Genomic DNA, 49,305 nt, shown 5'->3' with positions numbered 1-49,305 from the left:
GCGTATGAGCGCGGCGGCGCGGCGGTGTGGCTTCGCGCCGACGCCCCGGCGTGCGCGCCGGCCGCGCCGGCCGCGCCGGCCGCAATACGCGCAGCCCATCGCATCCTGCGCGGCGATCTCCCGCCGGTCCAGGTCGCGCTCGCGCACATCCAGCACGTGATCTGGAGCCTGCGCGGAAACAGCGCAGGCTCAGGCCGCGCTCAGTCCTCGGCCACGAACCCCGTGGCTTCCACGATGGGCTTCCACGCGGCGCGCTCGATCTGGATGCGGTGGCGCGCTTCCTGCCCGGACTTGGGCGCCACTTCCAGCCCCAGCGCTTCGAGCTTGGCGGCGGTGGCGGCATTGCCCGAGGCGGCGATGAACATCTTCTCCACCCTGGCCACCACGTCCGGCTGCGTGCCGGCCGGCAGGAAGGCGCCGTACCAGCTGGTGGCGTACTCGTACTGGCTGAAGCCCTGCTCCTTCATGGTGGGCACTTCCGGCAGCGCCTTGGCGCGGCGCGTGCCGCTCACGCCCAGGAACTGCAGCTTGCCGCCCTTGTACAGCGGCATCATGCTGGCCACCGCATCCCAGCCGATCGACACATTGCCGCTGATCACGTCCACCAGCATCGGCGACGCGCCGCGGTAAGCCGCCGGCGTGATGGCAATCCCGGTGGCCTTGCCCAGCGCCACGGTGCCGAGGTGGCCGGCGCTGCCGATGGTGGCCAGGCCAAGGCTGGCGCCGCCCGGGTTGCGGCGCGCCCATTCCACGTACTCCTTCATGTTCTTGTACGGCTGCTGCGCGCCGGCCGCCACCACGGTGGGCACGTCGGTCAGCACGGCGGCGGGGACGAGGTCCTTGTCGGCGTCGTAGCCGAGCTTCTTGTACGTGAGCGGGAAGATGGTGAACAGCGGCGACGGACCGATGAACACCGTCTTGCCGTCGGGCTTGGCGCGCTTGACGTAATCCAGCGCCAGCCGCGCGGAGGCGCCGGGACGGTTCTCCACGATCACGGTGCCGTGCCCGTCCTGGCGCAATTGCTCGGCATAGAGCCGGGCCAGGCTGTCGGCCGCGCCGCCGGGCGCATAGCCGACGATGATGCGCATCGGCTCGCCCGAATCCGCCGCGGACGCCGGGCGGGGCAGGGCCAGCACGGCAACGGCGCAGGCCGACAGCGCCAGGGTGTGGAGCACGAGTTTGCGGCGGGAGGCTTGGATCATGGCGCGGGCGGGTTGTGTCATTCGGGAGGGGGGAAGGGTACGGCTGGCGCCGGCGGCGGGCCGGCGCGCGGTCATGCCTGCGGCCACTGGCCGAGCAGGCCGTGCGCGGATTCGAACAGCGCGGCGGCGCGCAACAGCCCGGCATCGCCGCGGAACTGCCCGACCAGCTGGAAGCCGATCGGCAGGCCGTCGCTGCCAAAGCCGCAGTGCAGGCTGATGGCGGGGTGGCCGGTCATGTTGAACGGCATGGTCCACGGGAACCAGTGCGCGCGCACGTTCTCATAGGCCTGGCCGTCGATGTCGATGGTGCCGAACAGGTCCTGCCCGATGGGCAGCGCGGTGCGCGTGAGCGTGGGCATGGCGAGGAAATCGCCGCGCGCCAGCAGGGCCTGCACGCGCTGGAACAGCTGCGAGCGGTCGAACATGGCCTGCTGGTACTCCACGCCGCTGACCTGCGCGGCCGATGCCACTTGCCTGAGGAAGGTGGCGCTGAGCTGCTCGCCGTGCTCGGCGGCGATGGCGGCGAAGCGCGCGCGCCAGACCGTATGGTTGATGGCCCGCCAGATCGGTTCCACGTCGAAGCCTTCGCCGGAGAACGCCTCCAGTTCCGCGCCCAGGCCGGCCAGCTTCGCCAGGCTGGCCTCGAACGCGCGCGCCACTTCGGCCGCTACCGGCCGTCCCGGCGGCGCCAGGCAGTAGAGGATGCGCTTGCCGCGCAGGTCGCCCTGCGCCTGCGCCGCGCCCGCGTAGTCGGGCTTGGGCACGCCGATGGACCACGGATCGCAGGCATGCTCGCCGGCCATGGCCTGCATCATCAGGCCGGTGTCGGCCACCGTGCGCGTGGTCGGGGTGACATAGGTCTGGTTGCCAAACAGGTCCTGGGCCTGGCTGTGCGGAATCACGCCGTTGCTCTGCTTGATGCCGACCACGCCGTTGCACGCCGCGGGAATGCGCGTGGAGCCGCCGCCGTCGGTGGCCACCGCCAGCGGGGCGATGCCGCTGGCCACCGCCACCGCCGCGCCGCCGCTGGAGCCGCCGCTGGTGCGCGCGGCGCTCCAGGCGTTGCGGGTGCGGCCGAACAGCGGCGAGTCGGTCAGGCATTTCGAGCCGAACTCGGGCGTGGTGGTCTTGCCGATCAGGATGGCGCCTTGCTCGCGCAGGCGCGCCACCGCGACGGCGTCGGTGTCGGGGATGTTGTCGCGGTAGGGCGCCACGCCGAAGGTGGTGCGCACGCCTCGCGTGTTGACCAGGTCCTTGGCCGTGAAGGGGATGCCGTGCAGCAGGCCCAGCGGCTTGCCGGCCATGACCGCCTGCTCGGCCGCGCGGGCCGCGTCCATGGCCTGGTCGGCGCACAGCGTGATAAAGCAGTTCAGTTCGGGCTGCAGGCGCGCCGCCCGTTCCAGCACCGCTTGCACGAGTTCTACCGGGGAGATCTCCTTGCGCGCGATGCGGCCTTGGAGTTCGGTGGCGGACAAGAAGCAAAGCGCATCGCTCATCGGCGGGCGTCTCCAGATAATGTCTCGGAGCGGATCGAAGGCACCGCCATGGCGCGGCCGCGGTGTGACGGTCGCGCCATTAATCGCGGCATCAATCGGGCGTCAATCGGGCGTCAATCGGGCGTCAATCGGGCGTCAATCGGGCGTCAATCGCGCCATTGGTTTTTGGATCCAGAATCCATTCTTTGCAGCTATAGTAGACGTGTGTCATGCGCTTGTAAACCGCGCCGACAAACTCCGGAGTTTCACTGCGCCGCGGCGCTCAGAGAGGCAAATGGCAGAAACGTTCGAATGGCAGGGGCGCACGCGCCTGGTGGAAGAGGTGGCACAGGTGCTGCGCCAGCGGATCTACCGGGGCGTCTATCCGCCCGGCAAGGCGCTGCGCCAGGTGGAGATTTCCGAAGACCTCAAGATCAGCCGCACGCCGCTGCGCGAGGCCCTGCGCATGCTGGAGCGCGAAGGCCTGGTCAGCGCCGAGACCGCGCGCGGCGTCACCGTGGTCAGCGCGGACTTCCGGCAGCTGATGGATGCCTACGCCTTGCGGGAGGTCATCGACGGCCTGGCCGCGCGGCTGGCGGCCGCCCGCGCGGGCAAGCTGGCCGGCGCGCCCTTGCGCGCCATCATCGGCACGCAGCGGGGCAGCCTCGCGCCATGGCAGCCCGAGGTCTATACGGCTGCCAACGTGGAGTTCCACACCGCGATCATCGGCCTGGCATCGAACGAGTACCTGGCGCGGCAGGTGCCCATCGTGCATATGACATCGCAGGTGTTCGCGCCCAGGATCGTGTTCGCGCAGGACCGCGCGCTGGCCGCCATCGGGGAACACGAGCAGATCGTGGCCGCCATCGAGAGCGCGGACGGCGACCAGGCGGAGTATCTGGCCAGGCTGCACATCCGTAACTCGATGGCGCGGCTCAAGGTGCTGGCACGGTCCGCCACGGACGAAAGCGCGGCGACGGGGTCCTGACGGCTGCGTTGCCGGGCCCCTGGCGGGAGAGAGCGCTCAGGGCTGCTGGCCTTCCAGCGTCGGCGGGGTATCCTGGCGCAAGGCCGGGTGATGACGGCTGACGCTTCTCGCCCCGATCAGCACTGCCAGCAGGAACGCCAGGATATATGCAGCAAAGGTGATTGCTTCCATGGTTGACCCTCTCCACTCGCCGTTGTTCTGTTTCTTCTGGTGAGCGACAAGTATGCGTAGGGGCGCACATGCCTGGATACCACTCGGCAGTGGGGGATACGGGTCAGATCGTGCGATTTTCTGACCCGTTCGGGGGAAAAATGCGGCTAAAACCGTAAATCTTCGTGTCGGCGGTGTGAGCCGGCAGGGGCGGCGCTCCGCAAGGACCGGCCGCCGCCCCGAGGCCGGCAACCCGGCTTCAGATTGCGCTCTGCTGCACGGCGCCGGTGGCGAAGAAGCGCTGCAGGTTCTCGAACACCAGGTTGGCCATGGCAATGCGGGTTTCATTCGTGCCGCTCGCGATATGCGGCAGCAGCACGACGTTGTCCAGCGCGAACAGCGCCTGGGGGACCTGCGGCTCGTTCTCGAACACGTCCAGCCCCGCCCCGGCGATGCGCTTGTTCACCAGCGCATCCACCAGCGCCGCTTCGTCGACCACGGTGCCGCGCGCGATATTGATCAGGAAGCCCTGCGGGCCGAGCGCCTCGAGCACGCTGGCCGACACCAGGTGGCGGGTTTCCGGGCCACCGGCGGTGGCGATGACGAGGAAGTCCGCCCACTCGGCCAGCGCCGCCAGCGACGGCTCGTGGCGATAAGGCACGTCGCCCGCCGGGCGGCGGCTGTGGTAGCTCACCTCCATGTCGAAGCCCAGCCCGCGCCGCGCGATCACGCGGCCGATGCGCCCCATGCCGATGATGCCCATGCGCTTGCCGCTCACGCGGGTGGTCAGCGGGAACTGGGCCTTGGGCCATTCGCCGCGCCGCACGAAGCGGTCTGCCGCGCTGAAGCCGCGCGCCACGTCCATCAGCAGGCCGAAGGCGGTGTCGGCCACGCAGTCGTTGAGCACGTCCGGCGTATAGCCGACGGCGATGCCGCGCTTGCGGGCAGCGTCCAGGTCGATCTTGTCGAGCCCCACGCCAAAGCTGGAGATGACCTTGAGCGCCGGCATGGCGGCCATCATGGCGTCGTCGGCGCCGATCGCCGCGCGCGTGGTCATGGCGGTGAACTCGCCGCCGCGGGCGGCCAGGAATGCCGCGGGATCGGTCTCGGCCCAGAACGGGTGGACGTCGTAGTGCTCGGCCAGGCTGGCTTCGAGCGCGGCCGGCAGGCGGCCGTGCTGGAGGAGGCGTTGTTTCATGAAGAGAGATCCCTTGTCGTTGATCGGGTTTGATGGGTTGGCGCCACCGTGGTGTCGATATGTTCAGTCTGCGCTGAGCTTGTTGTCCAGGATGATCCTGGCGTAGCGCTTGCGGTCGGTGGCGATCAGCTCGGCGAACTGCGCCGGCGTGCTGCCCACGGGGATGGCGCCCTGGGCGATCAGTTGCTCGCGCACCGCGGGCATGGCCACCACCTGCTTCACGCCGGCGGCGATCTTGTCGACGACCTCGGCGGGCGTGCCGGCCGGTGCCAGCAGCCCGACCCAAGATCCCGATTCGGCCCCGCTGATGCCGGTCTCGGCCAGCGTGGGCACGTCCGGCATGGCGGGCGAGCGCACCTTGCTGGTCACCGCCAGCGCACGCAGCTTGCCAGATTTCACATGGCCGGCGGTCTCCAGGATGGAGGCGAACAGCATGTCGACATTGCCCGCCATCAGGTCGCTCATGGCCGCGCCGCCGCCCTTGTAAGGCACGTGCAGCATATCAGTGCCGGTGGCGATCTTGAAGATCTCGGCCGACAAATGCGGCGAGCCGCCGCTGCCCGAGCTGGCGTAGGTGAGCTTGCCGGGCTGCGCCTTGGCCAGTGCCACCAGTTCCTTGGGCGTCTTGGCGGGCAGCTTGGGCGTGACCACGATGGCAAACGGCAGCTCGGCCATCAGGCTGACCGGCACCAGCGCGCCGGGATCGTAGCTCAGTTTCTTGTAGAGCGTGGGGTTGATCGACTGCGTGCCGACATTGCCGGCCACCAGCGTGTAGCCATCCGGCCTGGCCCGCGACACCAGCTCCAGCCCGACGTTGCCGGCCGCGCCGGGGCGGTTGTCCACCAGCACCGGCTGGCCCCACAGTTGCGACAGCCGCAGCGCCACCAGGCGCGTGCCCACGTCGGTGCCGCCACCCGGGGCGAAGGGCAGGATGATGGTGACGGGCTTGGTCGGCCAGGCAGCGCCAGGCTGGGCCTGCGCGGCGGGCACGCAGGCGCTCGCGGCCAGGGCGATCAGCAGCGCGCGGCGGCGCAGCGAGGGGGGTGTGAAGGGGCGCATCTTGTCTCTCCGTCTATGCTTGCTGACAACCGGTCTGACAACCGGTCTGACAACCAGTCGCTGGTTGCGTGAAGGCCGGGCTGGTCCTTACTCGGGCTGGATGCCGGCATCCTTGGCCACCTTGGCCCACTTGCCCATTTCCACCTGCACGAAGCTGCCGAACTGCGCGGGCGTGCCGCCGGCCGGCTCGATGCCTGCGTGCTGCAGGCGCTCGCGCAGGTCGGGCGCGGCCAGGGCCTTGTTGATCTCGGCGTTGAGCTTGTCGATCACCGCCTTTGGCGTGCCGGCCGGGGCGAGCACGCCGCCCCAGGTGCTGGTCTCGTAGCCGGGCAGGCCGGCTTCGGCCATGGTCGGCACCTGCGGCGCGATCGACGAGCGCCTGGCGGTGGTCACCGCGAGCGGGCGCACCTTGCCGGCCTTCACCTGCGGGCCGATCGCGGCCACGGTATCGAACATCAGCGACACGCGCCCGCTGGTCAGGTCCGGATGCGCCAGCGTGCTGCCCTTGTAGGGGATGTGGATCATGTCGATGCCAGCCATGCTCTTGAACAGCTCGCCGGAGAAATGCGGCGCGCCGCCCGAGCCGCTCGACGCGAACGACAGCTTGCCCGGATTGGCCTTGCCATAGGCGATCAGTTCCCTGACCGTCTTCGGCGGCAGCGAGGGCGACACCACCAGCATCAGCGGCACCACGTGGGTCAGCGCCACCGGCTCGAAGCTCTTGAGCGTGTCGAACGGCAGCTTCTTCACCATGCTGGGATTGATGGCGTGGCTGCTGGCCACCAGCGCCAGCATGTAGCCATCGGGCGGGGCCTTGGCGACGAGGTCGGTGCCGATGATGCCGGTGGCGCCGGGCCGGTTGTCCACCACCACCGGCTGACCCCAGTCCTCGGTCATCTTCTGGCCCACCAGGCGCGCCACCAGGTCGATGGCGCCGCCGGGCGAGGCGGGCACGACGATGGTGATGGACTTGGTCGGGAAACTGGTCTCGGCGGCGTGCGCGGCGGCCGTCAGCGCCACTGCCGCGACGGCGCCCGCAAGTGTGCGGAGGATGGGGTGGGGGTGATGCTGCATAGTGTCTCCTGCCGTGTTTTTGTGGCTTGTATGGTGGTGTTGCGGTGACTGCGTTGTTTCCTTTGCGGTGGACAGAGGGCTTGGGCTCGTGCAAGCCCAAGCCCAAGCCCTCTCCCCGGCCCCCCTCCCAGGCGCGGGAGCGGGAAGCAAGCCAGCGGTGCCGCTGCGCCGTGCCGCCGTATCAGTCCGCCGTCGCGCCCGATTTCTTCACCAGCTCGGCCCAGCGCGGGATTTCCTTGCTCATGAACGTGGCCAGCTCGGCCGGGCTGCTGCCCACCACTTCCATGCCGAGCTGCTGCGTCATCCGTTGCTGCACGGCCGGCTGCTTCAGGGCACGCACGACTTCGGCATTCAGCCGCTGCACGATGTCCTTGGGGGTGCCGTGCGGAGCGTAGAGCGCCTGCCATGACACCATCTCGAAGCCAGGCACGCCGGCTTCGGCCATGGTCGGCACACCGGGCGCCAGCGCCGAGCGCTTCGGCGAAGTCACGGCCAGTGCGCGCAGGCGGCCGGCCTTGATCATGGCGTCGCCCGCGGTGAGCTGGTCGAACAGGAAGGGCACCAGGCCCGAGGCCACGTCCTGGATCGCCTGCGGGCTGCCCTTGTACGGCACATGGGTCATCGGCACCTTGATCAGCTCGGAGAACAGTTCCCCGGCCAGGTGCGTGGAGGTGCCCGCGCCGGACGAGGCAAAGCTGAGCTTGCCGGGTTGCTTCCTGGCGTAGGCGATCAGCTCCTGCACGTTCTTCACCGGCAGCTTGGCGTCGACCATCAGTACGTTGGGTACGTAGGCGATCAGGCTGATTGGCTCGAAATCCTTGACCGGATCGTAGGAGAGGTTCTTGTAGAGGCTGGGGTTGATGGCGTGCGTGCTGATGGTGCCGCCGAACAGCGTGTAGCCGTCGGGCTTGGCGCGCGCCACATAGCCCGCACCCACCGCGCCGGCCGCGCCGGGGCGGTTTTCCACCACCACCGGCTGGCCCAGCGCCTTGGAGATTTCCTGGCCGATGGTGCGCGCGACGATATCGGTCGAGCCGCCCGCGGCGAACGGCACGACCCAGGTGATCGGGCGCGAGGGCCATTTGTCCTGCGCTTGCGCGGCGCCGCCGAATGCGCCGAGCGTGCCCAGGGTGGCCAGCGCGCAGGCGGCGCCGGCGCGGCGCAATGCGCTTCGCTTGCTGTGATTCATCGTGTCTCCGTCGTTGGCCGCCTTGCCCCGGCGTGTGCGGGGCGGCGGTCTCTTGCGTTTGTCCGCGCTTGTGTGCGCGGCCGTGGAAGTCCTAGCGGCCGTTCGCCTCGCGCCAGGCGGCGAAGTCCAGCCGGCTTTGCTCCTGCGTCGGCGGATAGAGGCCGATGATGGAGCGGCCCTTGTCGACTTCCTCGGTGACGAAGTCTTCGAACGCGGTCATCTCCACGGCCTCGGCCGCGATCTCGTCGGCCAGGTGGCGCGGGATCACGATCACGCCCTCCGCATCGCCCACCATCACGTCGCCGGGGAACACGGCCACGTCGCCGCAGCCGATCGGGCCGTTGATCTCGATGGCCTGGTGCAGCGTGAGGTTGGTCGGCGCGGACGGGCGGTGGTGGTACGCGGGCATGGCCATGCGAGCGATTTCCGGCGAGTCGCGGAAGCCGCCGTCGGTCACCACGCCGGCCGCGCCGCGCCGCATCAGGCGCGTGATCAGGATCGAGCCGGCCGAGGCCGCACGCGCGTCCTTGCGGCTGTCGATCACCAGCACGGCGTCCGGCGGGCATTGCTCGACGGCCTGGCGCTGCGGATGGGCCGGATCCTGGAACACCGTGATCTGGTTGAGGTCTTCGCGCGCCGGGATGTAGCGCAGCGTGAAGGCCTCGCCGACCATGTTGGCGCCTTCCGGGTTGAGCGGATGCACGTCCTGGATGAACTGGTTGCGCAGGCCGCGCTTGAACAGGGCGGTGCACAGGGTCGCGGTGCTGACGGTCTTGAGCAGGTCGCGGGTTTGCTGGCTGAGCGGGTTGGCTTGGGTCATGGCGTCAGGTCAGTAGATGCTGGGCTCGCCGGTGGGCGCGCCGAAGTCGGTTTGCAGGAAGTCGAAGTCGCAGCCGTCGTTGGCCTGGCGGACATGCTTGGAGAACATCCAGCCATAGCCGCGCTCGAAACGCGGTGGCGGCGGCGTCCACTCGGCGCGGCGGCGCGCCAGTTCTTCGTCGGACACCTCCAGGTGAATGCTGCGGCGGTCGATGTCCACGGAGATCATGTCGCCGGTGCGCACCAGCGCGAACGGGCCGCCGACATACGATTCGGGCGAGACGTGCAGGATGCAGGCGCCGTAGCTGGTGCCGCTCATGCGCGCGTCGGACATGCGCAGCATGTCGCGCACGCCTTGCTTGACCAGCTTCTTGGGGATCGGCAGCATGCCCCATTCCGGCATGCCCGGGCCGCCCTGCGGGCCGGCGTTGCGCAGGATCAGGATGTGGTCGGCGGTGACGTCGAGATCGTCGCGCTCCACCGCTTCCTTCATCGACGGGTAGTCGTCGAACACCAGCGCCGGGCCGGTGTGCTTGAAGAAGCGTGGCTCGCAGGCGCTGGGCTTGATGACGCAGCCGTCCGGCGCGATATTGCCCTTGAGCACGGCCAGCGCGCCTTCCTGGTACAGCGCGTTCTCCGGCGTACGGATGACGTCGTCGTTGTAGACCTCGGCGCCGGCGATGTTCTCGCCCAGCGTGCGCCCGGTGACGGTCAGCGCGCTCAGGTCCAGCTTGTCGCTGATGCGGTTCATCAGCGCGGGCAGGCCGCCGGCGTAGAAGAAATCCTCCATCAGGTACTTGTCGCCGCTGGGCCGGATATTGGCGATCACCGGCACGCGCCGGCTGGCCGCGTCGAAGTCTTCCAGGCCGATCTCGCAACCGGCGCGGCGCGCCATGGCGATCACGTGGATGATGGCGTTGGTGGAGCAGCCCATCGCCATGGCCACCGCGATGGCGTTCTCGAACGAGGCGCGCGTCTGGATCTGCTGCGGGGTCAGGTCTTCCCACACCATGTCGACGATGCGGCGGCCGGCCTCGGAACACATGCGGATATGGTTGGCGTCGGCGGCGGGAATCGACGAGGCGCCCGGCAGCGTCATGCCGATGGTCTCGGCGATGGCGGTCATGGTGCTGGCCGTGCCCATCGTCATGCAGGTGCCGTGGCTACGGGCGATGCCGCCCTCGATGCCGATCCATTCGGTCTTGCTGATATTGCCGGCGCGGCGCTCGTCCCAGTATTTCCAGGCGTCCGAGCCGGAGCCCAGCACGTTGCCCTTGTAGTTGCCGCGCAGCATCGGGCCTGCGGGCACGTAGATGGCCGGCACGCCGGCGCTGGACGCGCCCATCAGCAGGCCCGGCGTGGTCTTGTCGCAGCCGCCCATCAGCACGGCGCCGTCGATGGGGTGGGAGCGGATCAGCTCCTCGGTCTCCATCGCCAGCATGTTGCGGTAGAGCATGGTGGTCGGCTTGACCGAGCTTTCGGACAAGGAAATGGCGGGCAGCTCGATGGGGAAGCCGCCGGCCTGCAGGATGCCGCGCTTGACGTCGTCAACGCGCTGCTTGAAGTGCGAGTGGCAGGGGTTGATGTCGGACCACGTGTTGATGATCGCGATGATCGGGCGGTCCAGCCACTCGTCGGGCGAGTAGCCCATCTGCATGATGCGGGAGCGGTGGCCGGAGGAACGCAGGTCGTCAGGAGCGAACCAGCGCGCGCTGCGCAAAGTCTCGGGCGTCTTCTTTCGTGACGTCATTGTCTCTTCCACGGATGTTGTTATGGGGCCTCCACCCGGAGTGGAGGTATGACATCTGATATCGATGGAGCCAATTAAAGCACTAATATATTAGTGTGTCAAACCAGGAAAGTTTCCACTAGAATGCGGGGCAGGGCGCCTCGCCGCCGGTGTACGTGGCCGCATGAACCATAAGTGCACCACAGTGCGCCGCGCTGCGGCCCCGCTTTTCGCCAAACCTGATATTCCGGAGACGCATACCGCCGCCGGAGAAAGATCGCCGCTACCCCGATGGAAGCCACCGCCCCGCAAATCCAGTTCCAGTTCGACCGCACGCGCCATGCCGCGCCGCAGGTGTTCGAGCACATGCGGGACCTGATCATCTCGATGACGCTGACGCCCGGCACCGTGCTGTCGCGCACCGATCTCGCCGCGCAGTACGGCATCAGCCAGACGCCGGTGCGCGACGCCCTCATGCGCCTGAGCGAAGAGGGCCTGGTCGATATCTTCCCGCAGCACGCCACCGTGGTCAGCCCCATCAGCATCGCGCTGGCCCAGCAGGCGCATTTCCTGCGCCGCTCGGTGGAGGTGGAGATCGTGCGCACGCTGGCCGAGGCGCCGGACCCGGCGCTGGTCGAGCGCCTGCGCCTGATGGTGGCGCGCCAGCAGGCGCTGCTGGCCGCCGAAGACTATGCCGAATTCTCCCAGTTCGACCAGGCTTTCCACCGCCTGATGTACGACGCCGCGCAGGTACCCGACCTGTGGCTGCTGGTGCGCCGGCAGAGCGGCCACCTGGACCGCCTGCGCCGCCTGCATCTGCCGATTCCCGGCAAGGCCAAGGCCGTGGTGGCGGACCATACCGCCATCGTCGATGCCATCGCGCGGGGCGATGCCGGCCAGGCGCAGGACTGCCTGCGCCGCCATCTCTCCGGCACGCTGGCCAATCTCGACGAGATCCGCGCGCGCTTCGAGGACTACCTGCAGTAGGTCCGCTTGCGGGCCGCTTCGCATCTCCGTACGCCCGCACCCCGCGCTTGCACGCGTGGATGGCGGCGCGCGTGGAGACGGGCGTCTATCCCTGCGTCCGCTGCCTGCTCGCATATGGCCCTGAGCGGCGCGTCTCAGGCGGGCGTGCGGAACGGCTCCGGGAGCCGCACCAGGCGGGTCTGCCGGCGGCCCAATGCACGGCGCGCCGGTCATCATCAACATTGATGAGAGCCGTGCCGGGAATCCGCGGCAGCGGGCTGCTAAGCGCTCAGGTTGCCGAAGCCCGCCGTGCGCGCCAGCACGATGGCCTGCCCGCGGTTTTCCACTTCGAGCTTGGAGAAGACGCTGGTGATGTGATTGCGCACGGTTTTCTCGCTCAGGCCCAGGCGGGCGGCGATCTGGGCGTTGTCACGGCCTTGCGCGATCAGCTCGACGATGTCGCGCTCGCGCCGCGTGAGCACCGGGAAGACGCCGTCGGCGCCGGCGTGCGTGGGGGGCAGGAAGGCATGGACTTCGTCCAGCCAGCGCAGCCACGCCGGCTCGGTCTCCAGCAGCAGGTGGTTGTCGCTCTCCAGCGGCACGAAGTGCGCGCCGGGAATCATGCTGGCGATCAGGCGGCCTTCGTCGAAGGGCACGCGCGCATCGCGCACGGCATGCAGCACCAGCGTCGGGCAGGTGACCTGCGGCAGCAGCGAGACCACATCGATGTCGTTGAAGATGCGCATGAAGCGCGCCGCGTTGGCGGGAGAGGTGGAGACGCGCTCCAGTTCGTTGAACCACCGGTGCTGCTCGGCAGTGCCGCCGGGAATGAACTGCGTGGTGAAGAACTGGCGGAAGGCCGGGTTCTCCTGGCCCCAGCCGATCTCGGCCAGGCGGTTCATCAGCTCGGCCTCTTCGCGCAGGCGCGGGTCGGGGCTGCGCTTGAGCCTGCCGCGCGCGTAGCCGCCGTGCAGGATCAGGTGGCTGACACGCTCGCTGTGCGCCACCGCGTAGGCCACGGCGATCGATGCGCCTTGCGAAATACCCAGCAGCGGAAAGCGGTCCACGCCGGTCGCGTCGACGATGGTCTCCAGGTCGCGCAGCCAGGCCTCGAAGGAGAGTTCGACATCGCGGTCCGACAGGCCGCAGCCGCGCTCGTCGTAGCGCACCAGGGTGTGCGAAAGCGACAGCTCATTGAGCAGGTGGCTCCACACCGGGCTCTCCACGTCGAACTCCAGGTGGCTCATCCAGTTTGCGGCCTTCACCAGCGGCGGGCCCTGGCCGCTGATGGCGTAAGCCAGCCGCACGCCATCCTGGCTCGTGCATAGGTGGATCTGTTGCTTGCGCGTGGGCATGGCATTCACGCGGGCATGGGTTGACGGCGCGGCCGGCCATGGCTGGGCCGTCGCGCGGGTGACGCCGCGTGCTGCATGTAGATTAGCAAAGGAACACCGCCGCGAAAGGCGCGCGGCGAGGGTCAGGTGACGGTGGCGTGCCACGCGCGCAAAAAGCGCGCGGCACGCCCGCCAGCGCGCAGGGACGGCTGGCATTTATGGCGAAGCGCGCTGGTGGCGCGCTCCGTCTTGTCGCGCGGTGCTATGCCGCGCGTTCATCGTGGCTTGCGCCGCCCCCGTGCTGCAGGGCCGAGACGCACTCGGCGCCACTCGAGTACGGATCGGCCTGGGAGCCGCGGGCGCCGTCCGTGAAGGCATCCCGCTGCCCCATGCGGCCACCGTCCGCATAGGGGTCGCGCGGTGTTGAGCGCAGGCCGTCCTGGTAGGAATCGAACTTGCGCGATATGCATGCCGACAGGCCCTGGCGACCCAGCGCGGCCAGAGGTATGGCCTCGGGGTGCCCCGTACGCGCGCCGTCGACGAAGGCGTCGCGTTGGCCGGTGTGGGCGGGCGCGGCAATGGCGGTGGGTGCGGGTACACGCGCCTCGGCGCGTGCAAGGGCCGTGCAGAGCACGGTAGATGCCAGCGCGGAAGCGGTGAGCAGGGTCTTGGAAAAAATCTGGTGCATCTCGTTCTCCAACTGGGGTTGCCGCCCGGCGATGCGGGTCAGGCAGAGCCTCTGCGGGCAATCTGGTCAAAGCCGGCGCCGCACGGGATGCCCTTGCCGTGCGGTGGCTACCAGCGCCAGCCTGACCAGCCGCCATCCCATCCCTGGCGGGGCTTGCAGCGCTTAGCTGAATGCCTTGTGGTTCTTGATGCCTTGATGTCTCGAGTCCTGGTGTCCGCGGCCTGCCCGGCGGTGCGGTGGCCTTGATGGCGAGGACGTATTGTCGGGCGCCGCCCGCGCCGCAGCCATGAGGCCAGTGTCCCGGTTGGCGGGCATCGGCCGTCCCGGGGCCGGGACATCAGTCCCGCCGCGGGGCGGGAGTCGTCCGCGGCCAGCCTGGAATGTCTCGGATATGCCATGAAACCTTCAACTTGCTGAAACATTAGGCAGTCCGAGCGCTTTGGCGGCGGCAAGCGGGTTTGCAGGTTCCGGAGGTGCTGTTATCCACAGTAATTGTGGATAACGCGGCCCAAAAAAATGGGCTGGAGGCACAGGCCAGGCAGGCTTGTCAAGGTATCGCGCCCGCGCCCGCGACGATGTCCGCCGCTGCCGGCGCGCGCCGGTGAGGGTGCATTCTTGCCCTTGTGTCGCGGCTGCGTATTGCCCTATAGTTCTATTTATAGAACTAAACAAATATACGGAGCGAGACAATGGAGATGACGGCTGGCGCGCTGTCCGGCGTCAAGGTGGTGGATATCACCGCCGTGTTCATGGGCCCTTCGGCCACCCAGATGCTGGGCGACCTGGGCGCCGACGTGATCAAGGTGGAGTCCCCGGAAGGCGATGTCACGCGCGGCATCGGTCCCTGCGGCGACGAGAAGATGGGACCGCTCTACCTGGGCCTGAACCGCAACAAGCGCAGCGTGGTGCTGGACCTCAAGCGCGCCGAGGGACGCGAGGCCTTGCTGCGCCTGGTCAAGGATGCCGACGTGCTGGCCTACAACGTCAGGCCGCAGGCCATGCAGCGGCTGGGGCTGGACTACGAGACGCTGGCCGCGCTGAACCCGCGTCTGGTCTATGTCGGCATGTTCGGCTTCTCGCAGCGCGGGCGCTACGCGCCGCAGGCCGCCTTCGACGACCTGATCCAGGCAGCCAGCGGGCTGCCGCAGGCCGTGGCGATGGGCAGCGGCGACATCCCGCGCTACCTGCCCATCACCATCGCCGACCGCTCGGTGGGGCTGTACGCCTTCGGCGTGATCTGCGCCGCGCTGTACGCGCAGGCGCGCACCGGCCGCGGCCAGCGCGTGGACGTGCCGATGTTCGAGACCATGGTGCCCTATGTACTGGGCGACCACCTCTACGGCGAGACCTTCGTGCCGGCGCGCGGCGGCTTCGGCTACCCGCGCCTGCTCTCGCCGGAGCGCCGGCCGTACAAGACGCGCGACGGCCACGTCTGCTGCCTGATCTATCACGACCATCACTGGCGCACCTTCCTCAAGGCCATCGGGCGCGCGGACCTGTTCGACACCGATCCGCGCTTTGCCAGCATCACCACGCGCACCGCCCATATCACCGAGCTGTACGCCATGGTCAGCGACGAGATGGCCAGGCGCACCACCGAGGAATGGCGCGTGCTGCTCAGGGAAGCCGATATCCCGGTCTTTCCCATGCATACCTTCGAGACGTTGCTCGACGATCCGCACCTCGGCGATATCGGCTTCTTCCGCGAGACCGAGCATCCCGGCGTCGGCCGCATCCGCGAGATGGCGGTGCCGAGCGAATGGTCTGGCACGCCGCCCACCAGCCGGCGCCATGCACCCGCGCTGGGCGAGCACAGCCGCGAAGTGCTGCGCGAGGCGGGCTACCACGACACCGACATCGATCGCATGATGGCAGCCGGCAGCACGGGCGAGCCCGCGAAGGCTTGAGCGAGCATAAAAAGGAGACAGGCAAAGATGAATGCAAAGACCACGGCTGAGCAAGCCGCCCGCACCGTTCGCATTGGCGGCGCTTCCGGCTTCTGGGGCGACAGCAGCGTGGGCGCCCCGCAACTGGTGCGCCACGGCGATATCGACTACCTGGTGTTCGACTACCTGGCGGAGCTGACCATGTCGGTGCTGGCGGCGGCGCGCCTGCGCAAGCCGGAACTGGGCTACGCCACCGACTTCGTCGCGGTGACGATGAAAAGCCTGCTCAGGGAGATCGCCGAGCGCAAGATCCGCGTGGTCAGCAATGCCGGCGGCATCAATCCGCAAGGCTGCGCGCAGGCGCTGGCCGCCATCGCCGCGGAGCAGGGCATCGACGTGCGCATTGCCGTGGTGGAAGGCGACGATGTCATGCCGCTGCTGCCCGCGCTGCGCGAGGCCGGCGTGACAGACATGCAAAAGGGCCTGCCGCTGCCGGACAAGCTGGTGAGCGCCAACGCCTATCTCGGCGCGCTGCCGATCCGCCAGGCGCTCGACGAGGGCGCGCAGATCGTCATCACCGGCCGCTGCGTGGACAGCGCGGTCACGCTCGGCGTGCTGATGCACGAATTCGGCTGGGGGGCCGGCGACTACGACCGGCTGGCGCAGGGCAGCCTGGCCGGGCACATCATCGAGTGCGGCTGCCAGGCCACCGGCGGGCTGCATACCGACTGGGAAAGCGTGCCGGACTGGCCCAATATCGGCCACCCGGTAGTGGCGTGCCGCGCCGACGGCAGCTTCCTGGTGGGCAAGCCGCCGGGCACCGGCGGGCTGGTCAGCACCGCCACCGTGGGCGAGCAGATCCTCTACGAAATCGGCGATCCCGCCGCCTACCTGCTGCCCGACGTGACCTGCGATTTCACCGCCGTGACACTGGCGCAGGCCGGCCCGGACCTGGTCGAGGTCAACGGCGCGCGCGGCCGCGCGCCCGGCGGCCAGTACAAGGTATCGGCAACCTATGTCGACGGCTTTCGCTGCAATGCGCAGCTCTCCATCGTCGGATTCGACGCGGTGGCCAAGGCAGAGCGCACCGCGCAGGCCATCCTCGCGCGCACGCGCACGCTGTTCGCCGGGCATGGCCTGGGCGACTACAGCCGCACGCATATCGAAGTGCTCGGCGCGGAATCGTGCTACGGCCCGCACGCGCAGACACGCCACACGCGCGAGGCCATCATGCGCCTGGCCGTGATGCATCCCGAGAAAGCCGCGCTGGAACTGTTCGCGCGCGAGATCTCCGCGGCCGGCACCAGCTGGTCGCCCGGCACCACCGGCTCGGGCGGCGGCCGGCCCAGCCCTTCGCCCTCGATCCGGCAGTACGCCTTCCTGCTCGACAAGACCCGGCTATCGCCCACCGTGCTGATCGATGGCGAGCGCAAGCCGGTGGCCATGCCAGCCGCGTCGTCCRCCGAAGGCGGGCGGCCCGCGCAGGTTGCCCTGCCCGATGCGCTGCCGCCCGGCGGTGATTTCGAGGAAGTGCCGCTGATCCGCCTGGCCTATGGCCGCAGCGGCGACAAAGGCGATATCTCCAATATCGGCCTGATGGCGCGCCGCCCGGAGTATCTGCCGTGGTTGCGCGCGGGCGCCACCACCGAGCGCGTCGCGCAATGGCTGGGGCACCTGGTGAAAGGACCGGTCACGCGCCACGACCTGCCCGGCATCCACGCCATCAACCTGGTCTGCGAAGAGGCCCTCGATGGCGGCGGCATGGCCTCGCTGCGCAACGATCCGCTCGGCAAGGGCATGGCGCAGATCCTGCTGGGCATGCCGGTGCGCGTGCCGCGAGGCTTGTTGTCGTGAACCGTGCCGCGCAAACGCCTTCAGCGCAGCTGCCCGAGGACGGCGGCGGCGTGGCACGCTATCGCCAGCTGGCCAGCGTGCTGCGCCATCGCATCGTGTCAGGCGAGTGGCCGCTGGGACATCGCCTGCCCACCGTGGAGCAGCTCGCACAGGCCTATGGCATTGCGCGCGTCACGGTGCGGCAGGCCTTCGCCGTGCTGGCGGAAGAAGGCCTGGTCAGCAGCCAGCGCGGGCGCGGCACGCACGTCACGGGCCTGCCGCCGGGCCCCAGCGCCGGCATGCGCTCGGTGATCAACGACGAGCTGGTCGGCGGCAGCGACCTCGAAATCCGCATCCTGGAAAAGCGCAAGGACGTGCGCCTGCCGGCCGGCCTGCCCACGCGCGGCACGCCGCTGGACCAGTATGTGCTGCTGCGCAAGCTGCATCTGCATGATGGCGAACCGTTCTGCCTGATCGAGTTGTACGTGGCTGCCGCGGTCTTCAACCAGTTTCCGCGCGGCGCCGAGAAGCACCGCAAGATCGCGCGCCTGCTGCGCGAGGCCGTGGGCGAGCGCCTGGGCATGATGCACCAGACCATGACGGTGGAACCGGCCGACTACGCGCTGGCCCGCGAGCTGGCCTACGGCTTTGCCGCGCCCATCGCCAAGATCGTGCGCACCACGCTCGACACCGACGGCAACGTGCTCACCGCCGGCTGCTTCTGGTATCGCGGCGACCGCTTCATCCTCGACGTGGAATTCCCGGCGCAGCTCACCGAACGCTATCCGGCGCTGGCCGTACCCGACAGCCGCAGCTGACGCGGGCGCGACCCGCAAATCCGACAGATGCCGAAAAGGCACGCAAGGAGACAAGATGAACAAGCCGTACCCTTCGCGCAGGCTTGCCGGCCTGCTGCTGCCGCTGTTCATGCTGGGCGCCGCGCCAGCGCAGGCGGCCACCGACTACCCCGCCAGGCCCGTGCGCGTGATCGTGCCGTTCCCGGCGGGCAGCGGCACCGACAGCAGCGCGCGCTACGTGGCCGAGGCCGTCACCGGCCAGACCGGCAAGACGGTGGTGGTGGACAACCGGCCCGGCGCCAACGGCTTCATCGCCGCGCAGGCCGTGGCCGGCGCGCCCGGCGACGGCTACACCATGCTGGTCACCACCAACACCACGCATGCGGCCAATGCGTCGCTGTTCAGGAAGCTGCCCTACGACCCTGTCAAGGACTTCGCGCCGGTCTCGCTGATCGCCCGCAGCGGGCTGGTCCTGGTGGTGCCGCCCGACAGCCCGGTGCATAGCGTGGCCGACCTGACGGCGCTGGCCAGGGAGAAGCCCGGCAAGCTCACCTTCGCCAGCGGCAGCTCGTCCACGCGCATCGCCAGCGAGTTGTACAAGATGATGGCCGGCGTGCAGGCGCTTCACGTGCCGTACAAGGGCGTGCCGGCGGCGCTGACCGACCTCATGGGGCATCAGGTGGATTTCATGATCTCGGACGTGTCGCCCGCCATGACGCTGATCCAGGGCGGCAAGCTGCGCGCCGTCGCGGTCACCACCGCGCAGCGGCATCCGGTGCTCAAGGACGTGCCCACCATGGCCGAGAGCGGCCTGCCCGGCTACGAGATGGTGGCCTGGTCGGCGGCATTCTTTCCCGCCGCCACGCCCAGGGCCGTGGTGGAGCGCATGAACCAGCTGGTGCGCAAGGGCCTGGCGGATCCCAGGGCGGCCGACTACTTCGGCCGCACGGGCGGCGAACCCGCGCCGTCGTCGCCGGACGAACTGGCTGCCTTCGTGCGCAGCGAAACCGCGAAATGGGCGAAGGTGATCAAGGCGGCGGGGATCGAGCCGGAGTGAGCACCGCTGCCCGGCCGGCGAGCGTCGCCTCGGCGCCGCCTCAGAACTGCTTGCGATACACCACGAAGCCCGATTTCTCCGCCACCTTGTCATAGAGCCGCATGGCCGTCTCGTTGGTCTCGTGCGTCTGCCAGTAGACCCGCTTCGCTCCCGCCGCCGCGGCGCGCTGGTAGACGGCCTCGATCAGCGCGCGGCCCACGCCGGTGCCGCGCGCGGCATCGGCGGTGAACAGGTCCTGCAGGTAGCAGCTCGGTCCGATCTGGATGGTGCTGCGGTGATACAGGAAGTGCACCAGGCCCAGCAGTTGCCCGCCGCGTTCGGCCACCAGCGCGTGCATCGGCTCGTAGGCATCGAAGAAGCGCGACCACGTCATGCGGGTGATGTCTTCCGGCAGCGCGGTCGGCCCCTTGCGGCCGTAGAAGGCGTTGTAGCCATCCCAGAGCACCTTCCAGGCCGGGTAGTCTTCCGGGCTGGCGGGGCGGATCAGGATCGGGTCGGTCACGGTGTCATCCTCATGGGTGGGGTGGTGGGCGGGCGGGTACGACAACACACACATCGGGCGGCCAGCGCCAGCCGCCGGCTCGGGCGGCCAGCTCAGGCAGCCGTGTTCGATACCGGCGGCGTGTAGCGGGCCTTGCCCGCGCGCTTGGCTTCGTACAGCGCCATGTCGGCGCGCATGAAGAGTTCGTTGGCGGTCTGGCCGTCGTCGGGGCGGTGCACGGCGATGCCGACGCTGGCCGTCGCCACGATGGTATGGCCTTCGATGAAATGCGGGCGCTGGGCGGCATGCACGATGGCCTGGGCAATGCGCTCCAGGCTCGCCGTGCTGGCGGCGTCGTCCAGCACGATGCCGAACTCGTCGCCGCCGATGCGCGCCACGCCGTCGCCCGCGCGCACGCAGGCTGACAGGCGCTCGCCGAAGGCCGCCAGCAACTGGTCGCCCACCGCGTGGCCGTAGCTGTCATTGATGGTCTTGAAGTCGTCCACGTCCACCAGCAGCAGGGCTGCGTTGAGGCCGCTGTTGCCGGCGCACGCCATGGTCTCGGCCAGGCGCCGGTCGAAGCCCTTGCGGTTGAGCAGGCGCGTCAGGTGGTCGGTCAGGGTCTGCGCTTCCAGGCTGCGGATCTTCTGGCGTTCGGTGGTCACGTTGCGGGCGAACATGTACAGGCCCTGCACGGTGTCGCGCGCGTCGTTCCACGCGGGCTGGTAGGTGACTTCCATGCACTCCGCGCCTTCCTGGCCTTCGAGGCTGAAGGTGATCGACGCCCCAAGGTAAGCCTGCGCCAGGTAGGGCTGCGATGCCAGGTACGCGGGCGTGCCCCACAGCTCCCGCACGGTCAGGCCGACGATCTGCCGCACGGGCAGGTCGAAGCGCTGCGCGTAGGCCTCGTTGACGAAGACATAGCGCTCTTGCGTGTCGATGAACGAGACAAAGTCCGGCACGTGGTTGGCGATGGCCTCGATGCGCTTCTCGCTCTCGGCGGCGCGGTCCTTGGCGGCGCTGAGCGCCGCCTCGCGCTCGGACAGCTGCTGCATCACCGTGCCGAAGGTGGTGGCCAGCTCGCCGATCTCATCGTTGCGCCCGGTGGGCAGCGCGGCCAGCGCGGCCGGATCCTTTGGCACTTCGCCCACCACGCGATGCAGCAGCTCCAGCGGCGCCAGCAGCCGGCGTATCACCAGCCACATCAGCAGCGCCGCCAGCACCAGCGAGAAGCCGGCGCTCACGATGGTCTTGTGGCGCGCCTCGATCAAGGGCGCATAGGCTTCGCTGGCCGGCAGCACGGACACGACCTCCCAGCCGTTGGCCTCGAGCAGGTAGCGCGCCACCACAGGCTGGGTGGGATGCAGGGGTTCCCAGTCGGTCTGCGGCACTTCGAGCCCGCAGCTCTCGCCCAGCGCCTTGGCCGGCGTCATGACCTTCCATGGCTCGGCATGCATGGCGTAGCGCGGGTTGCCGCCGGAGGAAACCAGGCAATAGCTGCCGGTGAGCCCGACCCGGCTATGGGCGATCTGGTCGAGGAAATTGCTTTCCGAGAAGTTCAGCGCGCCGCCCACCACGGCCAGCAGCTTGCCGTCGGGCGCGCGCAGCGGCACGGCCAGCACCACGCCGGGAGAGTCGCTCAGCCTGCCGCGCAGCAGGTCGGACATGGCAAATTCCGCACCGTGGGCGACGTCGCGGAAGTAGTCGCGGTCGGCCAGGTGGATGCGCTGCCCGTCGGGCACGGCGGTACTGAATGCCATGTCGCCGTCGGGCCAGGCGAGGAACACGGCATTGAACATCTGCGGCATGGCCACGGCGTCGGCGGCGAAGCGCTTCATGGTGGCGGGCGGCTCGCCGAGCATGGGCTGGAGCTGGTGTGCCAGGCGGCGCAGGGCCGTGGCGCGCATCTCGAACTTTTCGTCGAGCTGTTCGGCGACCAACTTGACCAGCGTCTCCTGCTGCGCCTGGCGCAGTGCCTTGAGACCCTGGAAGGCGTAGTACTGCGCAAAGAGCGCGCGCGCCAGGACGATAAGCGTCACCACGACCGCGGTCGCGATGGCCACCCGATATTTTAAAGAGTGCCGCATGGTTATCTTATTCTTCGTGTGCGGATTAGTCCTGCTGCCAGGCTTGGCTCAGCCCGGCTGCCCGTCCTCCGCCGCGGGCGACTGACCCGGTTCACAGGTTAGCAGAAGCAGGGCTACGGACCGGGCTTGCCGCAGCCTCGCGGCAGGGTATGCGTGACGCATCAGGCGCTCGCGGTGACGCGGCCGGCTCCCATGTGTGGAGTGCAGGGCTAGAATGCGGCATTCTTCCAACAGTTTTTTCTTGTCCATACATTCCTTGCGCCGCGCTTCGGCGGAGAGCCGTCATCCATGAACCTCGATCCCGTGCTACGTTTTCTGCACATTGCCGGCGCCACCCTGTGGGTGGGCGGCATGTTCTTCGCCTATGTCTGCCTGCGTCCGGCGGCGGGCAGCCTGGAGCCGCCGCAGCGGCTGCGCCTGTGGCGCGGCGTGTTCGCCCGCTTCCTGGCGTGGGTGTGGGTGGCCGTCATCGTCATTGCCTGCAGCGGCGCGGTCATGATCGCGCGGGTCGGGTTTGCCGCCGCGCCGGTCCACTGGCATCTCATGCTTGGCACGGGCCTGCTCATGATCCTGATCTTCGTCTACGTGTTCGCCGGCCCCTACGGCGCGCTGCGGCGGGCCGTGGACGCGCAGGACTGGCCATCCGCGGGCGCCGCGCTCGGGCGTATCCGGCAGGCGGTCGGGCTGAACCTCCTGCTCGGCGTGTTCACCATCGCCGTGGCGACCCTCGGCCAGATCCTGCGCTAGATCTTGCGTTAGATCCTGCATTAGATCCTGCGTTAGATCCTGCCCTGGATCTCGCGCCTGGCCCCGGGCGCGCCGGAACCGGAACGCCACGCCTGGCCTTGCGGCTCAGGCCGCCTCCATCACTGCCTCCACCCGGTTGCGGCCCGCGCTCTTGGCGCGGTAGAGCGCCAGGTCCGCGCGTCCGATGCCGGCATCGAGCCGGCTCTCGGTCTTGTCGACGCTGGCCACGCCGATGCTGATGGTGAGGTCGGCAACGCGCCTGCCGAAAAAGCGCGACGAGGTGACCCGCAGGCGTTCGGCCAGGGCCAGCGCGGCCGCCATGGTGGTGCGGGGCAGCAGCACCAGGAACTCTTCGCCGCCGAAACGGCCCGGATACGCGCCGGGCGGCAGCTCGCGCTTGAGCATGGCCGAGAAATCGCTCAGCACGCGGTCGCCTTCGGCGTGGCCCATGCTGTCGTTGATGTGCTTGAAATGGTCCAGGTCGATCAGCAGCAGCGCCATCTCGCCGCCATGTTCGGCCATGCGGGCCAGCTCTTCCTGGCCGGCATCGTAGAGCGCGCGGCGGTTGAGCAGTTGCGTAAGCGGGTCGGTCCTGGAGAGCACGTCGAGCTCCACATGCAGGCGCCGGGTGATGACCAGCATGAAGGCGACCGCCAGCGCCAGGTCCATCAACGTGTAGGCGCACAGGTAGATGGTCTGGATCACGTCGGCGGTGGCGAACAGTTTCTGCTCGGTCAGGCCCGTGAACAGGCTGGCCACGCAGCGTGCCACCATCACCACGGTCTGCACGAGCAGCAGGCAGCCAAAGAAGCGCGCGCTGAAATGGCGTCCGCCATGGCGCATCACCAGCACGCATTGCGTGCCGAAGAAGACCGACATGAGCAAGGTCACGATGGTGACGCGCGCATCATAGTCGGCGCGTCCATAGACAAACCACGCCAGCAGCAGGGTAGCCAGCACGACCACGATGGCCGCGGGCTTGCGCGCCTGCGGCCGGCCGTAGAAGGCCTGCGTGCCGAGCATCCACAGCGCCACCGCGCCGAGCAGCAGGGCGTTGCCCGCCACGATGGAGATCCAGTCCGGCGCGATATCGCGCAGCCAGAACAGGATCGGCGTGACCACCAGGACCAGCGAGCCGGCCACCCACTGGCCGATGCCCTTGATGCTCCGGGGAAAGCTGTTGTACGCGGACAGCAGCACCACGGACATCAGGGCCGACATGATCGATGCAAGGAAGACCGTCGTCTTGAGATCAAGCTGCGGCATCGCGGTGCGCACATCCCTGGCAGTGGCAAGCGGCCATGTTAACAAAGACCGGTGCCAGTTGGCATTACGTGGCAACCCTGCATGGACCCGTGCAGGCACGCTTCGCGCACCCCGGGCGCCGGCGGCATCCCGCCCGCGGATATTGGCCGATGACGGCCCGCCGATCTTATTGTTATAATTTTTATATCAAAAAAACAAACGGCGCATGACAGGCCGTCGATCGGCGCAGCGGGCTTGATGGTGCGGGCAATTGCAAGGGGAGCGGCATGAGTGACGGGAGTGAAGGACAACCCGCCTGGACCGGGGCCGGTGACCGGGCACGGTTTCCGGCGTGGCAGGACGCGATGACGACTGCGGGCCGGCGACCGCCAGCGCCGGCGCGCGGCTATCGGGAAGCCGATCCGCACAACCAGCAAGCGGCCATATCGAGCCAGTGCCTGGACGCCTACCTGGGCTCGTACTCGGGCATGGCAGGAAATCCTTCGGCTGATCTGTGGTTCTGCGATGTCAGGGCCCATGCCGAACCGGCGCCGCTCGCGAGCCTGCTGGCGCCGGTGGCCGCGCCGCTGGTCTGGGACACGGATTTCCGAATGCGGCACAGCGAGATGCTCGCGCGCTGGGCCACCCAGCAGAAGCTCGCACGCATCGCGGCAGCGGTGCGCAGTGCCGCGGATAGCGTGGAGCCGTGCGAAGCGAAACAATATTTCGAACAGCGCCTTTATGGCCCCTCGGGCCACGAGTTCAAGCTCTCGCTGTTTCCGCTGCCAACGCTCGAGGCCGGCGCAAGAGGCTGGACCCGGCTCTATGGCCACCAACCCGTGCTCAATCCGCAGGAGCGCTACCTCGGCCTGTGCCGCGAAGGCAGCCGCTTCAGGTTCATCGCCGCGCTGCGCCGGCAGTGGCAGCCCAAGGTGATCGTCTGCCTGGGCAGCCGCAACACGGACGATTTCCTGCAGGCATTCGGATTTGCCGATGCCCCGCAGACGGAGCATGTCCTGCAGCCGGCGGACCAGGGCAAGCCGATACAGGTATGCGTGGACGGGCCTACCACCTTGCTGATATGCCCGCCGCTGAGCGGCGCATCGGGGCTGAACTCGGACGTCCTGCAGACCGCACTGGGAAGATACATTGCCCGGTTGATGTAGAACCTGCTTGTAGAGCCTGCTTGTATAGCCTGCCTGTAGATCCTGATCCGGCGGCTATTTCACGCCGGCGGCATCCCTGGCGCTTCGCGGTACTTCAATACGAAAGGTCGTTCCATTCTCCGCCGTCGAAGTAACCGACACGTTTCCGCCATGCATCGTTGCAACGTCCCGGACGATGAAGAGCCCTAAGCCGATGCTGCCCTGGATCTTCATGTCAGCTTCGCCGGACGAGGCTTGCGTGAATGGATCAAAAACCCGAGCCAGCGAGCCAGGGGGAATCGGGTGGCCCTGGCTATGAATTTCCACTGACACCGTATCCTTGTCCCCGCGTGTGGTAATGCCTACCGGCGCGTCCACTGCCCCGTGGTCCATGGCGTTTCGCAAGAGGTTGTACACCGCTTGCCTGAGCCGGTGGGCGTCCCAGCGCCCTATCGTATTGCCGTCCAGCCGGGCGACAAGCTGGCGATCCGGGGAGAGCGTTTGCGCGTCGCTTATCGCCTCTTCGCAGATGCGCGACATCGATACGTCGGAGAGGGAAAGGGGCCGGTAGCGGTCAAAATGGATGCTCACGAATTCCAGCAGTTCCGCAGCCAGCTCATTCATTTGCCTCACCGATCTTCCGATGCGCAGGACCGCCGCCCTCGATTGCTCTCTGAGATCGGGGTCCATTTCGAGAAGGCGTATGTTCAGCAGGGCCGTGTTGATCGGCCCGCGAAGATCGTGACCCAGTACCCCGACAAAAATGTCACGAGAGCGATCGAGTCCGGCGACATAGGCGTTTGTGGATTCGCCCAAGGCCCGGTCCAGCGCGGCATGGAAATAAGCCATATCCGCGATTTCCTGCTGCAGCCACGAGTGCCGCACCTTCATCCACTCGCTGACCACGACGCTCCGAAGTACCCGGTATTCGGACTGAAGCTCCAGCAGGGAGTAGCCAGTCGCAAGCCGTTGGCCACCGTGATTGGAGGGGACGATTTCGGTACTTGCAGGCTGGACAGGCACGTCGGAACGGAAAGCGCCGGCCTTCTCCAGCCGTGTTGCGATTTCAAGGAGGATCTTGCGGGTGAGGTCCCGGCGCGCGGCCGCTCCAATCGGACTGCCGGATGAGCCGGCATCATTCAACTCCCGCTCCCAGGCCGTCAATATCGCTTCGATATTGGCTCGCATGAATTCATGTAGGCGCATGTTGCCCTCGGCCGCTCTGGAAGTTTGAGAACGCAGGGAGTGGATCGGTGAGCGAGCGCAGTGTGCCTGCCTACGCACTCCAGCCACTCAGGTCCAGGCTTTATTCTAAGCACTGCGCAAGCTGCGGTACACGGCCGGCACCAGATTTGGGCGGGCCGAAGCGAGTCGCGGCGGCATATTGAGCGCGCGCCGCCCGCTAGCTGCGCAGACTCCGCGCGCCAGCGCCGCGCGAGGGCAGCAGCCAGAGCACGGCCTTCATGGCGTAGATGACGATCAGCGTGCCGGTCAGGTCGCCAACGAACATGACCAGGAAACCGCGAATCAGCTCGGCGGGAACGATGTGGTCGGCGTGCAGGGCAAACCAGATGTGATGCAGCAGGGGGCTGGCGATTGCATATGCCACAACGCATGCCAGCAGCCGCGCCGGCGTCAGGTTTGTCAGCGATGCGTGCAGGCCAAAACTGTGCCGGGCAAGCCGGTAGACCAGGTACGGCGCAACGCTCGCCAGGATTCCCCCCATGAACGCGCGTGCAAAGTCATTGGGGAAAAAGTAGAAGAAGCTCACCGCCCAGGACACGATCAGCAACCCCAGCGCGCCGGCCTCGCCGAACAGCAGGGTGCTCAGCAGGCGTATCCCCGCCGGCAGGTAGACCCAGTTAATGCCCGGCACAAACTCCAGTTGCCGGAAAAGCCACTCGTTGAGGGCGAGCGTCAAGACAAACATGGCAATTGTGGCGAACACCATACTCAATTGCAGGCGGACATGGGGCATTGCCGTAAAATGCGTCGGGGCATATTCAAAATGGGGCCTGATGATAGTCGATCCCGCTTACAGCAAGCCGCAACCCATTTCCGGCAGGATATCGTCGTGACGCGGCCGGCCGATATCTACCTGCGCTTTCTCCAGTTGGCGGAGGCATTGCGAGGACTCCCCTCGCTGCCGGCGCTCGATCCCCTCGAAGAGCGGATTCTCGAGCTGATCGCGCGTGCCAGCCAGACGCAGGAACGGCTGTCGGTCAGGGACATGATGGCCAGGAACGAACTGGGCTCGCCTGCCACGCTGCACGCCCGCCTGAAATCCATGCGCGAGAAAGGCTGGATCATGCTGACGGACACGGAAGACACTCGCCGCAAGCAACTCGGGCTCACGCCCGAAGCGCTGCGCCATTTCGACAGGCTGTCCGAGTGCCTGGTGAACGCAACGAAAAAATCCTGAGGGTTTGCCGCTGCGTGGCGCGCGGGGAAGGCGAATCCGCTGGCTTCCCCACTCACTGCCTCGCCTGCTAGCCCGCCTGCGATTCCTTGGCGGGGCCGCGCGCATTCCTGCGTCGCAGCGTCTCGCTGGCCACCGATTCGGACAAGAACAGCCACAGCGTGCGCACGCGGATCACCCCGTCGCCCGGGCCGTCATGCGTGAGCCGGCCCGCCACTTCCTCCAGCTTGTCGAACATCTCCGGGCGCAGCTGCCCGCGCAGCACCGCCAGCCGGGCCCCGGGCACGGCCACCTCGTCACGGTTGCCGAACACGCGGCGCTCGACAAAAAACAGCACCGCCGCCAGCGCCGCCGCGCCGATCCCGATGTTCGCCATGGCCTCGAGCTCGAAGCTGCTGGCAGCAAAGCACAGCACCGCCACCACCGCGAGCGTCACAAAGGCCGCGCGCAGCAGCACAAAGGCACGCGGATGCGAAACAGCGCGAGCCAGGTCACGCACGGCGTCGATCTCGTCTTGCTCCAGCACGTTGAGGACATTGGTGGTCGAAACTTTCATTGTCTTGTTCTAGGTTTGGTTTCGTGAGGTGCGCTGCCAAAGTCACATGCGCGGGGAGAGCCGGCAGTGTATACGCATGGCGGCAAGGACGCTGCGCGCGTGGAATCTGCGCCGCATTGCGGAAATCGGCCGGCCTCGGGTGCCAGGATCGCCTACGGACAGTTGCGGGCGCTTAACGGAGATATTAGCCCGCAGGCCGTCGCGGTCAACTCTCCCTTTGCCCTAGCTCTGTCATCCATTCGGCTGGGCGCGGCGCATGTGGCGAGAGAGGACAACGCAAAGAGGCGGGCGTGGACAGCAGGACGCGCGAGAAGCCGGGCGGCAGGGCAATCCTGCCGCCGGCCTCAAGGCGTCAAGGCGTCAAGGCCTCAAGCCCTCAAGGCGTCAAGGCCTCAAGGCGCAAGGCCGGGCACGCGCGGCACCCGCTGCGACCTCACATTGAAGTGCGGCTCGCCAAACACCTCCAGCAGTCGCGCAATCTCGCGCGCCGAATTCGCGCGCGTGGTGCGGATCTCGCTAAGCCGGCGCGGCGCCGCGGCCGCGCCCACCAGGAAATGCCGCCGCACCGTCAGCAGCGACTCACCCGGCGGTGGAATCAGCACGGGACGCGCGTCCTCATCCTTATAGCTGCCGTAAATCCAGCCCGATGGTGTCAGGTGTGCCTCGATCCAGGCCTCGCCCGACGCAAACGTATCCGGCGCAACCGCGCCGCGCTTTACCATGGCTTCCTGCATTTTGCTGCCTCTCATACGTACGTCACGCATCAGTGGCCCCAAGCGGCCACCGGTCCGCCATGTGCCATGCGGACCGTGTCGTGTCTGAGAAGAATTCTGCGGCTGCGCTCCCCATGCGGGTACCCCGCCTTGGTAGGTGGCGCGCACGCAAAGGGTATCAATGTCTGCGCGACGCGGCATCCGCTGCGCAAGTCAATGGCAGGCCGACCCGGCCATCGTCGTTCTATCCCCACCTAAGCGTGGGTCCCACCAAAGCAGGGTAAGAGCGGTCGGCACGCCCATCAATAATCCACCCCGGCAAGCTTGACCCCTTGCTAATTCCCGATAGGGTGTAGGCACTCCCCGCGCCTACACCCTCTTTTTTTGGGGCGATCAACGAGGAATTCCGGGGAATGCGCCCTCGTCGCGGTAGCCGTAGGCCACCTGCCGAGCGCCTTGAGCCGCAAAAGCAGGAAGGGAAACCCGCGGGGTTTCCCTTCCCGGTTGGTTCGCTGCACACGATCAATGCACGTTCAGCGCACGTTCAGCGCAAGATCAGCGCAGGGAACCCGCCCCCCTTAAGCCGCCACCGCGGCCGACAGATCCCGCGCCCCGCCCAGCGAACTCCCCCCGTCCACCGGAATCACCGCCCCCGTCACAAACTGCGCGCGCGCGGAACTGAGAAAGCGCGCCATGTCGGCAATGTCCTCCACCGCGCCAAAGCGGCCCAGCGGGATCGATGCCTGCATGCGCGCCAGCGCCTCGGGCGTGGGCGCCAGGCGGCGCACGCCTTCGGTGTCGCCGATCGGGCCCGGCACGATGGAGTTCACGCGGATGCCGTCACCACCCCATTCCATCGCCAGCACGCGGGTCAGCATGTCCACGCCGGCCTTGGCCGCGYAGACATGCGCCTGGTAGGGCGTGGGGTTGTAGGCCTGCGGCGCGGAGATACTGAGCACCGACGCGCCCGGCTTGCGCAGGTACGCATGGGCCGCGCGCAGCACGTTGAAGGTGCCGTTGAGGTCGATGTCCACCACCGTGCGAAAGCCCTTGGCGGACATGCCCAGCGCCGGCGCCACGAAGTTGCCCGCGGCGCCGGACACCAGCACGTCGATATCGCCAAAGGCTTCATGCGCCTGCGCCAGCGCGGCGGCAATGGCCTCGGCGTCGCGCACGTCGGCGGCCAGGCCCAGCGCGTCGGCGCCCAGCGCGCGCAGCGCCTCGGCGGCGGCCTGCACCCGCTCCGGCGTGCGGCTGGCCACGGCCACGCGCGCGCCGGAGCGGGCGAAGGATTTGGCAATGGCGAGGTTGATGCCGCTGCTGCCGCCCGCCACGAAGACCGTCTTGCCCTGGAAGTCGTCCATCGCCGCGCTCACGGACGGCCGCCGCCGCAGACCAGCACCTGGCCGCTGACGTAGTTGGACTCGGGGATGCAGAACATATAGACCGCGCCCGCCGCTTCTTCCGGCGTGCCGCCGCGGCCCAGCGGGATCAGGGCCTCGGCGTTCTTGAGCACCTGCGGGTTCACGCCCACCTTGATCTGCTGGCCGGCAATGTCGATGCTGGCGTCGGCGTCCGCCGGCGTCTCGGTCAGGCGCGTCATGATCAGGCCGAAGGCCACGCTGTTGACGTTGACCTTGTAGCGGCCCCATTCCTTGGCCATGGCGCGGGTCAGCCCGTTGATGCCGGCCTTGGCGGCGGCGTAGTTGGCCTGGCCGGCATTGCCGTACACGCCGGAGGTGGACGAGATGTTCACCACCTTGCGGAACACCGGCGTGCCGGCCTCCGCTTCGCGCTTGGCCGCCTCGCGGATAAAGCCGGATGCCGCGCGCAGGATGCGGAAGGGCGCCGTCAGGTGCACCGCCAGCATGGCTTCCCATTGCTCGTCGCTCATCTTCTGCACCACGTTGTCCCACGTGTAGCCGGCATTGTTGACGATGATGTCCACGCCGCCAAAGCTGTCCAGCGCCTGCTTCACAAAGCGGTCGGCAAAGCCGGGTTCGGTCACGCTGCCCACGCAGGCCACCGCCTCGCCGCCGGCCGCGCGGATGTCCGCCACGGTCTGCGCGGCGGGGTCCGCATCCAGGTCGTTGATCACCACGCGCGCGCCTTCGCTGGCGAGCTTGAGCGCGATCTCGCGGCCAATGCCGCGCCCGGAGCCGGAAACCAGCGCCACCTTGCCTTCGAGTTTGCGAGTCATCGTTGCCTCCTGTTGTCTGTCTCTATGTGTCTGAACTGCACTGATCTGATCGGATTGAGTAGGGGGGCGCCGGCCTTCACGCCAGCGCAATCACCGCTTCGCCCGCCAGGCGGGTCTGCCCGTCCTGGTTCACGGTAGACACCACCACGCGCGCGCGGCGCTCGCCGTCCTGCTGCAGCAGCTCCGCCACGTGGCCCGAGCACGTGATGCGCTCGCCCACCTGCGTGATGGCGGCAAAGCGCACGCTGAACGCGCGGATGGCCGGCTGCGGCGCCCAGTTGGTCAGCACGCGGCCCAGCCACGCCATGGACAGCATGCCGTGGGCAAACACGTCCGGCATGCCGGCCCCGCGCGCAAAGTCCGTATCCACGTGGATCGGGTTGTGGTCGCCCGATGCCCCGCAATACAGCGCCAGCGCCAGGCGGGAGATGGGCGGGGTCTCGAACGCGGGCAGCGCATCGCCCACCTTCAGGCTGGCCAGGTCGATTTCAGCATGGCGCATATCAGGCTCCCACGGCGTTGCGCACCACGGTCACGCAGCGCAGTTCCGCCACGCGCTCGCCGCGCTGGTTGGTGACATCGGTGGTGCGCACCACAAACTCCAGCGCGCCGCCTTTCTTGTCGTAGATATCGTCGATGCGCTGGCGGAACGTCAGCGTGTCCCCCGCATACGCCATCGCGTGGTAGGTAAAGCCCTGCTCGCCGTGCAGCAGGCTGCGGTAGTCCATGCGCAGCAGCTCGCGGATCGCCGCCGGGTCGGGCGACTCCATCTCCAGGCAGAACAGGAAGGTCGGCGGCACCGGCAGCGCGGGCATGCCGGCGGCGCGCGCCGCGGCTTCGTCGCTGTAGACGGGGTCGGTCTGCCCGGTCGCCTTGGCAAAGAACCGCAGGCGGCCAGCCTCCACGTGCGCGCTGAACGGCGGGAACACATGCCCGATGTATTGCTTGTCGATCATGGCGTCTTTCCTCACGCGGCCTGGTACAGGGTCACCACGCAGGCGCCGCCCAGGCCCAGGTTGTGCTGCAGCGCCGTGCGCGCGCCCTCTACCTGGCGCTGGTCGGCCGTGCCGCGCAGCTGCCACACCAGCTCCGCGCACTGCGCCAGGCCCGTGGCGCCCAGCGGATGCCCCTTGGACAGCAGCCCGCCCGACGGATTGGTCACCACGCGCCCGCCGTAGGTGTTGTCGCCGTCCACGATGAACTTCTCCGCCGTGCCCTCGGGCGTGAGGCCCAGCGCCTCATAGGTGATCAGCTCGTTGGCGCTGAAGCAGTCGTGCAGCTCCACCACGTCCAGGTCTTCCGGGCCCACGCCGGCGGCCTCGTACACCTGGCGTGCGGCGGCGGCCGTCATGTCATAGCCCACCACCTTGCGCATGTCGCCACTCTCGAACGTGCTGGGCGTATCGGTGGTCATGGCCTGCGCGGCAATCACCACGCGGCGGTCCAGGCCGTGCTTGCGCGCAAACGCCTCCGAGCAGACGATGGCCGCGGCCGCGCCGCACGTGGGCGGGCAGCACTGGTAACGCGTGAGCGGCCCAAACACCGCGGGGGACGCCATCACCTCCTCCAGCGTCAGCGTCTGGCGGAACACCGCCAGCGGATTGCGCGCCGCGTGCTGGCGCGCCTTCACCGAAATACGGCCGAAGGTATCGGCACGGATGCCGTGCTCCTTCATGTAGTCCAGCCCGGCCCCGCCGAAGAACTGCGCGGCGCGCGGCGCATCCGGCTGGTAGCCCTGCTGCGCGGTCATGGTGTCGACAAAGCGGGCCATCGGGGACGGCCGGTCGTCATAGGCGCCCTTGAGCGCGCCCGCCACCATCTGCTCGAACCCCAGCGCAATCGCGCATTCCACCTGGCCGCTTTCCACCGCCTGGCGCGCCAGGTACAGGGCGCTTGAGCCGCTGGAGCAATTGTTGTTCAGGTTGAACACGGGAATGCCGGTCAGCCCCACGCCGTAGACCGCGGCCTGCCCGGCGGTGGAGTCGCCGTACACGTAGCCCACGTACGCCTGCTGCACGTGCTGGTACGCCACGCCCGCGTCATCCAGCGCCAGCCTGGCGGCGCGCGCGCCCATCACGTGATAGGGCTCGCTGGCGCCCGGCTTGCTGAAGGGAATCATGCCCACGCCCACCACGTGGACGGCGCGTTTCATCTGGGTCATTCTCTGGTCTCCTGGTCTGGCGGCCGGGCCGCCCCTCGCAATGCAGTGTGCCCCGCGTGCCCGCGCCCGCCAATCGCCGATCGGGACAAAACCATTGGCAAAAAGTATCAAGCTGCAGCATGGGCAAGCAGCTGGCACGGCGGCATGCCGCGCCGCGCGCTTCAGTCCAGCCGGATGCCCAGCTCGCGCACCACCACCTTCTCCCGCTCGTACTGCTGCGCGGCGAACTGCGCATACTGGTCGTTGCTCAGGTACACCTCCTGCAGGTCGATGGCCTCCAGCGCGGCCTGGTACGCCGGCGACTGCGCGGCCTTGCGCAACGCGTCATGCAACTGCCTGACCACGGCGGGGTCCATGCCGCGCGGCCCCACCACGCCCACCTGCGAGCTGGCGGTAATGTCAAAGCCGCGCTCCTTCAGCGTGGGCACGTCCTTGAAGCGCGGAAAGCGCGCGTCGCCCACAATCGCCAGCGGCCGCACCTTGCCGGCCACGGCATACGGGCCCCAGCCGGGGTCCAGCACCGCGTCGATATCGCCCGCCATCAGCGCCATCAGCTCCTCCGAGCCGCCCTTGTACGGCGCGAAGGTGAACTTGGCGCCGGCGGCCTTGCCCAGCTTCTCCATGGCGATATGGCCCGAACTGCCGGTGCCCACCGCCGCGTAGGTGACCTTGCCCGGATTGGCGCGGGCATACGCCAGGAAGTCTTCCAGCGTCTTCCACGGCGCGTCGGCGCGCACCACCAGCCCGTAGCGGTAGTTGGTCAGGCCGATGATGTAGGTGAAGTCCTTGCGCGGGTCGTACACCGTCTTCTGCAGGTGCGGCATGCGGAAGATATTGGCCGCCACCAGCGCCAGCGTGTAGCCGTCCGGCGCGGCGGTCTGGCTCATCACCGTGGCCGCCAGCGTGGCGCCGGCGCCAGGCTTGTTGATGGGCACGATGCTTTGCTTGAGCTCCTTGCCGGCGGCATTGAGCAGGGCGCGCATCGGCGCGTCGGTGGGGCCGCCCGGCGGGAACGGGATCCAGAACTCGATCGGCCTGGCCGGATAAGGGCCAGCGGCCAGCGCCGGGGCAGACACGGATACGGACACGGCCGCCGTCAATGCCGCCAGCGCCAACATACCCCCCAGGCCACCCAGGCGCCGCGCCAGGCTACGCCAGGCCGGGCGGGGCAGGGCGCCCGCCTTTGTTTTGTCTTGCATGGTTGTCTCCTTTGTTCTTGTGTGCGTGTCGCAGGCGCTTGGCTCCTGTCGCGCCAAGGCTAGCCGGCCGGCACTCCCGCCCACAATTGCCGGAACGCCCAAACCGATTGGCAGAAACGCTCATGCCCGCGCGGCTGCCCGCCGGGCCGGTGTCATTTCCTGCCAATCGCGTTGAGCGGTTCCGCAATTGGCGTGGGCGCGCTGCGGCGCTTAAATGTGCGGAGACCTGCAGACCATCACGCCGATCCGCGCTGGCCCGCGCCCGCGGGCGCAGGCGCAGGCCAGCGCCGCCCCGCACCGCTGGCGCATGCGCCACGGGGCGAGGCAGCCGCCACCCAGCACAAGGAGACAATACCCATGCACCTGACCGCCGGACTACACCGCTCCCTGCAACGCCACCCCGACAAGATCGCCCTGGTAGACGGGCAGACCCGCCTGACCTTCCGCCAGCTGGCCGCGCGCGTGGCGCGGCTGGCCGGCGCGCTGCAATCCCTGGGCGTGGCGCGCGGCGACCGCGTGGCCGTGCTCGCGCCCAACGGCGCGGCGTACGTGGAAACGGAGCTGGCGGTCTGGTGGGCCGGCGCCGTGCTGCACCCCGTCAACACCCGCTGGAGCCAGGCCGAGATGGCCTTCGCCCTGCACGACTGCGGCGTGCGCGTGCTGCTGGCGGGCGAACCCTTCGCCGCGCTGGCCGGCGCGCTGCGCCGCCAGGTGCCGGGCCTGCAGGCCATCGTCCATGTCGGCCCGCAGCCGGCGCCCGCCGGCATGCTGGACTACGCCGCGCTGATCACCGACGCCCAGCCGGTGGCAGACGCCCGCGCCGCCACGGCGGACCTGGCTGCCATCCTCTACACCGGCGGCACCACCGGCTTCCCCAAGGGCGTGATGCTCTCCCACGGCAACCTGTGGGCCTCGTGCATCGGCCGCATGGCGGACGTGCCCAACCCGCCCGACTTTGTCTCCCTGCTGGTGGCGCCGCTGTTTCACGTGGCCGGCCTGGGCCGCCTGGTGGGCCAGCTGGTGGTGGGCGGCACCTGCGTCATGCTGCCGGGCTTCCAGCCCGACACCGTGCTGCGCACCATCGCGCAGGAAGGCATCTCAGACATGGTGCTGGTGCCCAGCATGATCCAGATGCTGGTAGATGCGCCAGGCTTTGCCGGGTACGACCTCACCAGCCTGCGCCGCATTGTCTGGGGCGCCGCGCCCATCGCGCTGCCGCTGCTGGAGCGCGCCATGGCCGCGCTGCCCGGCGTGGAATTTCTCCACGCCTACGGCATGACGGAGACAGCCGCCTCGGTGTCCGCCCACCACATCGGCAGCACCCCGCAGGCGCGCGAAGGCGGCCGCCTGCGCTCTGCCGGCCGCGCCGGCTACGCGGCCGAGCTGCGCATCGCCGGCCCCGACGGGCGCGAGGTGCCCACCGGCAGCATGGGCGAGATCCTGGCGCGCGGCCCCGCGGTGATGATGGGCTACTGGAACCGCCCCGAAGAAACCGCGCAGGCCCTGCGCAACGGCTGGCTGCACACCGGCGACAGCGGCTACATGGACGACGAGGGCTACCTCTACGTGGTGGACCGCATCAAGGACATGATCATCTCCGGCGGCGAGAACGTGTACCCCGCCGAGGTAGAGGAAACGCTGGGCCGCCACCCGGCCGTGGCCACCAGCGCCGTCATCGGCATCCCCGACGAGAAATGGGGCGAGGCCGTGCACGCCGTGGTGCTGCTGCGCGAGGGCGCGCAATCCACCGCGGATGAGCTGCGCGCGCACTGCCGCACCTGGCTGGGCGCGTACAAATGCCCCAAGAGCTTCGCGTTCCGCAGCAGCCTGCCGTTGTCGGCGGCGGGGAAGGTGCTCAAGAGTGAGTTGAGGAAGGAGTTTGGGGATGGGGTTTGAGTGTTTTCCGCCCCGCCTCCCGGCGCAGCACGGCGCCTTTGCCACAGACCCGCTGCTGCCAGGAGCCCGGAATCGAACGGAGCGCATGCCAATACGACGGTAAATTGGGGTACCAGGAGGCAATCGGCCAGATTGCTGGCGGACATGCTTCAGACTGGCAGGATCGAGACGTCTTCGAAGTCTCCATAAGAAAAGGGCCCGGCTGGTATGCCGGGCCCGCACTTCTTTACTTCGTCACCTCAGGGGTTCGCCGATCTGGCTGCGCGCCATGTAGATAGCGGCGCGCAGGGGCCGTCCGACACATATCGCATCGCCGTACAGCTCGAAGTGCATGGCAAAGGCGGCGCCCGATGCCTGCATGATGAACTCGCGGTGGGAAGCACCATCGAGATGACGGGGCCATTCAACAGCTTTCCACTTCACGCCATGGCGTCGTCCCGCGTCAGTGTCGTGGCCGGTGGTATTGGCGTAACACCTTTAGTCTCGATGGCCCACGCACTCAGAGCGCAAGGCATCCCGTTTGAATTGCACCGCATGCACGCCGCAGTTCTCATGACCGAGGAACGGACTATTACCGCCCCCGTGATTCCCATCCGCTGATCGCACGGCACCTTCCCTTCAGAGAGAAGAGAGAACCACATGGGAGAAGCAGAGCATTGCCGCCAGAGATGGCCGGTGCTAACGATGCCGCGTGCGAATCCGGTGCTGGCCATCAACTTGCACCAACTTGTCCCCGGTCGCATTCGTATAGTGTTCTAGAGGCAGGTCGTCAGGAGTTTGGTCACACGATTAGTGCTAATTGCATCACATCGCATCGCATCACCCGGGATGGCCTCGCATGCGCGGGTCAGGCGATCAGACAAGAGGTCCACCAAAAAGAACCAAAGACCATGGAACCCTCAAACCACGGAAGTATGCTTGGCACGCTGCGCCTTGCAAGGCTGGCGAATCGCAGGCCCCGCCTGTGGCTCGGGGTGTTCGCGCTGCTCGCTGGCTGTGGGTCTATCGGCCCCACGACCATCGTTGCGGACCGCTTCGACTACAGCGCGGCGATCGCGGACTCCTGGAAGCAGCAAACGCTGCTGAACATCGTCAAGCTTCGCTACATGGACCTGCCGGTCTTTGTAGACGTGGCGTCGGTTGTCAGTGGTTACTCGTTGCAGACTGGTGTGTCTATGAACAGCACTGTCTCCTCGGCCAACACCGTACAGGGCAATTTCGTTTCCGCCGGGGTACAAGGGGTATATACGGACCGGCCTACCATTACCTACACGCCAGCGACCGGGCAACGGTTTGTGCAGGGGCTGATGGTGCCGATCGAGCCCAGAAACATCTTCTTCATGCTTCAGAGCGGCTATGCCGCAGATTTCCTGCTGAGCATGACCGTGGAGTCGCTCAATGGCGTGCGCAATCGTTCGACGGTTGCAGGGGCGATGCGCGAGGCGGATCCCGCGTTTCTGCGAGCCATCGCATTGCTGCGCGACGTGCAGGGCGCCGGCGCGTTCGGGATGCGTGTTGAGGATAGCAAGAGCAAAGGTTCAACCGCCGTCGTGCTTTTCCGGCGTGACGGCGTGACTCCCGACATCGAGGAAAAAATGACCGAGATCCGCCGCCTGCTCAGAATGCCACTGACCAGGCAGGAGTTCATCCTCCGGTATTCCCCAGCCCGCGGCGCGGACGACGAACTTGCGGTGAACAGCCGCTCGATGCTGCAAATCATGAGCGCCTTTTCCAGCTACCTGGACGTTCCGGAGGAACACATCAGAGACCACAGTGCGCTGCCTGCGGTTGCGCCGGGCACAACTGAGAGGCAACAAGGCGCCCTAAGGATTCACAGTGGCAAGGAAAGGCCCGCCGAGCCATATGCTGCGGTACGGTACCGTGGCTACTGGTTCTGGGTTGAGCAAGGCGACCTGACAACGAAACGCGCCCTTGCGGCCATCATGTTGTTCTTCACGCTGGCGGATACCGGCAGTAAGGAGTCGCAGCCGTTGATCACCATCCCAGCCCAGTAGCGCGGCTCCCCAGCACGGGGCCGCCAGTCGACGTAGGCGCAGTAAAGGAGCCCCCGGCGCCGACATGCGAAGCTCGCTCCTGCCCGGAGCGAGATACCTGACTTGCCTTGCTGTCCGACTGCCTCCTACCCAACGGGATAGCTCTCGGCGATGGTCGTGCCGATCGTTGCCGCTGTTGCAGCAGACAACGTCCATCCAAGATGGCCATGGCCGGTGTTGTAGAACACCCGTGGCGCCCTGCCTTTTGACACGCGCGGCATCATGTCCGGCATCATCGGGCGAAGCCCCGCCCAGGGGACTACGCGGGAGGTATTGATTCGGAAGTTGCGACGCGTCCATGACACGAGCGGCTCGATGCGGTCGGCTCGGATGTCTCGGTTTTGTCCATTGAATTCGGCGGTACCTGCCACGCGGAACCTGTCCTTGCCAAGTCTGCTCGTCACGATCTTTGCGCTTTCGTCGAGCAGGCTGACCCACGGCCCGTTCGCCACGCTGTCGGCATCGTCCAGGTGCACGGTAATGGAGTATCCCTTGACCGGATAGACATTGATCCTGTCGCCCAGCATGCCGGCAATATGCCGGCTGCCCACACCGGCACAAACCACCAGCGCATCGCCGGCGATCTCGTACGCGGCACCGGCGTGGACCGATGGCGACGCCACACCGTCCACCGCCTGCAGGCCGATACGCACGCCGCTGGCGGATAGGTCGATGCTTCGCACGTCCCAGCCCTGCAGGAAGCGCACGCCGCGGCGCTCGCAAGCGAGCGCCAGGCCGCGCGTGAACTTATGGATATCCCCGGTTGAATCGGATGGCGTGAAGTACCCGCCAAAGTATTGGCCTTGCAACGTCGGCTCGATCGCCCGGATCTCCTGCGGCGACACCGCAAAGCGCTCCAGTCCGCCTGCCACGAGTAGCGCGTTCGTCCTGCCCGCGGCCTCGAAAGCCGCTTTGTCATGATAGAAGTGCAGGATGCCGCGGCGCTCCAGATCGAACTGGATATTCTCCTGCTCGGCCATGGCAAAGAGATGCTGGCGGGCGGCAATCGCCAACTTCGTCGTTTCGATGGTGTTCTCCCGATAACGCGCGATGTTCGACACAAACTCCCCCATCCACGAGTATTTGTGCCACGACGGCTTCGGGTTCACCAGCAGCGGCGCGTTGCGTTTCAGCATCCATTTCAGCCCTTTTAGTATCGTTCCCGCGCTGTTCCAGACTTCCGCGTTACACGCGGAGAGCTGGCCGCCATTGGCGAACGACGTCTCCATGGCGGGATAAAGATGGCGGTCGACGACAGTCACCTCGTATCCGAGTTTCGATAGCGTGTAGGCGGTGGTGACGCCGGTAATGCCGGCGCCTATGACTATGATTTGAGACATGGCAGGGTCCTCTGTCAGGCAAAGCGATGGCCGAATCCTCGGCTTCCTACCCCATCTGTCCCGGTACCTGAGAGCTTTGGCAGCGGCCGGTGACCGGTGCCGTCCCCTTCGGTGGGCATTCCTTGCAATGCCACTCTCCAGATTCTTGAATCGACGCCACAGTCCTTTTGCCTGAGAGTTTCCGGGGTGGTTGCTCCGTCGGCGCCGGGGATGGCACGTACCATCCCCGGTCTCTCCTGCGTCGTCTTGCAGCCGCTTAGTGGCCGCTTAGCGGCCGATTTGCGGCCGGGCTGCCCGGGATCACAGCCGATGCGTCAAGCTGCGCCCCTTGCTTGCTTAGTCCGGTAACGCACCGCCCGAAGGCGTACGGCTGGCCAGGATGGCAATCAGCGACACCACCGCAGCCCCGACCAGGTACCAGGCTGGTGCAAGCTTATTGCCCGTGGCGCTGATCAGCCAGGTCGCGACCAGGGGGGCGGTGCCGCCGAACAAGGCGTTCGCGCTGTTAAAGCACAGTGCAAAGCCGCTATATCGCACGCGGGTCGGAAAACTCTCCGACAGGAAGCACGGCAGCGTGCCGTCGTTGATGGTGAGGAAGGCGCCCAGTGCCACCTGAATCAGCAAGATGCCGACGATGCTGGCGCTCGACAGCGAATGGAACAGCGGCACCGTGAAGAGCGCGAACAGGATGCAGGCGGAAACCAGCATCGTCTTCCGCCCGAACCGGTCGGAAAGCAGGCCCATCACGAAAATCATCACGACATAGCTGGCCAGCGATACGGTAGAGACCAGGAAGGACACCGAGTCGCTCATGCCGAGTTCCTTTGACAGGTACACAGGCATATAGCTGAGCAACAAGTAAAAGCCGACGGCGTTCAGGCAGGTCACGCCGAAGCCGACCAGCATGGTACGGCGATGCGAGGTGAGCAACTCGCGCAGCGGCGCCTGCGGTGCGTGATTGGCGTGCTCCATCGCGACGAACTTCGGCGTATCTTCTAGTTGAAGCCGGATGTAACGGCCAACCAGCCCAAAAGGGGCGGCCAGCAGGAACGGCACGCGCCAGCCCCATTCGAGCAACTGTCCGGAGGTCAGCACCGTATGCAGCCCGGCGACGAACAGCGACGCGAACAGCAGGCCGGCGGCTTCCGCGGCAGGGATGACACTGGTGTAGAGCCCGCGCTTGCGGTTCGGTGCATATTCGGCAAGAAAGGCCGAGGCGCCGGCGTATTCGCCTGAAGCCGAGAAGCCCTGGACCAGCCGGATGACAAGCAGCAGTACCGGCGCCCACAAGCCCACCTGCCCGTAAGTCGGCAGGAAGGCGATCAGGAAGGTCGAGCAGGACATGATCATGATCGACAGCGACAGCGTATTGCGCCGGCCGAACTTGTCGCCGAAATGCCCCCAGATCACCCCTCCGATCGGACGCACGACGAAGGACAGCGCGAATACGGCATAGGTAGCCATCAGGCTGGTGGTCGGGTCGCTCTTGGGAAAGAACACTACCGCAATGACGGTTGCAAGAAAGCCGTAGGCGGCGTAGTCGAACCACTCGATAAAGGTGCCGATAAAGCCTGCCGCGGTAGCGCGGCGCAGTACCTGCCTGGTGTCGGCATCCACGGCGCTGCTGCGGGCCTGGCTCGCCGGGTATCCCGGGCGATTGCCACCTGGTAGCACCTCCGCGCCGCGCAAGGATTTCGTGTTACTCATACTCTGTCTCCGGATTATTTTGTCCTGGTCGCGCTACGTCTATCCAGGCATGGGCTTTTGCCGCATGCAACCGGCGACCAGTCTTGTGGTGTGTCTTGTTGTGTGTCTTGTGGATCTGCTCTGTGGGTAATAAGGGGTGTTGAACTCCTTATGCAGGGTAAGAAGGCGCAGCGATACAGCGGATCGCCGATCCATCGACAAGAAAACGAAATCCCGATGCCACGGCTATGTCGCGCCCGCCGACGAGGCATGCCAGCGAACTGGCGCTACCTGTCCTGCGGCAATGGCACCAGGGCGCTGTTGCGGTAGGTGTAGATGGTGATCGGCGAATCCCGCAGGTCGCGGTTGGGGTCGAAGCGGTATCGGCCGGCCACGCCCTCCATATCGATACCCGCCAGCGCTGCCCGGTACTGCGCCGACTCGACCGAGTTGGCTGTCTTCATCGCCTGGGCTACCAACCTGAGGCCGTCATAGATAGACGCGCTGTAAGTGAGCGGATCGGTGTTGTAGCGCTTCCTGTAGTCGCTCTTGAACTGGCGCCCCGGGCCGGTGTTCTCGAGCACGGGACCGCCCTGCGGGCAGTACACATGCTCGTCCACGGCATCGCCCCCCAGCCTGGCCAGTTCGATATTGCACATCGCATCGCCACCGAGCAGATAGGCGTCGGCCATGGCGAGCCGCTTCATCTGGCTGCGCAGGGGTCCGGCCTGCGAGTAGTAGCCACCATAGAAGATGCCGTCCACCTTCATGCCGCGTATTCGGGTCAGAATCGGGACGAAGTCTACGGCCTTGTCCGAGGTGTATTCGCGGGCGACGATCTCGATGCCTTGCGCCCTGGCTGCCTTGACGAACTCGTCCGCCACACCCTGGCCGTAGGCGGTCCGGTCGTCGATGACCGCGAAACGCCTGGCGCGCAGTTTGACCGAAGCAAACTCGCCCATGCGCTTGCCAAGCTGGCTGTCATTGGCCGAGATCCGGAAGACATAGGTGTACCCGGACTGGGTGACTGCCGGGTTCGAAGCCACCGTTGCCATCACTACCCCGGCCTGGTCCAGCAGGCGGGAGATCGGGATGGCGACGCCCGAGTTGAACGGCCCGAACACCACCTTCACGTCCCCGTCCACCAGGCGCTGGGCAACCGACATGCCGGTGCGCGGATCTGCGGCGTCGTCCTCGGAGACCAGGCTAAAACGCACGGCTTTGCCGTTGACGACAAGGCCTTGCGCATTCAGTTGATCGATGGCCATGCGCAGGCCGTTTTCATTGTCCTTGCCAATGGCGGCCTGCGGGCCGGACAGTGGCCCCGTCAGGCCGACCTTGACGACCTGCTGCTCCGCAGCCATGACGAAGGACGGCAACGGGCACGCCAGCACGCCGGCGGCCAGGCCTGCCCAGAAACGAGATTGACGAAACATTGCGGCTCCCCTTTTTTGCCAGGTCGCGCGACGCCGCTGAATGGCGCGCTGCATGGCCATGTAAAGACGACGGCATGCCTGATGACGACGCGGCCCCTTTTGCGTTCAGCGCTCAGCGCGCAGCGGCGCGCTTGAGCTTGCGCTGGTGCATCACCCGGCCGATCGTGTTGAGCAAAAGCTGCGCGGCAAGGATGGCGGTGGATCCCGTATGGTCATAGTCGGGAGCGACTTCTACCAGGTCGATCCCCACCACGTCGCCCTGCTCGGCCAGGCCAGCGAACAATTCCAGACCCTCGTAGTAAGTCAGCCCGCCATGGCTCGGGGTACCTGTGCCAGGCGCGATGGAGACGTCGAACCCGTCGATGTCGATGGTCAGGTAATAGCGTACGCCCTTCGGGATGCGGTCCAGCACCCCCTGGATGCCGAGCTTGCGAAGCTGGCGCACCGAGATGATGTCCGAGCCCATCTCGCGTGCTTGGGCATACCCCTCGCGTGCAGTAGAGGACACGTTGCGGATGCCGATCTGGGTCATGCCGCTGACGACGCTCTTCTCCGCGGCGCGGCGCAAGGGGTTGCCGTGACCGTGACGCACGCCATGCCGCTCGTCGACAAAGTCCAGGTGGGCGTCGATATGGACCACGTGGAACGGCTCCTGGCCTTCGAAGGCCGCGATGCAGGGGATATTGATCGAATGATCCCCGCCTAGCACCACGGGCAGCGCGCCGGCCTTCAGGATCTTGCGCACCCCGTATTCGATGTTGGCATGGCACTTTTCGGTATTGGTATGCACCATATCGGCGTCGCCAATGTCGACCATCCTGACCTCGCTGGCCGGCATGTACACGACATCGTCCTCGAAGTCATAGGCGCCACTGTGGCCGAAGGAGAACAGCGTGGACGCCTCGCGGATCGAGCGCGGCCCGAAACGCGCGCCGGCTCGCCATTGGGTGCCACAGTCGAACGGCGCGCCGATGACCGCCACGTCGGCGTCGATGGCATCCCAGTCAAGGCAGAGCGGCGATTTGCCGAACGTGCAGATACCGACGAATGGGAGGTCGAGCCGGCCCTTCTCATATTGATTTTCAGACATCGCGTTCACTAATCCTTTCTTCGTTGATGCGGTGGGGACGAGTTCATTCTGGACAACGGCATGGTCCGGTACAATCAGAATGTTTAGAACTTCAGTTCGTTAAAATCCGAACTAAAGACGGGAACGTGAAACTCCGCGATGTGGACCTCAAGCTACTGAGAATCTTCGAAACTATCGTGGGATGCGGTGGCTTTGCCGCGGCGCAATCGCTGCTGGGCATTGGCGCGTCCAGCATCAGCGAGCACATGACGCAACTCGAGACCCGACTGGGTGTGCGCTTGTGCGAGCGCGGGCGCAGCGGGTTTCGCCTGACCGAGGAGGGCCAGCAAATGCACGCTGCGGCCCAGCGACTGCTCGCGGCAGTGGACACCTTCCAGATGGAAGCCGGGACCATCCGCCGTGAGCTTCACGGCGTACTTCGCCTGGGGCTGATCGAGGCCACGCTTACCGACCGTGGGGCGCCTCAACTGGCCGCCATCCGCAGCTTTGGCCAAGCCGCGCCGAAGGTGCAGCTACATATCGAGATCGACTCGCCCAACCGCCTCGAACAGCGGGTGCTGGATGGCAGCCTCCACCTCGCGGTCGGACCGTTTCCGGACCCGGTAGCGGGCCTGGACTACCGCATGCTCTATCGCGAGGAGCAAGGACTTTACTGCGCATCGCCGCATCCGCTCTTCTCCCATGCCGGTCAGAAGGGCCAGGCGGAGCAGGTTGCCAGTGCGAACCTGGCGACGCGCGGCTACCTCGGGCGCCAGGAGCTTGACCTGCTCGGGATGCAGGAGGCTGCAGCGATGGTGGATAACGTCGAAGGGCGCGCCATGCTGATCCTGTCCGGGAACTACATTGGCTTCCTGCCGCCGCACTATGCCGATGCGTGGGTGGCGCCCGGCCTGTTGCGCCGTATTGCGCCAGAGCGCTACACCACGCATCTCGATTTCAAGATCATCACGCGGCGGGGCGCGCGCGAAACGCGGACCGTGCTGGCGCTGATCGATCACCTTGGAGAGGCCGCAAAGAAGGGGAGGTAACGGGTAACGTCCGGGGGCCTCGGCGGCTGACGCATCACACCTGATTCGGCGCGTTCTTGCTTAAAGCATCCTGGCGCCCCCCGCGTTTGTGCACGTTTTGCGCCGCTCCACACCAGAAGAGGGTATGCATGCACTCCGCGTGTGAACATATCTCGATTTCTGGGGCGCAATTGATAACATCTAATAGGTGAATCTTCCATGCGCCCGGAAAGGGTGCCTAGCCCATGCGCTGTGCAATCTGCGGGTTCGAGAATGCGGCAGGCGCAAAGTTCTGCGAGGAATGCGGCGCCAGGCTTGTGCGCGTCTGCCCGGCCTGCGGCCAGGGGGCGGCTGCGAGCGCCAAGTTCTGTAGCGAATGCGGCGCATCGCTAAGTGGACCTCCTGGCGGCACGCTCCCTGTCTCGACCTGTGCGCCCAACACGCCAATCGACTACACGCCTCCCTATCTGGCCGAGCGCATCCGGGCGGCGCAAGCAGAGATGGAAGCTCGCGGTCCGTCAGACGGCGAGCGCAAGACAATCACCGCGCTGTTCGCCGACATGGCCGGCTCGACCGCACTGATCCATGACCTCGATCCCGAAGATGCGCGACGCCTGATCGACCCGGTGCTGGCGCTGATGATGGAGGCCGTGCATCACTACGAGGGCTATGTGGCCAAGTCGATGGGCGACGGCATCCTGGCGCTGTTCGGCGCGCCGATCGCGAACGAAGACCATCCGCAGCGGGCCTTGCTGGCGGCGCTGCGCATGCAGGAGGCCATGCGCCGTTACGCCGACGGAGTGCGCCTGGCCCAGGGGATCGCGCTGCAGATCCGCGTCGGCATCAACTCCGGCGAAGTGGTGGTGCGCGCGATCCGCACCCAGGACTTGCACACTGACTACGACCCAGTGGGCAAATCGATCCACATTGCTTCGCGCATGGAGAGCATCGCGGTGCCCGGTTCGATCGTCGCGAGCGCACACACCCACAACCTGACCGAAGGCTATTTCGCGTTCAAGGCGCTCGGCGCGACGCCGATCAAGGGGCTGCCCGAGCCGCTCGCGGTCTTCGAAGTGCTCGGCCCCGGCCCGCTGCGCACCCGGCTGCAGGTGTCGGCCAGCCGCGGGCTGGCGCGCTTTGTCGGCCGTGCCCGCGAGCTTGAACAACTATATGAGGCGCGCGCAAGGGCGCGGGCCGGACATGGTCAGATCGTCGGCGTGGTCGGCGAGCCAGGGGTCGGCAAGTCGCGGCTCTGCCATGAGTTCAAGCTGCTCGCGCCGCGCGATTGCCTGGTGCTGGAAACCTTCTCGGTGTCGCACGGCAAGGCCTATCCGTATCTGCCACTGATCGAACTGCTGCGCAACTACTGCCAGATCACGGCGCAGGACGATGAGCGCCGGCGGCGCGAGAAGCTCACCGGCAAGCTCCTGACGCTGGACCGCGCGCTCGAAGACAGCCTGCCTTATCTGTTCCACCTGCTGGGGGCCGCCGAGCCTGACTCGGCGCTGGCGCCGATGGACGCCCAGATCCGCCAGCAGCGCACTTTCGAGGCGATCAAGCGGCTGCTGGTGCGGGAAAGCCTGGCCCAGCCGCTGGAGCTGATCGTCGAGGATCTGCAATGGCTCGACCGGGAAACCGAGGCCTTCCTCGGCTTTCTCGGCGAGAGCGTGGCCAGCGCCCGCATCCTGCTGCTGGTCAACTTCCGGCCCGAGTACCGGCACGACTGGAGCCGCAAGAGCTACTACACCCAGCTACGCCTGGGTCCCCTGGGCGAAGCCGAAGCCCGGGAACTGCTGCGAGCCCTGCTGGGCGATGCCGCCGGAATTGCTCCGCTCGAGCACCTGATCCTGGCGCAGACCGAAGGCAATCCATTCTTCATCGAGGAAGTGGTGCAGGACCTGGTCGAGGGGCAGGTGCTGCGAGGCGAGCGCGGGCATTACCGTCTCGAGCAGATCCCGGGCAAGCTGCACATCCCGGCCACCGTGCAGGGGGTGCTCGCCGCCCGCATCGACCGCCTGCAACCAGCCGAGAAAGCACTGCTGCAGACCCTGGCGGTGATCGGCAAGGTATTTCCATGGAGCCTGCTCGCGCGCGTCGTCGAGCAGCCCGAGGACACAACGAGGAGCCTGCTGGCGCGGCTGCAAGCCGGGGAATTCATCTACGAGCAGCCGGCGTTTCCGGAGGTGGAGTACAGCTTCAAGCATGCGCTGACCCAGGAGGTGACCTACGGCTCCCTGCTAAGCGAGCGGCGTCGTGCGCTGCATGAGTGCACGGCCCAGGCGATCGAGGCCCTGTTTAGCGCCCAGCTCGAGGAGCACTGCAGCGAGCTGGCATATCATTTCAGCCGCAGCGGCAACACGCCAAAAGCCGTGGAGTACCTGCACCGTGCCGGACGCCAGGCAGTGCAACGCTCCGCCGACGCAGAAGCCGTCACCCACCTCACCATGGCGCTGACCCTGCTCGCGACGCTGCCTGATAGCAAGGAACGCGCACAGCAGGAACTTGCACTCCAGATCACCCTCGGTCCGGCCTGGATGGCCACCAGGGGCTTCGCCGCCCCGGAAGTGGGGGCAGCGTACGCGCGCGCCCTGGAGCTGTGTCGGCAGCTCGGCGAAACCCTCCATCTATTCCCTGCAATACTGGGGCTGCGCACGTTCTACACAGTTCGGGCTGAACTCCAGACCGCGCGCGAATTGGCAGAGCAATTGGTGACGCTTGCCGAAACGTCGCAGGATCCTGCGTTATTGGTCCAGGCGCGTCGGGCGCTGGGAACCGCCTTGTTCTATCTTGGCGAACTGGTGCCCGCCCGTGCGCATCTGGAGCAAGCCATGGCGCTCTATGACCCCTCACAACACCATTCGCATGCCTTCATCTATGGATTGGAGCCCGGTGTGCAGGGGCTGAACCACATTGCCATGGACCTCTGGCTGCTTGGCTACCCGGATCAAGCCCAAGCGCGCAGCCAGGAGGCGCTCGCCCTGGCCCAGACGCCTTCCCATCCCTCGGACTCGGCCGACGCGCTATTTTTTGCCGCCGAAGTCCGCCTGCTCCGCGGGGAAGTGCAGCCGTCAATGGAGCTCGCGCAGGCGCTCGTCGACCTCGCCACCGACTTCGGCCTGCCGTTCGGATTGGCGTGTGGAACCATTCTTCTTGGCTGGGCGTTGGCCGGGCAGGGACGCGCGACAGAGGGCATTGAATTGATACAGCAGGGCTTGAGCGCGTACCGCGCCACGGGGGCCGAAGTGTTGCGGACTCACTTCCTTATGCTGCTGGCCGAAGCCTTCGCAAAAACGGGGCAAACTGAAGCAGGGCTTGCGACGCTTGCCGAGGCACTGGGCCAGGCCGACCGCACCGGCGAGCGCGTGTACGAAGCCGAATTACATCGGCTCCATGGCGAGCTAATGCTGATGGAGCCGTGCCCCGAACGCGCGGGGCACATCAGCCAAGGCGAAGCCGAAGCCAGCTTCCTGCGAGCGATCGCGCTCGCTCGCCGCCAAGGCGCCCGATCCCTGGAACTGCGCGCGGTGATGTCTTTGAGCCGGCTTTGGCAGCAGCAAGGCAAAAAGGATGACGCCAGCCGGCTGCTGGCCGATCGATACAGCGCATTCGACGAAGGCTTGGATACACACGACCTGCGCGAAGCGAGGGTGCTGCTTGCCGAGCTCAAATGACGGCTAGCTAGCGGGCCCGGAGGTCCTGGGAACAGCCATTCCCTGAGGCAGCCGCTTCGAACGGCCGACCTCGGATGACTAGGGGACGAAGCGCAATGCCGGCTTAAAGGCGGAGACACCTCAGAACAGAAGCAAGTCCGCAATACTTCAAAATGCAGACCGTAACGCTCGACATCGGCATCGGCGGCGCAAAGCCGTGGAATCCTGATCGCTTCATTCCTTGCATGCACTGCTATCCAAAACGTGCACAAATGTGCGCGTCCGGTTCCTGCCCCGAACCCCCTGACTGGCCAGGCTCGTATCTGACAGGCGTAACTTTCCCGATAGCCTCAGGTAGAAAAACCATTTGTTCGAGGTTTGCGCTCGCGTTAAAGTCTCTGTCATGGCGCGTGTCACAGCTTACGCAAGTCCACTCTCGATCCTTTAACATCAAAGCCGAATTTACCTCGCCGCAGCATGAGCAACGCTTTGAGCTAGGAAAGAAGCGATCCGCCGTCACTAGCGTTGTCCCATACCAAGCACTCTTGTATTCGATCTGGCGGCGAATCTCCCCAAATGCCACGTCGAGAATGGCGCGGTTCAGGCCGGCTTTTTGACGGACATTTCTTCCCGGTTTGTCGACACTCCCCTTGGCGCTTGCAGTCATTCCCTGCACAGACAAGTCCTCGATGCCCAACGTTTGGTTTTCACGTGCGAGCGAGGTCGTCATCTTGTGCGTGAAGTCATTG

General features: G+C 66.9%; 43 protein-coding genes and 1 riboswitch. Of the genes, 14 read left to right on the top strand and 29 right to left on the bottom strand.

The features are described 5' to 3' along the window. Positions 1 to 200 precede the first annotated feature (200 nt). Positions 201 to 1,202, bottom strand: a complete 1,002-nt coding sequence (locus AB4Z48_RS34630; protein ID WP_441622454.1) for a Bug family tripartite tricarboxylate transporter substrate binding protein — start codon at positions 1,200 to 1,202, stop codon at positions 201 to 203. A 71-nt stretch (positions 1,203 to 1,273) separates the two neighbouring features. After that, positions 1,274 to 2,698 carry an amidase gene (locus AB4Z48_RS34625; protein WP_441622452.1) on the bottom strand — a complete coding sequence of 475 codons (1,425 nt, stop codon included), beginning with the start codon at positions 2,696 to 2,698 and terminating at the stop codon, positions 1,274 to 1,276. 274 nt (positions 2,699 to 2,972) lie between these two features. On the opposite strand from AB4Z48_RS34625, the gene AB4Z48_RS34620 reads away from it, so the two are divergent. Beyond that, positions 2,973 to 3,665 (top strand): GntR family transcriptional regulator, encoded by a 693-nt coding sequence (locus AB4Z48_RS34620; protein WP_441622450.1) that lies wholly within the window; start codon positions 2,973 to 2,975, stop codon positions 3,663 to 3,665. Between the two features lie 36 nt (positions 3,666 to 3,701). Here the strand turns inward: AB4Z48_RS34620 and AB4Z48_RS34615 are convergent, their stop codons facing one another. The 7 genes from AB4Z48_RS34615 to araD all read right to left on the bottom strand — a co-directional run bounded on the left by AB4Z48_RS34615 (position 3,702) and on the right by araD (position 10,904). Next, complete coding sequence (locus AB4Z48_RS34615) at positions 3,702 to 3,836, bottom strand: hypothetical protein (RefSeq protein ID WP_441622448.1); 135 nt, start codon at positions 3,834 to 3,836, stop codon at positions 3,702 to 3,704. 238 nt (positions 3,837 to 4,074) lie between these two features. Continuing rightward, positions 4,075 to 5,013 (bottom strand): 2-hydroxyacid dehydrogenase, encoded by a 939-nt coding sequence (locus AB4Z48_RS34610; protein WP_441622446.1) that lies wholly within the window; start codon positions 5,011 to 5,013, stop codon positions 4,075 to 4,077. A 63-nt stretch (positions 5,014 to 5,076) separates the two neighbouring features. After that, positions 5,077 to 6,072, bottom strand: coding sequence for a Bug family tripartite tricarboxylate transporter substrate binding protein (locus AB4Z48_RS34605; protein WP_441622444.1), 996 nt, complete (start codon positions 6,070 to 6,072; stop codon positions 5,077 to 5,079). An 87-nt stretch (positions 6,073 to 6,159) separates the two neighbouring features. Further along, a complete protein-coding gene (locus tag AB4Z48_RS34600; RefSeq protein WP_441622442.1) occupies positions 6,160 to 7,146 on the bottom strand; it encodes a tripartite tricarboxylate transporter substrate binding protein in 987 nt (328 codons plus the stop codon). Between the two features lie 181 nt (positions 7,147 to 7,327). Continuing rightward, positions 7,328 to 8,335 carry a Bug family tripartite tricarboxylate transporter substrate binding protein gene (locus tag AB4Z48_RS34595; protein WP_441622440.1) on the bottom strand — a complete coding sequence of 336 codons (1,008 nt, stop codon included), beginning with the start codon at positions 8,333 to 8,335 and terminating at the stop codon, positions 7,328 to 7,330. A 91-nt stretch (positions 8,336 to 8,426) separates the two neighbouring features. After that, positions 8,427 to 9,155, bottom strand: a complete 729-nt coding sequence (locus AB4Z48_RS34590; protein ID WP_441622438.1) for a ribonuclease activity regulator RraA — start codon at positions 9,153 to 9,155, stop codon at positions 8,427 to 8,429. Between the two features lie 9 nt (positions 9,156 to 9,164). Beyond that, positions 9,165 to 10,904, bottom strand: coding sequence for an L-arabinonate dehydratase (araD, locus tag AB4Z48_RS34585; protein WP_441622436.1), 1,740 nt, complete (start codon positions 10,902 to 10,904; stop codon positions 9,165 to 9,167). Between the two features lie 270 nt (positions 10,905 to 11,174). On the opposite strand from araD, the gene AB4Z48_RS34580 reads away from it, so the two are divergent. Then, positions 11,175 to 11,870, top strand: coding sequence for a GntR family transcriptional regulator (locus AB4Z48_RS34580; protein WP_441622434.1), 696 nt, complete (start codon positions 11,175 to 11,177; stop codon positions 11,868 to 11,870). A gap of 260 nt (positions 11,871 to 12,130) precedes the next feature. Here AB4Z48_RS34580 and AB4Z48_RS34575 read toward each other — a convergent pair whose 3' ends face one another. Both AB4Z48_RS34575 and AB4Z48_RS34570 read right to left on the bottom strand, forming a co-directional pair. Further along, positions 12,131 to 13,204 carry an alpha/beta fold hydrolase gene (locus tag AB4Z48_RS34575; protein ID WP_441622432.1) on the bottom strand — a complete coding sequence of 358 codons (1,074 nt, stop codon included), beginning with the start codon at positions 13,202 to 13,204 and terminating at the stop codon, positions 12,131 to 12,133. Between the two features lie 241 nt (positions 13,205 to 13,445). Further along, on the bottom strand, positions 13,446 to 13,871 hold the full coding sequence (locus tag AB4Z48_RS34570; RefSeq protein WP_441622430.1) for a hypothetical protein: 426 nt from the start codon (positions 13,869 to 13,871) through the stop codon (positions 13,446 to 13,448). A 689-nt stretch (positions 13,872 to 14,560) separates the two neighbouring features. On the opposite strand from AB4Z48_RS34570, the gene AB4Z48_RS34565 reads away from it, so the two are divergent. The 4 genes from AB4Z48_RS34565 to AB4Z48_RS34550 are packed head-to-tail and all read left to right on the top strand — an operon-like array spanning position 14,561 to position 19,444. Continuing rightward, positions 14,561 to 15,778, top strand: coding sequence for a CaiB/BaiF CoA transferase family protein (locus AB4Z48_RS34565; protein WP_441622428.1), 1,218 nt, complete (start codon positions 14,561 to 14,563; stop codon positions 15,776 to 15,778). Positions 15,779 to 15,805: 27 nt separating this feature from the next. After that, a complete protein-coding gene (locus tag AB4Z48_RS34560; RefSeq protein WP_441622426.1) occupies positions 15,806 to 17,611 on the top strand; it encodes an acyclic terpene utilization AtuA family protein in 1,806 nt (601 codons plus the stop codon). Continuing rightward, on the top strand, positions 17,608 to 18,408 hold the full coding sequence (locus tag AB4Z48_RS34555; RefSeq protein ID WP_441622424.1) for a GntR family transcriptional regulator: 801 nt from the start codon (positions 17,608 to 17,610) through the stop codon (positions 18,406 to 18,408). Before AB4Z48_RS34560 ends, AB4Z48_RS34555 begins: the two co-directional genes overlap by 4 nt. Positions 18,409 to 18,463: 55 nt before the next feature. Continuing rightward, the gene (locus tag AB4Z48_RS34550) at positions 18,464 to 19,444 is read left to right on the top strand and encodes a Bug family tripartite tricarboxylate transporter substrate binding protein (RefSeq protein ID WP_441622422.1); all 981 of its coding nucleotides are present in this window, start codon (positions 18,464 to 18,466) and stop codon (positions 19,442 to 19,444) included. Positions 19,445 to 19,484: 40 nt separating this feature from the next. On the opposite strand, the gene AB4Z48_RS34545 is transcribed toward AB4Z48_RS34550, so the two are convergent. Together AB4Z48_RS34545 and AB4Z48_RS34540 are read right to left on the bottom strand one after the other, a co-directional pair. Next, positions 19,485 to 19,946, bottom strand: coding sequence for a GNAT family N-acetyltransferase (locus tag AB4Z48_RS34545; protein WP_441622420.1), 462 nt, complete (start codon positions 19,944 to 19,946; stop codon positions 19,485 to 19,487). A 92-nt stretch (positions 19,947 to 20,038) separates the two neighbouring features. Next, positions 20,039 to 22,012 carry a diguanylate cyclase domain-containing protein gene (locus AB4Z48_RS34540; RefSeq protein ID WP_441622418.1) on the bottom strand — a complete coding sequence of 658 codons (1,974 nt, stop codon included), beginning with the start codon at positions 22,010 to 22,012 and terminating at the stop codon, positions 20,039 to 20,041. Positions 22,013 to 22,300: 288 nt separating this feature from the next. On the opposite strand from AB4Z48_RS34540, the gene AB4Z48_RS34535 reads away from it, so the two are divergent. Beyond that, positions 22,301 to 22,759 (top strand): CopD family protein, encoded by a 459-nt coding sequence (locus tag AB4Z48_RS34535; RefSeq protein WP_441622416.1) that lies wholly within the window; start codon positions 22,301 to 22,303, stop codon positions 22,757 to 22,759. A gap of 105 nt (positions 22,760 to 22,864) precedes the next feature. Here the strand turns inward: AB4Z48_RS34535 and AB4Z48_RS34530 are convergent, their stop codons facing one another. Next, positions 22,865 to 24,025, bottom strand: a complete 1,161-nt coding sequence (locus AB4Z48_RS34530) for a diguanylate cyclase (RefSeq protein WP_441622414.1) — start codon at positions 24,023 to 24,025, stop codon at positions 22,865 to 22,867. A 266-nt stretch (positions 24,026 to 24,291) separates the two neighbouring features. Here AB4Z48_RS34530 and AB4Z48_RS34525 point away from each other — a divergent pair, with 266 nt between their 5' ends. Continuing rightward, the gene (locus AB4Z48_RS34525; protein ID WP_441622412.1) at positions 24,292 to 25,170 is read left to right on the top strand and encodes a transcriptional regulator; all 879 of its coding nucleotides are present in this window, start codon (positions 24,292 to 24,294) and stop codon (positions 25,168 to 25,170) included. Positions 25,171 to 25,224: 54 nt separating this feature from the next. Here the strand turns inward: AB4Z48_RS34525 and AB4Z48_RS34520 are convergent, their stop codons facing one another. Together AB4Z48_RS34520 and AB4Z48_RS34515 are read right to left on the bottom strand one after the other, a co-directional pair. Next, the gene (locus AB4Z48_RS34520; protein ID WP_441622410.1) at positions 25,225 to 26,355 is read right to left on the bottom strand and encodes a sensor histidine kinase; all 1,131 of its coding nucleotides are present in this window, start codon (positions 26,353 to 26,355) and stop codon (positions 25,225 to 25,227) included. A gap of 196 nt (positions 26,356 to 26,551) precedes the next feature. Then, positions 26,552 to 27,127: a hypothetical protein gene (locus AB4Z48_RS34515; protein ID WP_441622408.1), complete on the bottom strand. Its 576-nt coding sequence runs from the start codon at positions 27,125 to 27,127 to the stop codon at positions 26,552 to 26,554. Positions 27,128 to 27,223: 96 nt separating this feature from the next. Between AB4Z48_RS34515 and AB4Z48_RS34510 the strand changes: the two genes are divergently transcribed. Further along, positions 27,224 to 27,571 (top strand): winged helix-turn-helix domain-containing protein, encoded by a 348-nt coding sequence (locus AB4Z48_RS34510; protein ID WP_441622406.1) that lies wholly within the window; start codon positions 27,224 to 27,226, stop codon positions 27,569 to 27,571. Between the two features lie 67 nt (positions 27,572 to 27,638). Here the strand turns inward: AB4Z48_RS34510 and AB4Z48_RS34505 are convergent, their stop codons facing one another. From AB4Z48_RS34505 to AB4Z48_RS34470, 8 genes are all read right to left on the bottom strand, one after another. Further along, positions 27,639 to 28,124, bottom strand: coding sequence for a hypothetical protein (locus tag AB4Z48_RS34505; RefSeq protein WP_441622405.1), 486 nt, complete (start codon positions 28,122 to 28,124; stop codon positions 27,639 to 27,641). 392 nt (positions 28,125 to 28,516) lie between these two features. Next, positions 28,517 to 28,858 (bottom strand): hypothetical protein, encoded by a 342-nt coding sequence (locus tag AB4Z48_RS34500; RefSeq protein WP_441622403.1) that lies wholly within the window; start codon positions 28,856 to 28,858, stop codon positions 28,517 to 28,519. Between the two features lie 557 nt (positions 28,859 to 29,415). Then, positions 29,416 to 30,201, bottom strand: a complete 786-nt coding sequence (locus AB4Z48_RS34495; protein WP_441622457.1) for an SDR family oxidoreductase — start codon at positions 30,199 to 30,201, stop codon at positions 29,416 to 29,418. Positions 30,202 to 30,209: 8 nt separating this feature from the next. Further along, a complete protein-coding gene (locus tag AB4Z48_RS34490; RefSeq protein ID WP_441622401.1) occupies positions 30,210 to 31,037 on the bottom strand; it encodes an SDR family NAD(P)-dependent oxidoreductase in 828 nt (275 codons plus the stop codon). A 76-nt stretch (positions 31,038 to 31,113) separates the two neighbouring features. Then, entirely contained in the window at positions 31,114 to 31,539 is a 426-nt protein-coding gene (locus AB4Z48_RS34485) for a MaoC family dehydratase (RefSeq protein ID WP_441622399.1), read from the bottom strand. Between the two features lies 1 nt (position 31,540). Next, the gene (locus AB4Z48_RS34480; RefSeq protein ID WP_441622397.1) at positions 31,541 to 31,993 is read right to left on the bottom strand and encodes a MaoC family dehydratase N-terminal domain-containing protein; all 453 of its coding nucleotides are present in this window, start codon (positions 31,991 to 31,993) and stop codon (positions 31,541 to 31,543) included. Positions 31,994 to 32,004: 11 nt separating this feature from the next. Next, entirely contained in the window at positions 32,005 to 33,189 is a 1,185-nt protein-coding gene (locus AB4Z48_RS34475) for a lipid-transfer protein (RefSeq protein ID WP_441622455.1), read from the bottom strand. A gap of 170 nt (positions 33,190 to 33,359) precedes the next feature. Next, positions 33,360 to 34,397, bottom strand: a complete 1,038-nt coding sequence (locus tag AB4Z48_RS34470) for a tripartite tricarboxylate transporter substrate binding protein (RefSeq protein WP_441622395.1) — start codon at positions 34,395 to 34,397, stop codon at positions 33,360 to 33,362. Positions 34,398 to 34,754: 357 nt separating this feature from the next. Here AB4Z48_RS34470 and AB4Z48_RS34465 point away from each other — a divergent pair, with 357 nt between their 5' ends. The 3 genes from AB4Z48_RS34465 (at position 34,755) to AB4Z48_RS34455 (ending at position 38,308) form a co-directional block, all read left to right on the top strand. Continuing rightward, positions 34,755 to 36,293 carry an acyl-CoA synthetase gene (locus tag AB4Z48_RS34465; protein ID WP_441622393.1) on the top strand — a complete coding sequence of 513 codons (1,539 nt, stop codon included), beginning with the start codon at positions 34,755 to 34,757 and terminating at the stop codon, positions 36,291 to 36,293. A 207-nt stretch (positions 36,294 to 36,500) separates the two neighbouring features. Next, a complete protein-coding gene (locus tag AB4Z48_RS34460; RefSeq protein WP_441622391.1) occupies positions 36,501 to 36,893 on the top strand; it encodes a hypothetical protein in 393 nt (130 codons plus the stop codon). A 290-nt stretch (positions 36,894 to 37,183) separates the two neighbouring features. After that, positions 37,184 to 38,308, top strand: a complete 1,125-nt coding sequence (locus AB4Z48_RS34455; RefSeq protein ID WP_441622389.1) for a hypothetical protein — start codon at positions 37,184 to 37,186, stop codon at positions 38,306 to 38,308. Between the two features lie 125 nt (positions 38,309 to 38,433). Here the strand turns inward: AB4Z48_RS34455 and AB4Z48_RS34450 are convergent, their stop codons facing one another. From AB4Z48_RS34450 to speB, 4 genes are all read right to left on the bottom strand, one after another. Next, a complete protein-coding gene (locus AB4Z48_RS34450) occupies positions 38,434 to 39,687 on the bottom strand; it encodes a D-amino acid dehydrogenase (RefSeq protein ID WP_441622387.1) in 1,254 nt (417 codons plus the stop codon). Positions 39,688 to 39,836: 149 nt separating this feature from the next. Further along, positions 39,837 to 39,936, bottom strand: a riboswitch (glycine riboswitch). Between the two features lie 87 nt (positions 39,937 to 40,023). Further along, positions 40,024 to 41,394, bottom strand: coding sequence for an MFS transporter (locus AB4Z48_RS34445; RefSeq protein WP_441622385.1), 1,371 nt, complete (start codon positions 41,392 to 41,394; stop codon positions 40,024 to 40,026). A gap of 266 nt (positions 41,395 to 41,660) precedes the next feature. Continuing rightward, positions 41,661 to 42,809 (bottom strand): branched-chain amino acid ABC transporter substrate-binding protein, encoded by a 1,149-nt coding sequence (locus AB4Z48_RS34440; protein ID WP_441622383.1) that lies wholly within the window; start codon positions 42,807 to 42,809, stop codon positions 41,661 to 41,663. Between the two features lie 112 nt (positions 42,810 to 42,921). Then, positions 42,922 to 43,899 (bottom strand): agmatinase, encoded by a 978-nt coding sequence (gene speB / locus AB4Z48_RS34435; RefSeq protein WP_441622381.1) that lies wholly within the window; start codon positions 43,897 to 43,899, stop codon positions 42,922 to 42,924. Between the two features lie 125 nt (positions 43,900 to 44,024). On the opposite strand from speB, the gene AB4Z48_RS34430 reads away from it, so the two are divergent. Next, positions 44,025 to 44,927 carry a LysR family transcriptional regulator gene (locus tag AB4Z48_RS34430; protein WP_441622379.1) on the top strand — a complete coding sequence of 301 codons (903 nt, stop codon included), beginning with the start codon at positions 44,025 to 44,027 and terminating at the stop codon, positions 44,925 to 44,927. A gap of 224 nt (positions 44,928 to 45,151) precedes the next feature. After that, positions 45,152 to 48,577, top strand: a complete 3,426-nt coding sequence (locus tag AB4Z48_RS34425) for an AAA family ATPase (protein ID WP_441622377.1) — start codon at positions 45,152 to 45,154, stop codon at positions 48,575 to 48,577. A 232-nt stretch (positions 48,578 to 48,809) separates the two neighbouring features. Here AB4Z48_RS34425 and AB4Z48_RS34420 read toward each other — a convergent pair. Next, positions 48,810 to 49,305, bottom strand: a 496-nt coding sequence (locus tag AB4Z48_RS34420; RefSeq protein WP_441622375.1) for an RNA-guided endonuclease InsQ/TnpB family protein, incomplete at its 5' end; no start/stop codon positions are given.

The organism is Cupriavidus sp. 2TAF22 (assembly GCF_052115045.1).
Lineage (GTDB): Bacteria > Pseudomonadota > Gammaproteobacteria > Burkholderiales > Burkholderiaceae > Cupriavidus.
This window is presented reverse-complemented; position numbering and strand designations above follow the sequence as displayed.

What these genes read in the sequence shown, in the direction of transcription:
- AB4Z48_RS34515 (WP_441622408.1), bottom strand. Translation starts at nt 27,127, where the DNA reads ATGCCCCATGTCCGCCTGCAATTGAGTATGGTGTTCGCCACAATTGCC.
- AB4Z48_RS34575 (WP_441622432.1), bottom strand. Translation starts at nt 13,204, where the DNA reads ATGCCCACGCGCAAGCAACAGATCCACCTATGCACGAGCCAGGATGGC.
- AB4Z48_RS34600 (WP_441622442.1), bottom strand. Translation starts at nt 7,146, where the DNA reads ATGCAGCATCACCCCCACCCCATCCTCCGCACACTTGCGGGCGCCGTC.
- AB4Z48_RS34595 (WP_441622440.1), bottom strand. Translation starts at nt 8,335, where the DNA reads ATGAATCACAGCAAGCGAAGCGCATTGCGCCGCGCCGGCGCCGCCTGC.
- speB (WP_441622381.1), bottom strand. Translation starts at nt 43,899, where the DNA reads ATGTCTGAAAATCAATATGAGAAGGGCCGGCTCGACCTCCCATTCGTC.
- AB4Z48_RS34620 (WP_441622450.1), top strand. Translation starts at nt 2,973, where the DNA reads ATGGCAGAAACGTTCGAATGGCAGGGGCGCACGCGCCTGGTGGAAGAG.
- AB4Z48_RS34445 (WP_441622385.1), bottom strand. Translation starts at nt 41,394, where the DNA reads ATGAGTAACACGAAATCCTTGCGCGGCGCGGAGGTGCTACCAGGTGGC.
- AB4Z48_RS34610 (WP_441622446.1), bottom strand. Translation starts at nt 5,013, where the DNA reads ATGAAACAACGCCTCCTCCAGCACGGCCGCCTGCCGGCCGCGCTCGAA.
- AB4Z48_RS34465 (WP_441622393.1), top strand. Translation starts at nt 34,755, where the DNA reads ATGCACCTGACCGCCGGACTACACCGCTCCCTGCAACGCCACCCCGAC.
- AB4Z48_RS34425 (WP_441622377.1), top strand. Translation starts at nt 45,152, where the DNA reads ATGCGCTGTGCAATCTGCGGGTTCGAGAATGCGGCAGGCGCAAAGTTC.
- AB4Z48_RS34455 (WP_441622389.1), top strand. Translation starts at nt 37,184, where the DNA reads ATGGAACCCTCAAACCACGGAAGTATGCTTGGCACGCTGCGCCTTGCA.
- araD (WP_441622436.1), bottom strand. Translation starts at nt 10,904, where the DNA reads ATGACGTCACGAAAGAAGACGCCCGAGACTTTGCGCAGCGCGCGCTGG.
- AB4Z48_RS34630 (WP_441622454.1), bottom strand. Translation starts at nt 1,202, where the DNA reads ATGATCCAAGCCTCCCGCCGCAAACTCGTGCTCCACACCCTGGCGCTG.
- AB4Z48_RS34625 (WP_441622452.1), bottom strand. Translation starts at nt 2,698, where the DNA reads ATGAGCGATGCGCTTTGCTTCTTGTCCGCCACCGAACTCCAAGGCCGC.
- AB4Z48_RS34615 (WP_441622448.1), bottom strand. Translation starts at nt 3,836, where the DNA reads ATGGAAGCAATCACCTTTGCTGCATATATCCTGGCGTTCCTGCTGGCA.
- AB4Z48_RS34450 (WP_441622387.1), bottom strand. Translation starts at nt 39,687, where the DNA reads ATGTCTCAAATCATAGTCATAGGCGCCGGCATTACCGGCGTCACCACC.
- AB4Z48_RS34525 (WP_441622412.1), top strand. Translation starts at nt 24,292, where the DNA reads ATGAGTGACGGGAGTGAAGGACAACCCGCCTGGACCGGGGCCGGTGAC.
- AB4Z48_RS34550 (WP_441622422.1), top strand. Translation starts at nt 18,464, where the DNA reads ATGAACAAGCCGTACCCTTCGCGCAGGCTTGCCGGCCTGCTGCTGCCG.
- AB4Z48_RS34500 (WP_441622403.1), bottom strand. Translation starts at nt 28,858, where the DNA reads ATGCAGGAAGCCATGGTAAAGCGCGGCGCGGTTGCGCCGGATACGTTT.
- AB4Z48_RS34440 (WP_441622383.1), bottom strand. Translation starts at nt 42,809, where the DNA reads ATGTTTCGTCAATCTCGTTTCTGGGCAGGCCTGGCCGCCGGCGTGCTG.
- AB4Z48_RS34605 (WP_441622444.1), bottom strand. Translation starts at nt 6,072, where the DNA reads ATGCGCCCCTTCACACCCCCCTCGCTGCGCCGCCGCGCGCTGCTGATC.
- AB4Z48_RS34580 (WP_441622434.1), top strand. Translation starts at nt 11,175, where the DNA reads ATGGAAGCCACCGCCCCGCAAATCCAGTTCCAGTTCGACCGCACGCGC.
- AB4Z48_RS34485 (WP_441622399.1), bottom strand. Translation starts at nt 31,539, where the DNA reads ATGCGCCATGCTGAAATCGACCTGGCCAGCCTGAAGGTGGGCGATGCG.
- AB4Z48_RS34460 (WP_441622391.1), top strand. Translation starts at nt 36,501, where the DNA reads ATGCCGGGCCCGCACTTCTTTACTTCGTCACCTCAGGGGTTCGCCGAT.
- AB4Z48_RS34505 (WP_441622405.1), bottom strand. Translation starts at nt 28,124, where the DNA reads ATGAAAGTTTCGACCACCAATGTCCTCAACGTGCTGGAGCAAGACGAG.
- AB4Z48_RS34590 (WP_441622438.1), bottom strand. Translation starts at nt 9,155, where the DNA reads ATGACCCAAGCCAACCCGCTCAGCCAGCAAACCCGCGACCTGCTCAAG.
- AB4Z48_RS34570 (WP_441622430.1), bottom strand. Translation starts at nt 13,871, where the DNA reads ATGCACCAGATTTTTTCCAAGACCCTGCTCACCGCTTCCGCGCTGGCA.
- AB4Z48_RS34540 (WP_441622418.1), bottom strand. Translation starts at nt 22,012, where the DNA reads ATGCGGCACTCTTTAAAATATCGGGTGGCCATCGCGACCGCGGTCGTG.
- AB4Z48_RS34565 (WP_441622428.1), top strand. Translation starts at nt 14,561, where the DNA reads ATGGAGATGACGGCTGGCGCGCTGTCCGGCGTCAAGGTGGTGGATATC.
- AB4Z48_RS34535 (WP_441622416.1), top strand. Translation starts at nt 22,301, where the DNA reads ATGAACCTCGATCCCGTGCTACGTTTTCTGCACATTGCCGGCGCCACC.
- AB4Z48_RS34475 (WP_441622455.1), bottom strand. Translation starts at nt 33,189, where the DNA reads ATGAAACGCGCCGTCCACGTGGTGGGCGTGGGCATGATTCCCTTCAGC.
- AB4Z48_RS34490 (WP_441622401.1), bottom strand. Translation starts at nt 31,037, where the DNA reads ATGACTCGCAAACTCGAAGGCAAGGTGGCGCTGGTTTCCGGCTCCGGG.
- AB4Z48_RS34470 (WP_441622395.1), bottom strand. Translation starts at nt 34,397, where the DNA reads ATGCAAGACAAAACAAAGGCGGGCGCCCTGCCCCGCCCGGCCTGGCGT.
- AB4Z48_RS34520 (WP_441622410.1), bottom strand. Translation starts at nt 26,355, where the DNA reads ATGCGCCTACATGAATTCATGCGAGCCAATATCGAAGCGATATTGACG.
- AB4Z48_RS34480 (WP_441622397.1), bottom strand. Translation starts at nt 31,993, where the DNA reads ATGATCGACAAGCAATACATCGGGCATGTGTTCCCGCCGTTCAGCGCG.
- AB4Z48_RS34530 (WP_441622414.1), bottom strand. Translation starts at nt 24,025, where the DNA reads ATGCCGCAGCTTGATCTCAAGACGACGGTCTTCCTTGCATCGATCATG.